This window comes from Streptomyces inhibens (assembly GCF_003389455.1).
GTDB lineage: Bacteria > Actinomycetota > Actinomycetes > Streptomycetales > Streptomycetaceae > Streptomyces > Streptomyces inhibens.
The window spans coordinates 1-41,938 of the sequence record NZ_QUAC01000226.1 but is presented as its reverse complement, the minus strand read 5'-3'; the positions used below and the strand labels follow the sequence as shown (position 1 = coordinate 41,938).

The window sequence follows — 41,938 nt, the reverse complement described above, 5'->3', positions numbered from 1 at the left end:
GCCGCCGCGCCGTCCCCCGCCACCGTGCTCGACGCCGCCGGGAACCCCGCCGGCCGCGCCGCCGCCACGCTCGGCCCCGGCTGGCTGCCCGGCCGGATCATCGCGGCCCTCGCCCGCCAGTCGGCCGAGTTGCTGGCCGCCACCCTCCCGCTTCCGCCCGCCGCACGCGAGGACTGACGCCCGCCATGCCTTCCCCCCTCGCCCACGACGACCCGCCCGGCCTGGGCCCGTACCGCCTGATCGCCCGGCTGGGCAGCGGCGGCATGGGCACCGTCTACCTGGGCCGCTCCCCGGGCGGCCGGACCCTGGCGCTCAAGACGATGCACGCCCGGATCGCCACGGAAACCGCATTCCGTACCCGCTTCCGGCTGGAGTCGGACGCCGCCCGGGTCATCGGCGGACGCTACGGCGCCCAGGTCGTCGACGCCGATCCGCTCGCCGAAACCCCCTGGATGGCCACCGAGTACGTCCTCGGCCCGCCGCTCGACGAGGCGGTGGAGCTGGCCGGCCCGCTGCCCGAGGCATCCGTACGGGCCCTGGGGGCGGCGCTGTGCGGGGCGCTCGGTCAACTGCATCATTCCGATGTCGTGCACCGTGACCTCAAACCGTCGAACATCATGGTCACGGCCCATGGCCCGAAGGTCATCGACTTCGGTATCGCCCGCGCCCTCGGCGATGTCCGGCTGACCCACACCGGCGCCGCGGTCGGCACCCCCGCGTTCATGTCGCCGGAACAGGCCACCGGAGAGGAACACGCCCCGGCCGGTGACGTCTTCGCGCTCGCCGGCGTCCTGATCTTCGCCGCCACCGGCCACGGCCCGTTCGGCGACGGCCGGCCCGCGGACCTCCTCTACCGGGTCCGCTACGGCGAACCCGACCTCACCGGCACCCCCGCCGCCCTCGTCCCGATCCTGTCCCGCTGCCTGGCCAAGGACCCCGCGGAGCGCCCGACCACCGCCGAGCTGTCTTCCCAACTCCACGACGGCAGCGGGGAGTTCGCCGACCATCTGCCGGCCGCGGTGCTCGCGGAGATCGGCCGGCGGGCGAGCGAGGTCTGGCAGATCGTCCCGCACCGACTGCCGGCGCCGGCCGACCAGCCGCCGACGGTGCCGTCCGCCGACGTTCCCACCGCGAGCGGTCTCTCCCGCCGGGGGCTGCTGATGGCCGGGGCGGGATCCGTACTCGGCGTGGCCGGGGCCGGGGCGGGCGTATGGGCGTGGCTGGGACGGAGCGAGCCGGAGACGGGGCCGACGGGGCCGTACAAGAAGCCGACGCCGGGGCCGAGCGTCAGCGCGCTGAAGAGGGAAAAGCTGGACTCGGTGTGGCAGATCCAGTCCGGCGGCGTCTATGACGATGAGTCGCCCGATGCCCCCTTCGTGATCGGAGACCTGGCCGTTCTGGTGGGCAATACGCAGGTGTACCGGATGGACCCGACGTCGGGCGCGGTCAAGTGGACGTCCGACATCGACGGCACCTGGCACATCGCCTCGGACGGCAAGCACATCTATCAGAACGTGAAAGTCGCGCATTACGACGGCAACAGCGCCTATCCGAGCACGGTCTCGCGGTTCCTCTCGCGCGTCGACCTCACCACGGGCAAGGCCGGCAAGCACCTTGCCGAGGTGACGGACTCCTACCACGGAGGCATCGACAGCCAGTTGCTGGCTGTCGCCGGGGACACCGCCTACCTGGCGATCTCGCTGGGGAAGGTCAAGATGTACCAGCGCCAGATTCCCTGGGCCGTGACCGCCGTGGACCTCACCACGGGGAGCCGGCGGTGGACCGAGCAGTTGCCGTTCCGGTCGCAGAAGTCCGATCAGTGGCACTTCCTCGCCGCCAAGGCCGTCGGCAACCGGCTGTTGCTCCTCCAGGAGATGAACGACGGCAAGGTCCGGGTCGTCGCCCGTGACAGCCGTACCGGGAAGGTCGTCTGGGACAAGCCGTGGGACATCAAGCCGGCCGCCGCGCGCCAACCGCTGACGGCCGACGGCAAGCACCTCTACCTGGGCACCGGACGGTTGCGGGCGCTGCGGCTGAGCGACGGCGGGCAGGCGTGGGAATCGGCCGCAGGGAAGAGCTACGGGCCGCCGATCCTGAAGGACGGTGTGGTGTACGCGGTGGAGAAGGGCCTCGGCCTCGTGGGGGCCGATGCCGGCAGCGGGAAGCCGCGATGGACGGAGAAGGGCGACGACGGCGCGCAGGCGTCCCTCACGTCCCGCCCCGTCATCGGCTCCCGGTACGCGTACACGTACAGCGAGAGTGCGGGGGCGCTCCGGGCGATCGGTCTCGCCTCGCGCACCACCGACCGCCTCTACAAGGCCAACGGCAACCGCTTCACCGCGTATGAGCAGAGCAAGATGATCATCGCGTCGGGGGAGCACTTCCTCGCCGGATTTCCCCTCCAGTAGCCCCACGGACAGACCCATGCCCGGCCCTCCACCGACCTCCGCAGAAAGCCACCCTCACCCATGAACCCCCTCGGCACCGGCGACCCCCTGCGCCTCGGCCCCTACCGCCTGCTCGGTGTGCTCGGCGAAGGCGGTATGGGCAAGGTCTACGTCGGACAGGACGGCGCCGGGACCGTCGCCGCGGTCAAGGTGCTCCGGCCCGAGCTCACCCACGAGGCGAACCTCGTGCAGCGCTTCGTCCGTGAGGCGCAGGCGGCACAGGCCGTGACCAGCAAGGGCGTGGCGTGTGTCCTCGGCGCGCAGACCGAGGGCGGCCGCCCGTGGATCGCCACCGAGTTCCTGACCGGACCGACCCTCGACGAAGCCGTCGAGGCGTACGGCCCGTTCGACGAACCGGCCGTACGCGCCATCGCCGCGTCGATCGCCCGCACTCTGGCGGACATTCACGCCGCAGGCCTGATCCATCGCGACCTCAAGCCCCCGAACATCGTCCTGACGTCGGACGGCCCGCGCGTCATCGACTTCGGTATCGCCCGCCCGGAGCACGGTCACACCCTCACCACGACAGGACAGATCCCGGTCACCCCCGGCTACGGCGCCCCCGAACAGGTCCTGGGCCGCCGTGTCGCGGCCCCCGCCGACGTCTTCTCCCTCGGCGCGGTCCTGGTCTACGTGGCCAGCGGTCGGCGGGCCTTCGACGCCACCCATATCGCCGCCCTCCAGTACAAGGTCGTCCACGACGAGGCCGACCTGGACGGCGTCCCGGAACAGCTGCGGCCGCTCATCGCCCCCTGCCTCGCCAAGGACCCGGCCGCCCGGCCCACCCCGGCCCAGATCGCCGCGGCCTTCGCGCCGCCCAAGGGAGCCGAACGGGCCTGGCGGCGCGGCAAGGTGGCCGGCGCGATCAAGGAGCGGGAGAGCCGGATCCATGAGCTGACCACGCTGATCCTGCCCGAGGCGTCCGGCTCCCCGAACGCGGTGAGCCGGCGCCGGCTCCTCACCGGCCTGGCCGCGGGCGGGGTGGTCCTCGCGGCGGGCGGCGGCGCGGCCGTCGCGCTCTGGCCGCCCGGCCACACCACGCCGGCCAAGAAGAAGGTCGACCTCTTCGCCTTCCCGCCGGCCGTCAAGACCCCCGAGGCGCATGTGCTGTCCGCGGACGACGGTGACTACATCGTCGGCGGGTCGCCGAAGGCGCTGTGGGGCCCGGTCGAGGTGCTCGCCGACGACACCCCGGCGCCGCTGCCCGTACGCGACGTCATCGTCTTCGGCGCGGCCGGCGGCGGGATCGCGGCCCACAACGTCGTGGACGGCAAACGCCGTTGGGCCGTACGCGACGTCAGCGCGCCCAGCCGCTATCTCTCCCTCTCGGACCGGCTGATCGCCGCCGCCGACACCAAGGGCACGATCCGCACCTTCGTCGCCTCGACGGGCGAGCCCCGCTGGACCGCCGACGCCGATGCGAGCGTCCTCCTGGCCGCCGACGACGAGGCGGTCTACGTCCTGACGAAGGACCACCAACTCCGCGCCGTCCGCCGCTCCGACGCCAAGATCCGCTGGACGGCGAAGATCGCCGCCAACTACCGCACCAAGATCAAACCTCCGGGTGCCGTCGCTCACGGCCGTCTGATCCTCTCCACCAGCGACGGCAACGTGCTCGCCGTCGACACGGCCGACGGCCACCAGGTGTGGGAACTGCGGGGCCAAGGAACCGGCATGATCCGCCCGGCCGTCCACGGCACCACCGTCTACCTCAACGGCAAAACGCTCACCGCCCGCCGGATCAGCGACGGCAAGAAGCTGTGGTCGATCGAGGAGCAGGACGCGTGGGACAAGCACGAGGACTGGAGCCCGGCGACGGTCTTCGACGACGACACCGTCTGCGCCGCGCACGGCGAGTGGCCCAGCATCAGGAAGACCAGCGACGGCAGCCAAATCCAGGGCGGGAACGGGACGAGCGCCTACGGCCTCCCGGTGTTCATCCACGGGCGCGCCCTCTGGTCCATCGAGGGCGACCCCTGGTACCGGGTGTTCGCGGCGGATCTGACGACCGGCGTCACCGTCCTGACGTATCAGCTCCCCAAGTCCGAGCGTTCGTGGCTGGTGGCGGACGGCAACCGGGTGTTCATCCTCAACGACACATCGCTCTACGCGCTGCCGGTGCCCTGAGCGCCTGGTGTGCCGGGGCCCGGTGATCCGGGGCCGGGTGTGCCGAGGAGAGGGCCGACGGCCGCAGTCCGGCCGACGGGCCGGTGCCCGTGCGGCAGACTGCGGCGGGCCACCGGGGCCGCTCAGCCCTGGACGGGTGCCTCCTCCCGCAGCACACGCATGAAGGCGCGCATCCAGTCCGGGTGGTCGTTCCAGGCGCGGGCGGAGACGACCTTGCCGTCGACGACCGCCGAGCCGTCGACGAACGTGCCGCCGCCCATTTCCACGTCCGGTGCGCAGGCCGGGTAGGAGGCGGTGCGGCGGCCCTTGAGGACGCCGAGGGGGGCGAGGGTGATGGCCGCGTGGCAGATGTGGGCGACGGGCTTGTCGGCGTCGAAGAAGTGGGTGACCACGCGCCGGTAGTCGGCGTCGTTGCGGAGGTACTCGGGTGCCCGGCCGCCCGGGAGTACCAGCGCGGCGTACTCGGCCGGGTCGACCTCGGACAGGGCGAGGTCGGACGGCCAGGAGTGGCCCGCCCGTTCGATGTAGGTGTCGAAGTTGTCGACGAAGTCGTGCACGACGAACTGCAGCTTCTTGCGTGACGGAGCCGCGATCCGGACCTCGTAGCCCTCCTCCAGCAGCCGCTGGTAGGGGTAGAAGAACTCCAGATCTTCGGTGGCGTCGCCGGCGATGATCAGGATCTTGGGCATGTGTGCACTCCTCATGAGGCAGGGCTGATCGGTCTGATCCGGCTGATCGGGCCGTATCGGATCAATCGGTTCCCCACGCCGTGACGTTGAATGCGTCGCCCACCGCCACCTTTCCGGTCGCCAGCACGGAGAACTTCGAGCCGAACGCCACCCCGCCCTCGGGCACCCGCCGGTACGAGGCGAGGGTGCGCAGCGGCTCGGGCCCGGCCTTTGTGCCCGTCGGCTGGTCGACGAGGGTGACGGCGCAGCGGATGGCGAGCTTGGCGAACCCCAACTCACCGCCGCCGACCGTGATCCGCCGCGCCCGGTCCTCGGTCTGCGGCGCGTCCCACCCGTCCACGACGATATTGGGCCGGAAGCGGCTCATCGGGACGGGGGCGCGGCCTGCGGCGGCGATGCGCGCGTTGAGGTCGTCGAGGGAGGCCCGGGAGAGGACGTGTACGGGGCTGCTGTCGGCGAAGCCGGAGGTGCCGGGGGTGAGGCCGTCGGTCACCCGGTCGTGCTCCGGCGGTACGCGGACGAGCCGGCTGGGCGCGCCGAGCACCTCGGAGAGCCAGTCGGCCGCCGCATCCCCTTGATCGACCGCCCGGTACGGCATTCCGAACATCTCGATGTCCGACCTGGCTGCCCCCGCCGCGCCGCCGAGGTCGACGTCGATGCGCAGTGAATCGACTCCCGCTGCGGAGAGGGTGAGTTGGGATCCGTCGGCGCTCACCTCGGGGCGTACCGTCGCCAGCCGCGGGTCCTTCCGCTGGCTGCGGAAGACGCCTTCCGTCCCGACCACCATGAAGCTGCGGTCATGCGCCAGGCCGGCCGGCGTGAGCTCCGCCTCGGCGGTCGGGACGCCTGCGCACCCCTTGACGGGGTAGCTGATCAGTTCGATGACGGTTGCCATGCGGGCAGCCTATGAGGACCTCAGGTCCACAGATCGGTGATCGCCACATCCAGGTCGGCGAGCAGGCGGCGGAGCAGCGGCAGGGAGAGGCCGATGACATTGCCGGGGTCGCCGTCGATGCCGTCGATGAAGGGGGCGGAGCGGCCGTCGAGGGTGAAGGCGCCGGCGACGAAGAGGGGCTCGCCGCTCTCGACGTAGGCGGCGATCTCGTCGTCGGTGGGCTCGCCGAAGCGGACCGTGGTCGAGGCGGTGGCGGACACCCGGCGGCCGGCCGCGGTGTCGATGACGCAGTGGCCGGTCTGCAGGATGCCGGAGCGGCCCCGCATGGACTTCCAGCGGGCGGTGGCGTCCTCCGCGTCGGCGGGCTTGCCGAGCGCCCGGCCGTCCAGCTCCAGCACCGAGTCACAGCCGACGACCAGCGCGCCCGCGGCCTCCGGGCGGGCGGCGACGGCGTCGGCCTTCGCCTCGGCCAGGATGCGGGCCAGCTCACCGGGGGTGGCGGCGGTCAGTGCGTCCTCGTCGACGCCGCTGACGATGACCTCCGGCGCCAGCCCGGCCTGGCGCAGCAGGGCCAGGCGGGCGGGGGACTGGGAGGCGAGGACGAGACGGCGGGGGCGGGACTCTTCGGTCATGCCCGCCATCGTACGGAGCCCTCGGGGACCGGGTCCGGCCGGACGGTCGGACTACTTGTTCAGCACCGCTTCCATGACCGACTTCGCGATCGGTCCGCCCAGCTTGCCACCGGCGATCTCCGCCCGGGGGATGTCCATGTCCTTGGGGTCGACGAAGACGGCGACCGCCACCGGGGAGCTGCCGTCGCTCTGCTTGGCGTAGGAGACGAACCAGGCGTAGGGACGCTCGTCGTTGACGTTCGCGCCGTGCTGGGCGGTGCCGGTCTTGCCGCCGACCGTCACGCCGTCGATCTTGGCCTTGTCGGCGGTGCCGTCCGAGACGGTGTACTCCATCATCTCCTGCACCTTCTTCGCGGTGTCGGCGGAGACGGCCTGGGACATCATCTTGGGCTCGATCTTCTCGATCGTCGACAGATCGGAGCCGCGCACCTCGTCGACGATGTGCGGCATCATCAGCTTGCCGTCATTGGCCATCGCCGCGGCCACCATCGCCATCTGCATCGGCGTGCTGGTCAGGCTGCCCTGGCCCATGCCGGTCAGCGCGGTCTGCGGCTTGTCGAGCTTGTCGGGGTAGAGGCTCTTGGTCGCCAGCAGGTCCCCGAGGTCCTTGTCGTAGACGTCGGAGTTGAAGCCGAACTTCTGCGCGGTCTCGCGCATCTTGTCCTTGCCGACCTTCAGCGCGGTGTCGAGGAAGACGTTGTTGCAGGACCACTGCATGCCGGTCTTGAGGGAGGCCTTGTCGCAGGGCGCGCCGGCGACATCGTTGCCGATCTTCGTCGTGCTGAGCGGCAGTTGGTACGGGGCGGGGGCGCCCGACGAGGCGTTGATGTCGCTGACCACGCCGTGCTCCAGGGCGGCCGCCGCGGTGAGGATCTTGAAGGTGGAGCCGGGCGCGAAGGTCTCACGCAGCGCCCGGTTGCTGAGCGGCTTGCTCTTGTCGGCGTCCAGCGCCTTGAACTTCCTGCCCTCGGCGTTGGAGATCCCGGCGAAGACCGACGGGTCGTAGGAGGGGGTGGAGGCCAGCGCGAGGACCCTGCCGTCGCGCGGGTCCAGGGCGACCACCGCGCCCTTGGCGTTGAGGTCGGTCAGCCCCTTGTACGCGGCCTTCTGCGCCTTGGGGTCGATGGTGGTGAGGACATCGCCGCCGCGCGGCTTCTCGCCGGTCAGGATGTCCTTGGCGCGCTTGAGGGCGAGCCGGTCGTCCTTGCCGCTGAGCACCTTGTTGTAGATGCCCTCCAGGAAGGTCGTGCCCTGGGCCTGCGAGGCGAAGCCGGTGATCGGCGCGTACATCGGACCGTCCTTGTACGTCCGCTTGTACTTGAAGTCGCCGGAGGTCGCCACGGAGCCGGTGATCGGCTTGCCGCCGACGATGATGTTGCCGCGCGGGTAGGAGAACGCCTCGATCTTGACGCGGCGGTTGTTCGGGTCGTTGGCGAGCTCGTCGCCCTGGACGAACTGGACCCAGGTCGCGCGGGCCAGCAGGGCCAGCACCAGCACCCCGCAGAAGACGGCTATATGCCTCAGCGGCCTGTTCATCGCTCTCCCACTCCCGTCGGCCGGCGCCCCGGCGGCGGACGCCCGAATTGCGCTGTCGAGAGGGAAAGAGGAGATTTCGGCGTCAATGGTTGCGGGCGGAAACTGTGAGCGTTGCCTCCCCGCGGACGGGAACAGTCACCTTCCGGAGAGCAGGACCATCAGCACCACCGCCGCCACGGCCAGCACGATGCCCATCCGGCGGAGCTTGACCTGCACATCGCGCAGCTCCTCGGGCGGTTCATCGGGCGGATCTGACCACAGCATGTATCGATCCTGTGCCCGATATGCGCGCGGCGCCTGAGTACGCGTACTCAGGCGCCGCGGCGCAAAGGACTAGTCAGTGCACCATGCACCGACCTGACCCATGGGTCACCGTTCGATTTCAGCCGGTCAACGCGGCCAGTAACTCGTCCGCCAGGCACGCGGGCCCGGGTGTGGCATACGGGCCCGCGCCACAACCGTGGACGCCGGGTCCGACCATTCACTCCGACGGTCGGCACCACCGGGCGCGACAGCGGCGGCCGCTGCCGCGCGGGCCTGGACCACCGCCAGTGCGGCGGCCAACTCCTCAGGGGTGGGATTACCTCGCACGACCTTGATCATCGAGACCGGGCCTCCTTCGACGGTCGGTGGTTCTGCCGGTCAGAGCGGGATGTTGCCGTGCTTCTTCGGCGGCAGCGCCTCGCGCTTGTTACGCAGCGTGCGCAGCCCGCGGACGATGTGCCGGCGCGTCTCGGACGGCATGATCACCGCGTCGACATAGCCGCGCTCCGCCGCGACATACGGGTTGAGCAGGGTGTCCTCGTACTCCTGGATCAGCTCCTGGCGCCGCTCGTCCTGCGCGGCCGGGTCCTCGATCGCGGCCAGCGTGCGGCGGTGGAGGATGTTGACCGCACCCTGCGCGCCCATGACGGCGATCTGCGCGGTCGGCCAGGCCAGGTTGAGATCGGCACCCAGGTGCTTGGAGCCCATGACGTCATACGCGCCACCGAACGCCTTACGCGTGATGACCGTGATCAGCGGGACCGTCGCCTCCGCATACGCATAGATCAGCTTGGCGCCGCGCCGGATGATCCCGTCGTACTCCTGGTCCGTCCCCGGCAGGAACCCCGGCACGTCCACGAACGTCAGCACCGGGATGTTGTACGCATCGCAGGTCCGCACGAAGCGCGCGGCCTTCTCGCTGGCATTGATGTCCAGGCAGCCGGCGAACTGCATCGGCTGATTGGCGACGATGCCCACCGAATGGCCCTCGACCCGCCCGAAGCCGGTCAGGATGTTCGGCGCGAACAGCGCCTGGGTCTCCAGGAATTCATTGTCGTCCAGGACATGCTCGATCGCGACATGCATGTCGTACGGCTGGTTCGCCGAGTCGGGGATCAGGACATCGAGCTCACGGTCGGTGTCCGAGGTCTCCAGATCCGCCTCCTCCGGGAAGGCCGGCGGCTCGGAGAGGTTGTTGGACGGCAGGTACGACAGCAGACCCTTGACGTACTCGATGGCGTCCTTCTCGTCCCCCGCCATGTGGTGCGCCACACCCGAGGTGGTGTTGTGCGTACGGGCGCCGCCCAGCTCCTCGAACCCGACATCCTCACCGGTCACGGTCTTGATGACGTCAGGACCGGTGATGAACATGTGCGAGGTCTGGTCGACCATGACCGTGAAGTCGGTGATCGCGGGCGAGTACACCGCGCCACCCGCACACGGCCCGACGATCAGCGAAATCTGCGGCACCACACCCGACGCATGCACATTGCGCCGGAAAATCTCCGCGAACAGCCCCAGGGCGACGACGCCCTCCTGAATCCGGGCGCCACCGCCGTCGTTGATCCCGACGACCGGACACCCGTTCTTCAGCGCGAAGTCCATCACCTTGACGATCTTCTCGCCGTAGACCTCGCCCAGCGATCCGCCGAAGATCGTGAAGTCCTGCGAATAGACGCAGACCGGCCGCCCGTCGACGGTGCCGTAACCGGTGACGACACCATCTCCGTAGGGACGGTTCTTCTCGATCCCGAAGTTGGTCGACCGATGCCGCGCGAACTCGTCCAGCTCGACGAACGAGCCCTCGTCCAGCAGCAGATCGATGCGCTCACGCGCCGTCAACTTCCCCTTCGCGTGCTGCTTTTCCACGGCGCGGGCGGAACCGGCATGCGTGGCTTCTTCGACCCGTCGCTGCAGATCCGCCAATTTGCCCGCGGTGGTGTGGATGTTTGCTTCCGGCTCGGACATCGGGATGCGGCTCCTGCTCGTCCTGGACTGGTGCTCGTACTGAGGGTGGTACGGGTTTGGCTACCGACTCGTAGCGTATCGGCGGGACTGCTCAGCGGCACTGCGTCGTTGACCACACCTAGGCTGGTGCCATGACCCCTCAACCACCGGAAAACCGGGACAAAGAAACCGGCCGCTGGAGCGATCTGGGCCGTCCCCCGCTCAACGCCACCGCGCTGCGCCGCGCCCTGGTACGCCCCGGCGCCCTCTGGACATCCCTTGACGTCGTCCCCGCCACCGGCTCCACCAACACCGACCTGGCGGCCCGCGCGGCCAAGGGCGAGGCGGAGGGCGCCGTCCTGGTGGCCGAGGAACAGTCCGCCGGCCGCGGCCGCCTCGACCGCACCTGGTCGGCCCCGCCCCGCTCCGGTCTCTTCTTCTCCGTCTACCTCACCCCCCGCGTCCCCCTGGAACGCTGGGGCTGGCTCCCCCTGCTCGCCGGCGTCGCCACCGCCACCGCGCTCTCCCGCACGGCCGGCATCGACACCGCACTCAAGTGGCCCAACGACCTCCTGGCAAATTCCCCCGAGGACTCCGGCGAGCCCGGTCCAGGGGGGACCCCCATCGGCGCGGAACGCAAAATCGGCGGCATCCTCGCCGAACGAGCCGGCCAGGGCGTGGTCATCGGCATCGGCCTCAATGTCACCCTCACCGCCGCGGAACTCCCCGTGCCCACCGCCGGCTCCCTCACCCTGGCCGGCGCCCGCACCACCGACCGCGACCCGCTGCTGCGCGCCGTACTCCGTTCACTGGAACACTGGTACGGCGAGTGGCAGACCGCCGACGGCGACCCCGTCGCCAGCCGCCTCCAGGAGGCCTACGTGGCCGGCTGCGCCACCCTGGGCCGCTCCGTACGCGCCGAACTCCCCGGCGACACCGAGATCCTCGGCGAGGCCGTGGCCATCGACGGCGACGGCCGCCTGGTCCTGGCCACGGACGACGGCGTACAGCAGCCCGTGGCGGCGGGCGACATCGTCCACCTGCGCCCGGCGGACGGCTGACCCGGTACGGCACCACCGACGCACGGGCGTGTACCCGCCTCTTCCGTGGTCAGGGCCGGCATGTGAGAGTGAGCCAGAGCACACCTGCCGTATCGTTGAGGCGGTCCGCCAGGGAGCGGACCACCGGCGAGCAGTGATCGGAAGGGCAGTGCGCAGGGATCGGACAGGGAGCGGCCGGTGACCGCCGACGACTCGGGCGCCGCCCCGCGCGACATGGACACCGAGGACGATGCCGTGAGCGACGTCCCCGTAGGCGACCCCTCGGGAGCCGCCGACTACCCCGTAGGCGACCCCTCAGGGGCCGCCGACGAGGGCGACGAGAACACCATCGCCATCCGCCTCGAACAACTCATCCTCGGCGCCGACCGCCGCTACACGCCGTTCCAGGCGGCCCGCAGCGCCGGCGTCTCGATGGATCTCGCGGCCCGCTTCTGGCGGGCCATGGGCTTCGCCGACATCGGCCAGGTCAAGGCGCTCACCGAGGCCGATGTGCTGGCCCTGCGCCGGCTCGCCGGTCTCGTCGAGGCCGGCCTGCTGAGCGAGGCCATGGCCGTACAGGTCGCGCGCTCCACGGGCCAGACCACCGCCCGCCTCGCCGACTGGCAGATCGACTCCTTCCTGGAGGGCCTCACCGAACCTCAGGACTCCGGCCTGACACGTACGGAGATCACCTATCCGCTGGTCGAGCTGCTCCTCCCCGAGCTGGAGGAGTTCCTCGTCTACGTCTGGCGGCGGCAGCTCGCCGCCGCCACCGGCCGGGTCGTACGGGCCCAGGACGACGCCGAGATGGTCGACCGGCGGCTGGCCGTCGGCTTCGCGGACCTGGTGGGCTTCACCCGCCTGACCCGCCGCCTGGAGGAGGAAGAACTGGGCGAGCTGGTGGAGGCGTTCGAGACCACCTGCTCCGACCTCGTGGCCGCGCACGGCGGCCGGCTCATCAAGACCCTCGGCGACGAGGTCCTCTTCTCGGCCGACGACGCGGGCGTCGCCGCCGAGATCGGGCTGCGCCTGATCGAGACGATGACCAACGACGAGACGATGCCCGAGCTGCGGGTCGGCATCGCCTTCGGCACGGTCACGACCCGGATGGGCGATGTCTTCGGTACGACGGTCAACCTCGCCAGCCGCCTCACCTCGATAGCGCCGAAGGACACCGTGCTGGTGGACGAGGCGTTCGCGGAGGAGCTGGGCCGGATCGGCGACGCACCCGTCTCCGAGGCGGACGCCGCGGCCGCGGAGAAGGCGGCCGAGGAGGGCACGGGCGAGGCGCCGCCGTCCTACCGCTTCGCCCTCCAGCCGATGTGGCAGCGGCCGGTGCGTGGCCTGGGCGTCGTGGAGCCGTGGCTGCTGAGCCGCCGCAGCTGACCAAGCCCGTCGCCTTCCCTCCCCGTCCTGTCCCGCGGACGCTCCACCTGACATGATCCCCACTTCAGGTCAACGTCCGTTAACAGGGAGGGCCGCATGGAACGGCAACGGTTCGGAGCCGACGGCTGGGTCGCCGTCGAGCGCCACGGCTTCGTGGCGGAACTGGTCATGGACCGCCCCAAGGCCATGAACGCCGTCTCGACGGCCATGGCCGACAGCCTGGCGCAGGCCTGCGCCGAACTGTCCGCGGACCGCTCCGTACGGGCGGTGGTCCTCAGCTCCACCCATGAGCGGGCGTTCTGCGTGGGCGCCGACCTCAAGGAGCGCAATTCCTTCACGGACGCGGATCTGATGCGCCAGCGCCCGCATACCCGCGCCGCCTACACCGGCGTACTGGAACTGCCGATGCCCACCATCGCCGCGGTGCACGGCTTTGCGCTCGGCGGAGGCTTCGAGCTGGCCCTGGCCTGCGATCTGATCGTCGCGGACGGTACGGCGGTGGTCGGCCTGCCGGAGGTGTCGGTGGGCGTCATCCCGGGCGGCGGGGGCACTCAGCTGCTGCCGCGCCGGGTGGGCGCGGCCCGGGCGGCCGAGCTGGTGTTCACCGCGCGCCGGGTGCCGGCGGCCGAGGCCGCGGAGCTGGGTCTGGTCGACCAGGTGGTGGCGGACGGGCGAGACCGCGCCGAGGCGCTGGAGCTGGCGGCCAGGATCGCCCGTAACTCGCCGGTGGGTCTGCGCGCGGCCAAGCGCGCGATGCGGCTGGGGCACGGCCTGGACCTGCGGACCGGCCTGGACCTGGAGGACGGCGCGTGGCGGAGTGTGGCCTTCTCCGGGGACCGCGCGGAGGGTGTGGCGGCCTTCAACGAGAAGCGGGACCCGGAGTGGCCCGGCGAGTGAGACGGTGCCGGACGGCGAGCGTCGGTGACTCTCTGTAAGGGTGCCCATCCGCCCCCGTCAACGTGCCCCCAAAGTGGCCCGGTTCGCCCTCCACCAGGGATGAAGCGCATCACGCCCGGGTGTCAATCACGTACGGAAAGGGGCGAAAGGGGTTAAACATTCCTACGCTGTAGTACAGAGCGTGCTCACGGTGACGGAATGCGAGGATCCGGTGACGGGCGAGGGCGATGCGAGGCTGCGGGCCGTGGTGGAGCTGGCGCAGGCGATGGCGGCCGCGCATACGCCGCGAGAATCGGCGCACGCCGCGGCACAGGGCGTGCGCCAGGCCCTGGGCGGCTCTTTCGCGGCGATCTCGAAATGGGAGCGCGAACTGGGCAAGCTGCGGGTGCTGGTCAATATCGGCGAACTCGCCGAGGGTGAGGAGGAGTTCCCGGAAGACGAGAGCTACCCCGTACACGAATTCCCGGAGATCGTCGGCTTTCTGCACGAGCAGTGGGCCGGCGGGGGTGAGCCCAGCGCCTGGGTGGAGACCGCGGAGGGCGGCCCGGCGCCCGGGGAGTCGCCGCAGGGCCGGGCCGGGGCGAGGCGGAGCGGCTCCGGGAACCAGCAGCGGGTGGCCGCGCTGCGCCGCCGCGGCCGTGGCTGCTGTGTGGTCGCGCCGATCGTGCTGCACGGCCGGGCGTGGGGCGAGCTCTATGTCGCCCGGCGCACCGGCGAGCCGGTGTTCGGGCGGGCGGACGCCGACTTCGCGAGCGTGCTCGCCGCCGTGACGGCCGCCGGTATCGCCCAGACCGAGCGTCTGGCGGAGGCCCGCCGGCTGGCTTTCACCGACGCGCTGACCGGCCTCGCCAACCGCCGGGCCGTCGATATGCGGCTGGACGAGGCGCTGGAGCTGCACCGCACGGACGAGGCGGTGGTCAGTCTGGTGGTGTGCGATCTCAACGGGCTGAAGCTGGTGAACGACTCGCGCGGCCATGCGGTCGGCGACCGTCTGCTGGAACGATTCGGCTCGGTGCTGTCCCTGTGCGGCGCGATGCTGCCCGGCACGCTCGCGGCCCGGCTCGGCGGCGACGAATTCTGTCTGCTCGCGGTGGGCCCGCCGGCCGACGAGGTGGTCAAGGTGGCCGGTGAACTGTGCGAGCGGGCCGGGGAGTTGGACCTCGGTGAGGGTGTCGCCGTGGGTGTCGCCTCGACCGGCGACCCGATCGGACCGGTGCACAGCGCCCGCCGGCTCTTCCGGCTCGCGGACGCCGCGCAGTACAAGGCCAAGGCGGCGCGGTCGGGCGAGCCGGTGGTCGCCGGGCGGCACGGCGGCAGGGACGACCCGGTCGTACGGCTCGCGGACGCCCCGGACCGGCGGTCGGGGCCGGAGCGCCGACGCTTCCGGAGGTGAGGAGCCAGCTCGTGCCGCACACACCGGGGTCGTTTGCACACCCCCGGTCCCCTGCGTGTACTCCGGGTAAGGGGTGATCCCGAAATCCGGTGGTGACATCCGGCGATTCAGTCTCTAGGGTGCCTGAATATGGATATGCACACTGTGGTGCTGGGGACGTCCGGCACGACCGCACAGGACGTCATCGCGGTAGCCCGCGGCGCCGCCCGGATCGAGCTGTCCGAGGAGGCCCTCGCGGCCGTCGCCGCCTCCCGCGCCTTCATCGACGAGCTCGCCGCCAAGCCCGACCCCGTATACGGCGTCTCCACCGGCTTCGGCGCCCTCGCCGTACGGCACATCAGCCCTGAGCTGCGGGTCCAGCTCCAGCGCAACATCGTGCGCTCGCACGCGGCCGGTATGGGCCCGCGGGTCGAGCGCGAGGTCGTCCGCGCCCTGATGTTCCTGCGGCTGAAGACGCTCGCCTCCGGGCACACCGGCGTCCGCCCGCTCGTCGTCGAGACGATGGCCGCCATACTCAACGCCGGCATCACGCCCGTCGTGCACGAATACGGCTCGCTCGGCTGCTCCGGCGACCTCGCGCCGCTCTCGCACTGTGCGCTGACGCTGATGGGCGAGGGCGACGCGGAGGGCCCCGACGGCGTCGTACGGCCGGCCGGCGAGCTGCTGGCCGCGCACGGCATCGCCCCCGTCGAGCTGCGCGAGAAGGAGGGTCTGGCCCTCCTCAACGGCACCGACGGCATGCTCGGCATGCTCGTGATGGCCTGCGCCGACCTCGCCCGGCTGTTCACCTCGGCGGACATCACCGCGGCCCTCTCCCTGGAGGCGCTGCTCGGCACCGACAAGGTCCTCGCGCCCGAGCTGCACGCCATCCGCCCGCACCCCGGGCAGGCCGCCTCGGCCGCCAACATGGCCAAGGTGCTGGCCGGTTCGGGTTTCACCGGCCACCACCAGGACGACGCCCCGCGCGTCCAGGACGCCTACTCCATCCGCTGCGCCCCGCAGGTCGCCGGCGCCGGCCGGGACACCCTCGACCACGCCCGCCTGGTCGCCGACCGCGAGCTGGCCGCCGCCGTCGACAACCCCGTCGTCCTCCCCGACGGCCGGGTCGAGTCCAACGGCAACTTCCACGGTGCGCCGGTCGCCTATGTCCTGGACTTCCTCGCCATCGCCGCGGCCGACCTCGGCTCGATCGCGGAGCGCCGTACGGACCGGCTGCTGGACAAGAACCGCTCGCACGGGCTGCCCGCCTTCCTGGCCGGCGACCCGGGCGTCGACTCCGGCCTGATGATCGCCCAGTACACGCAGGCCGCGCTGGTCAGCGAGCTCAAGCGACTGGCCGCGCCCGCGTCGGTGGACTCCATCCCGTCCTCCGCCATGCAGGAGGACCATGTCTCGATGGGCTGGTCGGCGGCGCGCAAGCTGCGGACCGCGATCGACAACCTGACCCGGATCGTCGCCGTCGAGCTCTATGCGTCGACCCGTGCCATCGAGATGCGCGAGGGTCTGACGCCGGCCCCCGCCACCCGCGCGGTGCTGGACGCGGTGCGCGGCGCGGGCATCGAGGGGCCGGGCGGGGACCGCTTCCTGGCGCCGGACCTGGAGGGCGCGTATGCGTTCGTACGGGCCGGGAAGCTGGTGACGGCGGTGGAGTCGGTCACCGGAAAGCTGGCGTAACAGGACGGCGGGGCGCCCGGACGGCTGGTGCCGGGTGCCCCGGGTGAGCCTTGGGGCCTGTCCGACCCTGACCCATCGGACAGGCCCTAGGCCGTCTCGTCGCGGGTGCGGCGGACGGAGTAGCCGACCAGGCCGGCGCCGAGCGCGAGACAGGCGGCGCCGCCGACCACGTACGGCGTGGTGTCGGGGCTGCCGGTGTCGGCGAGGAAGTGCTGCGGTGTGGCGGCGGCGCCGGTGTCCGGGCCGCTGCCGCGCGAGGTGGTCGTCGTGGACCGGGTGCCGGTGTCCTGTGCCCCGCTGTGCGCCCGGCCGGCCAGGCCCGATTCGGCCGGTGCGGAAGCCGTCCGCAGACCGGAATTTGTCGCTCCGTCATCCCCCACGATCGCGTTGGCGGACGGTACGAACCACAGGGCGAGCAGCACCGATCCCGCGGCTGCGGCGGTCAGCAGTGGTCGTCGTGCGGACACGGAAGCGATCCCCCTTGTGGGTTCGGCGAATTGGCCGTTGACCTCAGATGTTAGTGACCGCCGCGGGTCGCGGGGAAGTCAGGACCCGTCCATGCCTAACCTCCGTGCTATGAGCAATGGTGAGACATCACGTTTTGTGCGGCTTCATGTGGAACTGGTCATGGAGATCACGGACACCGGGCAGCTGACCGGCGCCGCCCTCGACCACATCGAGGGCGATCCCTCGCTGCCCGACGAGGAGCGCCGGCAGTCCCAGGAGACGGTCAAGGAGGACCCCGCGGAGGCGCTGGCCCAGCTGATCGATCCGTTCGACCTCGTCAACACCGTGCCGGGCACCGAGCTGGCGCAGGCCTCCTGGAGCAGCGAGGAGCTGACCGACTACGACCCGGACGCCGAGTGGGACGCGGCGGAATGGGACCTGGCGGACGACACGGCCGGGTAGCGCCGTCCGGCACCCCGACCCACCTGCTGATCACGACCCCCGTACGGCTTCCGGCCGTGCGGGGGTCGACTACGTGAGCGGCCCGCGACGGCCTGGTCGGCGCCTCGATCAGCGCCTCGACCGGCGCCTCGTTCGCGCCGGCAAATGGATAAGTGGCTTTCCACACAATTTGTAGAGATTGGCCGGTGGTCCTCCCCACACTGTTGGGATGCATGGAACGGGCGAAACGGAAAAGGCGTTCATATGGCGTCGGCCGGAATGCCTGCGTCCACTCATGCCTGCGTTCAGTTGGCAGCTCGCTCGGGGATTTATGCGCAATCGGTAGTAATGGAGATGCACACGTGATGACGGACAGCAAGCGCCGCAAGGGCCTCATAGCCAGCGCCGCGCTGCTTGGGGGCGTACTCACGCTTGCGGCGTGTGGCGGCAGCAATGCGGCTGACCGGGGCAGTAGTGGTGCTGACGGCCCCCGGCACGAGAACACTCAGCAGGTGGACGAGGCGGCCGCGAAGGACGCCTCCGACGCCAAGATCACTATCTCGCCGAAGGACGGCGCCACCGGCGTGGGCATCAACAGTGATGCCGCGGTCACGGTCAGTGGCGGACAGCTCACCGACGTCACGATGACCTCCGTCGAGTCCAAGCAGACGGTCGAGGGCGCACTGTCCGCCGACGGCGCCTCCTGGCAGCCGAACCAGGCACTCAGCCGCGCGACGAAGTACAAGGTCACCGCACATGCGGTGGACTCCCAGGGACGCACGGCGGTGGAGAATGCCACCTTCACCACCGTCTCCTCGGCGAACAGCTTCGTCGGGAACTTCACGCCGGAGGACGGCTCGACCGTCGGTGTCGGTATGCCGGTGTCGATCAACTTCGACAAGCCGGTCAAGAACAAGGCGGACGTCGAGTCCGCGATCAAGGTCGCCTCCAGCAGCAACCAGAGGGTCGTCGGCCACTGGTTCAACGACAAGCGGCTGGACTTCCGCCCCCAGGAGTACTGGAAGCCGAACTCCGACGTCACGATGGAGCTCGGCCTTGACGGCGTCGAGGCGTCGCCGGGCGTCAAGGGCATCCAGAACAAGACCGTCAGCTTCCACATCGGTCACTCGCAGATCAGCGCCGTTGACACCAACGCACACCTGATGTTCGTGGTGCGTGACGGTCAGCTCCTCAGGAGCATCCCGATCTCGGCCGGCAGCGACGAGCACCCCACCTACAACGGCAAGATGGTCATCTCCGAGCGGTTCCAGCAGACCCGGATGGACGGCTCGACCGTCGGCTTCAAGAAGAAGGACGGCAAGGGCGAGTACGACATCCCCGATGTCCCGCACGCCCAGCGCCTGTCGGACTCCGGCACCTTCATCCACGGCAACTACTGGGGCAAGGGCGTCTTCGGCAAGACCAACACCAGCCACGGCTGCATCGGCCTGGAGGATGTCAAGGGAGCCAAGAACCCCATGACCGAAGCCGCCTGGTTCTTCGACAACTCGCAGATCGGCGATGTCGTCGAGGTGAACTCCCCGGACCAGACCATCAAGCCGGACAACGGCCTGAACGGCTGGAACATGGACTGGTCGCAGTGGGTGGCGGGCAGCGCGCTGAAGTGACGTCACGGTGTGACAGCGCTGTCGACACCACATGACTCGATGTGATGTGACTGTTCGTGACACGCAGTGACCGACGCCCGGTGGTGCCGTGAAAATACGGCGCGCCGGGCGTCGTCGCTGCGTACGGTGCGCCACATGGAAATCGACATCGACGCCTGGCTCGCCGTGGTGGCCGCCGCTCACGCCCACGACCGGCCGAGCAGCCCCGCCCCCGAACGGGCTGCCGAGGCCGGCCGGCTGCGGATACCCTCCCTGCACAGCCGAGCCGTCCCGTTCACGCTGCCGGCCCCCGGCGGTGCCACCGGCTACGCGGGAGTCGCCCTGCTCCGCCTCTTCGACACCGAGGAGAACGCCGGCAACGCCTTCCTCGACACCCTCACGGTCCACCCCGACCAGCGCGGTCGCGGGGTGGGCCGCGCGCTGTGGGCCGAGGTGCGCACGGTCCTCGCCGCCGAGGGCCGTACGTCGGTGAGCGCCCTGGTCGAACAGGGCGGCGCTGGCGAGAAGTTCGCCCTGGCCCACGGCGCGGAGTGCGCGCTGCCGCTGGTGGCGTATGTGCAGGACGTCACCGCGCCGGTGGCCCCTGGCGGGCCCGGGGACGTCCCGCTCCCCGACGGCTATCGCTTCGCCACCTGGAGCGGCATCGTCCCCGACGAGCATGCCGCCGCGCATGCCGGTGCCCATGACGCCATGGAGGACGCGCCGACCGGCGATCTGGACGAACAGCACGACCCGTGGGACGTCGAACGAGTACGCGCCGCGGCCCAGGTCGTCCTCGACCGCGGCGGAGTGCTGCTGACCGTGGCGGTCATCGCGGAAGCGGACGGCGCGGTGGCCGGCTACACCGAGCTCGTACTGCCCACACCCAAGGCCGTGCGGGCCGTGCAGTACGACACCGTCGTCGTCCCCCGGCACCGCGGCCGCGGCCTGGGCCGGGCGGTCAAGCTGCGGATGCTGGAGTATCTGCGCGCACAACAGCCGGGCGTACGGGAGATCATGACGACCGTCGCGGACGAGAACACACCGATGCGGGCGGTCAACACGGCGCTCGGCTACCGCGCGGAGAGCGGCGTGGGCGTCTATCAGCTGCGGCTCTGAAGCCGGGCAGCCCCCAGGCGGCCACAGGCCAGGTGCGCCACCGCCGAGCCCTCCGGGGCGCGGCGGCCGCCGAGCCCTCCGTACAGTGACCGGGTGAGTGAGCGCGGAAGAAAAGGGCGTGGCGGGCCGCAGCCGTCGGCGGCCGACGAGCTGGTGGCAGAGGTGCTCGGCAGCGTCCGTTACGCGCCGGACGGCGAGCCGGCCGAGGACGCCATCGAGGCGGGCGCCTCGATGCTGGCCGCGGCCGAGGCCGGCTGGGAGGCGGTGAGCGCGGCGGTGGTCGCGGCCGCCGTGGCGGGCGTACGGCAGTGCTGGGCGGGCGGCTGGCACCCCGCCGACCTGGAGCGGATCGTACGGCGCGAGGCGGCCGACGCGACGCTGGTGGCGCTGGTCGTCGATGCCATCGCCGCCGAGGCGGCCCGCCCGTCGGGGGCCCGGTCCGCGCACGACACCCGCTGGGCCGAGCAACTGCACCGGCTCGGCGCCGAGGTCTGGTGGGGATCCGACCGCGGCTATCTCGACGCACTGGCCAAGCGCCGCCGCGCCTCCCGTTTCGAGATCGCGTACGACGTGCTGAAGGCGCTGCGTTCCCTCGCCCGGCTGCCCCGTATCGCCCCGCTGCCGACACCGCCGCAGGCCGGCCCGACGAGGACCGCGGCCGGCAGCGCGGCCGCATCGCGCGCCCTCGGCAAGATCCGCGGACTGCTCGCCAAGGCCGAGGCGACCGACTACGCCGAGGAGGCCGAGGCGCTGTCCGCCAAGGCTCAAGAGCTGATGGCCCGGCACAGCATCGACGAGGCGCTCCTCGACCGCGCGGACGGCTCCCCGGGCGGGCAGGCCGGCGGCCCCTCGGCGGTCCGCATCGGCATCGAGGGACCGTACGAACAGGCCAAGGCGCTGCTCCTCGACGCCGTCGCGGCCGCCAACCGCTGCCAGGCCGTCTGGGCCGCCGATGTCGGCTTCTCCACCCTCGTCGGCTTCGCGCCCGACCTGGAGGCGGCCGAGATGCTCTACACCTCGCTGCTGCTCCAGGCGACCGCCGCGATGAACCGCGCGGGCGACGCTTTCCCCCGAGCTCTTAAGGAGCAGGGAGGTACCCCCATCGCCCGTGGACGCTCCCGCCGTACCCGGGACTTCCGCCAGACCTTCCTGGTCGGCTACGCGGACCGCATCCGCGACCGGCTGGCCGCGGCCACCGAAGCCGCCACGGCCACCGCCACCGCCGAGTCCGCCGACGCGGCCCCCGACCTCCTCCCGGTCCTCGCCGCCCGCGAACTCGCCGTCGAGGAAACCACCACCGCCCTCTTCCCGGACACCGCCCCGGTCCGTCTGCGCGGCGTACGCGACGCGGACGGCTGGCACCAGGGCAGAGCGGCGGCGGACCGGGCACAGCTGGGAGACGGCTAGGGCCTGTCCGACGGGTCAGGGGCGGGCCCGGCAATGCCCCATCGGACAGGCCCTGAGCCTGCACTCAAGCCTCCAGCGGCGCGAAGTACGCCCCCGGTGGCACCCCCACCGCCCGCCGGAACGCCGCGACGAACGCGCTCGGCGAGGCATAGCCCACCCGTGCCGCCACCGCCGCGACCGTCCCGCCGGCGGCCAGCAGCGGCATGGCCGCCTGGAGCCGGACCCGGGTGCGCCACTGCCCGTACGGCATACCGGTGTCCGTGACGAACGCACGGGCCAGCGTCCGGCCGCTCGCGCCCACCCGCGCGCCCCACTCCGCCAGCGTCCGCCCGTCCGCCGGATCGGCGCGCAGCGCCTCCGCGACCCGGCGGGCCCGCGGGTCGCGGGGCATCGGGGCCTGCACCGTGGCGACCGACACCGGGCGCAGCTGATCGAGGACCACGGCCTCGGCCCGTTCGCGGGCGGCCGCGGCCAGGGTGTCGTCCGCCAGATACGAGATCAGCTCGCGCAGCAGCGGTGAGACGCCGACGACGGTGGGCGTGGTCCAGCCGACCGGGCAGCGCGCCGGCAGGTAGTACAGGCTCCGGAAGAGCGCCGGGCCCGCCGCCCCGGTGGCATGCCGGGTGCCGGCCGGGATCCACAGCGCCATCGACGGCGGCAGCACCCAGGTGTTGCCGGTCGCCCGTACGGCCAGAACTCCCCGCCTCGCCNCCAGGTGTTGCCGGTCGCCCGTACGGCCAGAACTCCCCGCCTCGCCCAGGCCAGTTGATGGTGATCGTGCTGATGGCCCGGGAACCACTGCCCGCCGCCCATCGCGAAGCTCCCCACCACAACGGCCGCTTCGGCGGGCGGCCCCGGCGGTGCCACCTGCCCTTCCGGCCCGTCCTTCCCACCCGGCCCGTCCTTCCCGCCCGGAAGGCCAGCGGCATCGTTGTCCGTCCTGCGATACAACATGTCCCCCTGTCGCGTGGTGGTCACCGCGGCCGCTTCCTACGCTCGGCCCATGACCTCCATGAACCGTTATCACCAGTGGTTGTGCAACTCCCGGATGTGGGCCCGCGCGGTGGAGAAGGACCTGCTGCCATGGGCCCTGGAAGGCGTCCAACTCGACGCCGACACCTTGGAGATCGGGCCCGGATACGGTGCCACGACGCGCGTGCTGGAGCGCCGGGTCGGCGGCCGGCTGAGCGTCCTGGAGGTCGACGAGGACGCGGCCGGGCGGCTGCGCACGGAGTACGGCGGCCGGATCGACGTCGTGCACGGCGACGGCAGCGCGATGCCGCTGCCGGACGGCGGCTTCGACGCCGTCGTCTGCTTCACGATGCTGCACCATGTGCCGTCGCCGCGGCAGCAGGACCAACTCTTCGCGGAGGCGTGCCGGGTGCTGCGCCCCGGCGGTGTCTTCGCGGGCTGCGACGGCCGCGCCGGCCGCGGCTTCCGCCTCATCCATCTGCGCGACACCTACGTTCCGGTGCCCCCCGAAACCCTCCCCGACCGGCTGCGCGCGGCCGGCTTCCGCGACCCCGACATCACGCTCACCCACGACAACTTCCGCTTCCGGGCGGTCCGTCCGTGAAAAGCGCAGCAGATGCAGCAGAAGGAGAAGGACGACCGACCTCAGCTGAGCAGCAGGGCCGCGTCCCAGTCCCCGGACGGCGCCCGGCCCGTGGCGTACGTGTGCAGGGCGAGCCCGATCCCGGCCGCACCCTCCAGGAACCCGGCGCGGTGCGCTGCCAGGGACCGGTCCGGCGGCAGGCCCGGCCGCTCGTAGTGGAAGCCGAAGGGGAGAGCGGCGTCGTACGCGTCGAGGACCGGTGCGGCCAGCCGGGGCACCAGCTCCGCCAGGCGCCGGTCGCCGCTGTCGTCGGCCATCCGCCAGGTGATGTGCAGCAGACCGGCCCAGCCGTGGCACAGCGAGCTGTCGGTGGCTCCGGGCGGCCGCAGCCCCAGCGCATCACCCAGCGCCTGCACGGCCGTACGCCGCCAGTCGGCGCGGTCGAGCGCGCGCCCCGCGAGATACAGCGCCCGCGCCACCCCCGGCGTGCCGTAGCACCACGCGACCATGTTGTCGTCCACGGCGGGCGCACGGTCGCCGGAGAGGAAGTCGTCGAAGCCGATCGCGCCCGGCCACAGGCCGTCGTACCGCCGGAACGCCAGGAGATGGTCGGCGATCCGCGCCATGGCCTCTTCGTGGCCGGGGACGCGGATGCCCTCCTCCCAGCCGCGGGCGAGCAGCACCAGCGGACCGCAAATACCGTGTGCCAGACCGAGGTTGAAATGCCCGCGGGTGAAGCGGGCGTCGGGGTCGACGGCCGGCTGGGTGGGCACCCACCAGCCGGGGACGGTGCACCCATGGGCCCTGACCGGGCGGGTGAGCCGTACGAAGTAGGAGAGGGTGTCGCGCAGGAGCTGAGGGTGGCGGGCGGGGTCCAGGAGCAGATGGCGGGCGAGTCCGGCGGCGCCGGCGAGGGTGTCGTACGCGCCCAGTCGCACACCGGCCCGCCCCGCGTCGAGACGGGCGCTCTCCTCGGCGAGCAACGCCCGTAGCTGCGCGCCGACCAGCTCGTCGAGGTGGTCGAGCAGCTCGGCGTAGTCGTCCGGATCGTGCCGGGCGGTACGTGCCGCGAAGGCCAGCGCCGGTGCGCCCTCGAAGAGGCAGCCGCCGCTGGGCGCCGGCAGTTCCCGGGCGGCGGCGGTCAGATGGGCGTGTATGGCGGTGCGGTGCGCGGGGGCCGTGCGGGAGAGCTCGGCGAAGAGCAGCGCCACTCCGGGGTGGCCCTCCGAGAGGGCGAGACCGTGCCAAGGGGGCTGTGGCGCCGGTCTGCCCGGACAGCAGTCCAGGTTGCCCGGGGCGGTGGCGGCCCGCACCACGCTCCCGGGGTCGGCGAGCCGTTCGGCCAGGTCGGCCACGATCCGCCCGGCGCTCTCCCGCGCGGTGTCCTTGGCGGCTGCCGGAGCGGTCATCGCTTCCTCCTGCGTCGGTCCTGGTGGCGTGTACGGCGCCGCGGCTCCGCAATCCGTAACTGCCGTAACTGCCCTTCCTCGGGCCCGTCTTCCGTAAGGCCGACGCGGGTTTCCGCCGCACATGACGCGGGATGAAGAGGTGCACGCAACAAGCCGCATCTCGCGGACGGGAACAGTGCCTGATCCTTCACGACCATTTTTCTTTTTTCTCTCGCATTTCTTTCGCTTTTCGCTCGCCGCTTTCCGTCCGGCGAGCCTCCGGCCAACTGGGGCAGGACGGGGGTAACACGTAACGGGCAACGCTCGGTTATGCCCGGCGCACAGGTCAGCGTTGAGTAATGCGTATGCGGCCGTCAAGACCACGATCGGGAAACCTCATCGCCAAGGAATGGCCAAAATCCAGGCCCGGCCGGAGCGGGGAAAATTCGTTTCTTCTCTTCTCCGGTGCGTTCCTCGCGCTGGAGAGGCCGGGGGCGACGGCGCCACGGCGACCGAAAGCCGATGAAGAAGACACGGGCTCACCACCACGGACTTTGCCCCGAGTTCGAGCCCATTCGGACAACGGCCTCCAGGAGCTGTACCCCGCCTACGGCTGGAGCACAGAGACGCTTTGTTCCGCCCCGTCCAGCCACACGATCCGCCGTACGACCCGCGGATCCCGATGCACGACCTCGGCCCGCCCGCTCACCGCGAAACCCCACCGCACCAGCGCCCGCTCGGTCGCCGGAGCGCCGGTCTCCTCCGTGTACGGGCCGATCACCAGCCGCCCGCCCGGCGCCACCGCTGTGCTGAGCAGATGCCGCACCAGGTCCGGACGGCGCCGCTCGGGAACGTACTCCAGACCCACCCGTACGACATCGAACCGCCGCGGCGGCACCCATGTCAGGGCGTTGCCCTCCCAGATGCGCCCGGCGCAGTGCGGCAGCCGCCGCCGCGCCAGCGCCACCAACTCACCGATGATGTCCAGCCCGTAGAGCTCCAGGCGCAGCCCGTCCGCCGCGGCCCACCGCTCCAGACACTCCATCAAATAGCCGTTCGCGCAGCCGCAGTCCAGGAACGTCCCGTTCCGCTCCACGGCCGCCAGCACAAAGCGCCGCGCGGACACCCAGTCCGCCTCGCCACGCGTCATGCCCGACTGCCCCCACGGCGTACCCGCCGCCAGATACGCCGGCCGTACGAGCCCGGCGATCGCCGTGTGCCAGCCGGTCTCGTCGATCTCCCCGGCCTCCAACGCCGCATCGATCGCCGCCACTTCCCGCCAGGCGTTCTCCTTCAGCGCATGGACGGACGCCGCCTCGGCGTCGGGCTCCTCGCTCGGCACGGACGACGGTGAGCGCATCGGTATCAGACCTCCGGAAGGTGACTGCTCTCAAGGGGTGCGCGGGCGCAGGAGGGACGTCACAGGGAGAGGGGCGGTCGGGACGGCGCGGCTCCCGGGCGCTACGACAACATCCCGCGCTCCCACGCCGTCATCACGGCCGCGGTCCGGTCCGACACCTCCAGCTTCTTGAACGCGCGCAGCAGGTGCGTCTTGACCGTGGCCTCACCGATGAACAGCTCCCGGCCGATCTCCGCATTGGTCAGACCCTGGCCGACCAGCCGCAGCACCTCGCACTCCCGGCCGGACAGCAGCGGCGCCTCCACCGCCCGCGCCCGGAACAGCTTGGTGGCCAGCGACGGCGTCAGCACCGTCTCGCCGCGCGCCGCACCGTGCACCGCGCCGATCAGCTCCGCCCGGGAACTGCCCTTGAGGAGATAGCCGGCCGCGCCCGCCTCCACGGCCCGCAGGATGTCGGAGTCCTCCTCGTAGGTGGTGACGATGACGACCTTGGTGCGTGGCGACTGCCGAAGGATCTGCCCGGTCGCGCCGACCCCGTCCAGCTCGCCCATCCGCAGATCGAGCAGCACGACGTCCGGCGCGAGCCGGCCCGCCAGCGCCACGGCTTCCTCGCCGGAGCCCGCCTGCCCGACGACCTCGATCCCCGGGTCGGACTCCAGCATCGCGCAGAGCCCCTCACGGACGACGGGATGGTCATCGGCCAGCAGCACCCTGACCGCGGCCGTCTGCTCAGCACCCATGGCTCGCCCCCTCTGCCACAGGGCCCAGGGACGCCTCCACCTGGGGCGCCTCCACCTGGGGCGCCTCCACCTGGGGCGCCTCCGCCCGGGGCGCTTCCGCCAAGGGCACCTTCACTTCGACGGTGGTCCCCTCCCCCCGTCCACTGCTGACCGCGGTCACCCCGCCGATCTCCGCCACTCGTGCCCGCAAGCCACGCAACCCGAAGCCCCCTTCCCGATCGTCTTCCCCCGCACCCTCTCCCGCGGCCGCGTCGAAACCCTCGCCGTCATCGGTGACGACGAGAGCGACATGACTCCCGGCGTACCGGAGCGTGACCACCACCTGGCGGGCGGCGGCATGCTTGCGGATGTTCGCGAGGGTCTCCTGCGCGGCACGCAGCAGGACGACGCTGACCGCCATCGGCAGGGGCTGTTCGTCCCCCTCGACGGCGAACCGCACCGGCAGCCCCGTCCGGGCGGTCAGCCCGTCCGTCTGCCGCCGTACGGCCTGGGCCAGCGAGCTCTCCCGCAGCGAAGCGGGCGTCCGGGCGGCCACAAAATCGCGCGCCTCGACCAGGCCCTCCTTGGCCGCCCGCCCGGCCAGCGCGAGGTGCCTGCGGGCACGGTCCAGGCCCGGGGCGCCCTCCACCTCGGATTCGGCGGCCTGAACGAGGCCGATGATGCTGGTCAGGCTCTGCGCCAGGGTGTCGTGGATCTCCCGCGCCAGCCGCTCGCGTTCGGCGGCGATGCCGGCCTCGTGCGACAGCCGAGCCACATGTTCCCGGTTCTTCCGGAGCTCTTCGATCAGCTCGGCGTGTTCCTTGTTCTGCCGCACCACCCGCTTGATCCACAGCCCGAGGAGTACGGACAGCGCGATCCCGAGCAGCGAGGCGAGCAGCACGGACAGCACGGCCGGGGACGCGGCGCCGCCCTGCCACCACAGCATCGTCACGGGGACGAGATTGCCGAGCCCGGCGACCACGATGGCCGGCCTGGTCGCCAGGCTCATCATCACCATCGGGACGATCGCGAACAGGGCGAAGGAACTCATCAGATCGACCGCGCCGGCCACCACGAAGAGCACGAAGAGGCCGACGGGAAAGACGACGTTCCGCCGGTCGCTGTCGTGGCGCAGCATCAGCGGCCGCCCGACGCCCGCGTACCAGGGCACCGCCAGCGTCAGCGCGCCGATGGCGATGACACGGTGGCTCTGCGGGACCCCGGACGTGAACACCAGCCCCGTGGTGACCAGATAGCAGATCACGAAGTAGCTGTCCCACAGCCCGAACCACCGCACCCGCGCCTCGGTCGCGCGCCCCACACCAGCCTCCACCATGCCCCTGTCCTATCACCCGCCCCCCACCGCCGCGCTGTCCACCGACCGGTGGACACCCGAATCCACCGGTCGGTCGTCCCACGACAAAGTCCCGCCGCCATAACGTCGTTGATGACACGCCCGCGGAAAATCGCGGTAAGGATTAGCAGAAAGGCCCGGCTGCCGATGAGCCACCTGAGTCAGTTCGTCACCGCGCTCATTGCGAGCGCAACAATCCTCACCATCATCCTCGCGACCGACCTGGGCCACCGCCGGCTCACCAATATGCGGATGCTGCGTTCCGTGATCGCGGTCGCCATCATCATCGCGATCTTCGTGCGCTCCTTCCCGACCTCCGGGAACGCGCCGTCGTTCCAGCTCATCGGCCTCGGCGTGGGCGTGATCTGCGGCCTGGTGGCCGGCGCACTGCTCCCCGCACACCGCGGCACCGACGGCCGCATCTACACCACCGGCGGATTCGGATATGCCCTCGTCTGGATCATCCTCTCCAGCGCCCGGGTCCTTTTCGCCTACGGAGCCGAGCACTGGTTCACCGAGGACCTGATCCGCTTCAGCATCGAGAACGAACTCAGCGGCCCGGACGTCTACGCAAATGCCTTTGTCTTCATGTCACTTGCCATGGTCCTCACCCGCACCGCGGTCCTCGTGACAAAGCGCCACCGAATCCGCAATGCGCAGACGAATGCGACGGGCACGGAACAGCCTGCGGGGGCCTGACGGCCATTCATCTATCGCCTGACGGTCATTCATCCATCGGCCGGATACGGCGCATGCGGTCCAGGTCGCCCGCGAGCAGGTCATCATGCGTGACGGAGAAGTCGCCGTTGGCCAGCCTGCCGCCGTAGTAGGCCCCTACGACGGTCTCGGGGAGGAACGTACGCAAGTGATGACGCATGCCCCGTGGATAGTCAACGGGCTCACCCCAGCCGAGCGGTGCCTCATCGGTGGAGAGCAGCACCCAGTGGTCTACGGCCACCTCGGCGTCGAGATCGGGCGCTTTCCCCGTATGGCAGTCCAGCGCCGGAAGGGTCAACCGGTCCGGGTCGAGCGGCGAGTACCACATCAGCAGTGGTTTGGCGTGCTGGGCCTCGGCATTGTCGAAGCAGCACACGGCGATGGTGTGCGCCGGGTAGCGCTCGGCGTAGAACGTCAGCAGGTCCGGGTCGAGGCGTGGCCGCTTGTGCCGCGGTACGTCCCCGAGCGCAGCCGGGATCCGGGTCGGATCGGCTGCCAGCAGCACGGTGTAGATGTCGTGCTCGAAGACCTCGACCGGCGAATCCTCCCCACCCATCCATGCGATGTCGTCAGGCACGCCCACCGGAACGGGCCGGACCGCGTCGACCATGCGATGGAGGACATCGCCGGTGCGCCCCACCGGGATGAAGTGCTCCCGCGTCATGCGCGAGGCGGTGGGCAGATGCAGCAGCATCGCGTTCGGCCCGTCGGCGAGGTTGACGGCGCTGTTCTGGTACCCGAGCACATGAACCAGACCGTGCACGGGATGGCGAAGACGCCCGCCATACAGGGTCGTACCCGAGAACTCGGCCCGGTCCATCGAGATGCACATGGTCGCCCAAACTACCCGCCACCTGATCCCTCAACGGACCCGGCAGGCAGCCGTACGCATCGGCCGTCGGCCGGTGCAACCCACTTCCGCCACCACGTGACCGGGGATGCCGCCCGCCACATGGTCGTGGTCGGGGTCGTACTCCCAGCGCCAGTCAGCGCTCACCGGGCCGGGAGGCCGATGGCGGCGTGGGCTTCGTCCAGGATCCGGCCGATCTCGGAGGCGGCCTGCCGTGCCTGAGCCGCGTCGCCCGATTCGGCAGCGTTTTCCCACCGGCGGAGGTCCGCTGCCGCGTCGGGCCGACGCTGGATGTGGACATAGGCGGCCCACTGGGCGATGAACCGCTGGAGCGGTGCCAGGTCGCAGCCCTGCCGGGACTGGTCGGCCGCTTGGTCCAACTCCCGTGTGAAGGCCGGCAGCGCTGCGGGCGCGATCTGACTGATGGCCTGCCGCAGTGCGGCAACCGTGGCAGAGGGCTGGGGGATGAGTGGCTGCCCAGCGGCGGAGGTGGCCATGGCTGCTCCCATGGGCGTGATTCTGATCCCGTGCGTCAGCGTATCCGGCACAAGTGCTCTCCCTCCGCTCGAACGAGTGAGGGAGAGGCAGTAGGGCTACCCGCGCCCGGACCGGCATGGCGGGAGCGTTCTACTGCTCCGTGACGTCCGGGGCCGGCGCGATCCCCGTAGGGCACGACCGTCCCCAGTTCGTCTCCGACGGGGCACTCAGCTTGACGCCCGTCCCCCCGATCCCGCAGTACCCCGCCGGGTTCTTGTCGAGGTACTGCTGGTGGTAGCCCTCCGCCGGATAGAACGGGCGGCTGTCGGCGGGGAGGATTTCGGTGGTGATGTCGGCGTAGCCGGAGTGGTGGAGGACGGTGCGGTAGGCGTCGCGGGAGGCTTCGGCGGCCTGTTGTTGGGCGGGGGAGTGGGTGTAGATCGCCGAGCGGTACTGGGTCCCGACGTCGTTGCCCTGGCGGAAGCCCTGGGTGGGGTCGTGGGACTCCCAGAAGAGCTTCAGGAGGGACGTGTAGGGGACGACTGCCGGGTCGTAGACGACGCGGACGGCCTCGGTGTGGCCGGTGTGGCCGCTGCAGACCTCTTCGTAGGTGGGGTGGGGGGTGTGGCCGCCCTGGTAGCCGACGAGGGTGGTCCAGACGCCCTCGGCCTGCCAGAACTTCCGCTCGGCGCCCCAGAAGCAGCCCAGGCCGAAGTCGGCGGTCTCCAGGCCGTCCGGGTACGGGCCGAGCAGCGGGTTGCCGAGGACGGTGTGCCGGGCGGGGACGGTGAAGGCCCTTTCGGGGCGGCCTTCGAGCGCTTCCTCGGGGGTGGGGAGGTGGGAATTGAAGCGGGAGAACAGCATGAGGATCAGGCTCCTGGGGAGGGAGAGGAGAGGGGACCTGAGGGGGCATGGGGATCAACGCCGGGGGAGGAGACGGCATTCCGCGGCCGGTTACATGCCCTGTTTTCCTTGCGCGCCCTATTTTCCCGGTGGCGGAAAGCCCGCCGAGGTGCCGCCGAGCTGTTCCCAGCCGGCGATGGCCAGGGCGCGGTAGGCGGCGTACTCGGCGGCGGGGCTGCGGCCGTAGGACCAGGGGACGGCGCCCACATGGCCGTCGACGAGGCGGAGCTGCTCCATGGCTTCGGCGTAGCGCTCGGCGCGTACCAGGAACCAGACGAGCAGATGGCGGACGTGCGGTGCCATGGGGTGGTCGGCGGGCGCCTCGCGGAGCGCGAAGTGGGCGCCCTCGATGGCGCGCTCGACGACCGCGCTCTGGTAGAGGCTGCGGACCATGTTGGCCTCGGGGAGGTGCTCGTAGACGGCGAAGAGGGGGAGCGCCGGGAGCAGGGTGTGGGCGGGGGCGGCGGCCGCGGCGCGCTCGGCGAAGGCCTCGGCCTCCTTGCGGGAGCCGTGCCACTTCTGCGACCAGTAGGGCAGGGCGGCGAGGTGGGCGCCCATGTGCTGCGGGGCGCGCTGGGCGACCTTGGACCAGAGCTCCTCGTAGTCGGCGGGGCGGTCGCCCAGGCCGCGGGCGACGGCCAGCTCGGTGATGTACGGGATCGGGCTGCCGGGCGCCAGCAGCGCCGCTTCCCGGCAGACCGTACGGGCCTCCTCCAGGATCATGCGGAAGTCCTGCGAGCCCGGGTCGCGCAGCGCCTGGACGACCAGGAACTGGGCGTGCGTCTGGGCGCCGCCGGGGTCCTTGGGGGCCTCGGAGCGCCAGGTGCGCAGCCAGATGCCGCCGGTCCGGCCCCCGCCGCCCTGTTCCGTACCGCCCTCGGCCAGCTCGAACGCGGCCGCGCCGGCCAGCGTCTGCACCCGTTGCCAGCGGCGCTCCCAGTCGTCGCCGGTGGACTTCAGCAGCTCGGCCGCCGGGCGCCAGTCGTGCGTCCGCCGCATCTCGGCCAGCGCCTCGTCCAGCTCCTGGTCAGGGCCCGGCAGCCGTACGTCGAGCTGCTCCAGCGGGACGAAGCCGTAGCCGGCCATCGGGTCGGCGGCCACCACCAGACCCTGCCGGGTGTGCTGTACGGCCCGCCGGCGTCGCATCCAGGGCAGGAAGACGAAGCCGCCGAGCGTGAGCGCGGCGAGGAGAACCAGCAGAGCATCCATGTGGGGTGTCCTGTACCTGTAACGGTGCGGCGTGCGGGCGTACGCGGAGCGGTCGGGCGGGTGGAGCGGGGCGGTCGGGCGGGAGGAGCGGGGCCGCAGCACCGCGGTGGGAACCGGTGTGCGGTCCTTCGTATGTATCCACTATCCAGCGAACCAGAAAGTTCCGGAAAGTTCGGTCCTGGCACAGGCGGCGCCCTCGGGCGCGGGGCCGACTACCCTCGACAGGCATGAGCGATCAGCGCGACCAGCGCCACCAGCATTTTGAAACCCGTGCCATCCACGCAGGTCAGGAGCCCGACCAGGCCACTGGCGCGGTGGTGCCGCCCATCTATCAGGTGTCCACTTACAAGCAGGACGGCGTGGGCGGGCTGCGCGGCGGCTATGAGTACAGCCGCAGCGCCAACCCGACCCGTACCGCCCTGGAAGAGAATCTCGCCGCCCTCGACGGCGGCCGCCGCGGCCTTGCCTTCGCCTCCGGCCTCGCTGCCGAGGACTGCCTGCTGCGGACCCTGCTGACCCCCGGCGACCATGTCGTCATCCCCAATGACGCCTACGGCGGGACGTTCCGGCTGTTCGCGAAGGTCGTCGAGCGGTGGGGCGTGGAGTGGTCGGTGGCCGACACCTCCGACCCGCAGGCCGTACGCGAGGCGCTGCGGCCCCGTACGAAGGTGATCTGGGTGGAGACGCCCAGCAACCCGCTGCTCGGCATCAGCGACATCGCGGCGCTGGCCGACGTCGCCCGGGAGGCGGGCGCCAGGCTCGTCGTCGACAACACCTTCGCCAGCCCGTACCTCCAGCAGCCGCTCGCCCTCGGCGCCGACGTGGTGGTCTACTCCACGACGAAGTACATGGGCGGTCATTCGGACGTGGTCGGCGGCGCCCTGGTCGTCAACGACGACACCCTCGGCGAGGAACTCGCCTACCACCAGAACGCGATGGGTGCGATCGCCGGGCCGTTCGATGCCTGGCTGGTGATGCGCGGCATCAAGACGCTGGCCGTCCGTATGGACCGGCACAGCGCCAACGCGGCGCGCGTCGCGGAGCTGCTGGTCTCCCACAAGAAGGTGACCCGCGTCTACTACCCGGGGCTGTCCGAGCACCCCGGTCACGAGATCGCGGCCAAGCAGATGCGGTCCTTCGGCGGCATGGTGTCGTTCCAGGTCGCGGGCGGTGAGCAGGCGGCGGTGGAGGTCTGCAACCGAGCCGGGCTGTTCACCCTCGGGGAGTCGCTGGGCGGCGTCGAGTCGCTGATCGAGCACCCGGGGCGGATGACGCACGCCTCGACGGCCGGTTCCGCGCTGGAGGTCCCCAACGACCTCGTACGCCTCTCGGTCGGCATCGAGTCCGTCGACGATCTGCTGGCCGATCTGACCCAGGCACTGGGCTGACGGACCGGTCGTCGCCGGCGTTCACCACCCCTCCACCGGAGGGGTGGTGCGGACCGGCGGCGGCGTCCAGGGCTGGGCGATGACCGCCCAGGCCAGCGCCGTCAGCGCGAGGAGCGCGAGCAGCCAGCCGATGCGGCGCAGCACCCGGCGGTGCGCCTTACGACGGCGGCCGCGGGCGGCGGCCCGGCCGGCCAGATCGGGCGGTACGAGCGGATGCGGCCCGGCCAGCATCCGCCGTACCTCGGTCTCCTTGCGGTCGGGCAGGCTCATGGGGCCGCCGGTTTCGGTGTGGGGCGGCGGCTGCGCATCTCCGCGAGGGCGTGCAGGCACAGCGCGTGTACCCGCTCGGCGGGCAGGCCGAGTTGGGCCGCGGTCTGCTCCTCGGCCACGCCCTCGTAGAGACGAAGGACGAGCACCAGCCGCTCCTGTGGGGACAGCCGGTCCAGGAGCCCGCCGCGCGGCCGGCGGTGCCGCCACGCGGTGTGCGCGAAGTGGGCGGCCATCTCCTGGCGGGTGCGCTCGTAGGGATCCTCGCCGCGCAGCCGGTCCCAGACGGCGTAGGTCCGCGACAGCGCGCAGATCAGCAACTCCTCGGCGGCCGGGGCGGGTCGGGAGACCGGCTCACCGGTGAGCAGGGTGGCGGTATGCAGCAGACGGCCCGCCGCGCCCGCCACGAAGGCTTTGAACTCCCGGGTGTGGCGGCGCTCCTGCGCCAGTCGCCGCTCTCGCACCGCGCCTCCCGGATGACGGACACCCGACCCTTAGCGCTCCTATAGCACGGCAGTGCGGCCACCCGGTCAAGAGGCGCGGCGGACGTGGCGGACGGCGGGCAGACGGCCGCCCGGTGCCCGCCGCGGTCCGGGCGTGGGACCCGCCGGCGTCAGGACGTCGGGCCCGCCGGCGTCAAGGACGCGGTGATGTCGGCGAGGGAGGCGTTGAACCGTGTCAGGAGCGTGGTGAACGCCTCGCGTTCCTCCTCGGACCACTCGTCGGTCACCAGGGCCATCAGCGCACGGCGCGAGGCCCGGACCTCGTCCAGGCGGGCGTGGCCGCGCTCGGACAGCTGGAGCACCACGGCCCGGCCGTCCTCGGGGTGGGTGGCGCGGCTGACCAGCCCGGAGTCGACCAGCGGGGCGACCTGCCGGGTGACCGTCGAGGAGTCGATGCCCATACCGGCGGCCAGGGCCTTGACGCCCATCGGGCCTTCCTGGTCCAGGCGGTTGAGAAGCAGGTAGGCGGCGCGGTCCATGGAGTTGCGCGCCTGCCCGACGCCGCCGAGCCGGCTCTGTTCTGCGCGGCGGGCGAAGACGGCCACTTGGTGCTGCAGCGCGTCGAGGAGAGCGGGGTCGGTGTGGGTCGTCATGTCCGAAGAGGTGGGCATGGCCGGGAGCTCGCTTCATGGGGTGTGTACGGATTGGAGGACAGCGTACGCGGACCCGGCGCGGAGCGTACCTGCGCTGTCCATTCCGATAACGCCCCGTAACCCCCTGGTGGTCGTACGGGACGCGCGGTCCGGTTGCTGCCCGTCGCGGGCGTGACACGCGCCTAGGCTCTGTCGTCAAACTCCCGTCGTTCGCCCGAAGGGCGGGCCCCGCGGCGTCTGGTGCACTACATTCGCTCCGCTCACTCCGTCTCGGCTCTTTCGATCCTTCTTCGGAAGCCGAGCGCGATCGCAAGGCGGAGGGTCGCCCCGATACTGGGTGTATCGGGGTGATTCCGACAACGCGGCGAGCGCGCGTGCCTGGGGGCACCTCCCAGCGTTAGCTGGGGGAGCGTCGCGGGGCAGGCGGGAGTTTGACGACAGGGCCTAGGACCAGGAAGGTCCGCCCGTCGGACAAAAAGGCCCGCCGGTCGGCAAACTGCGAGACTGGCGGCATGGCCGATCACACGCCGCGTACCCCGCACGAGACCCCCGCCGCGCCCCCCGCCGATGGTCCGGTCACCGCGGGCGCGCATGCCGCGATCACGGTCGATGACGTACGCGAGGCGCACAAGATGCTCTCCGGTGTCTCCCGGGCCACCGCGATGGAGGGCAGCCGCTATCTGTCCGGGCTGGTCGGCTCCCCCGTACATCTCAAGTGCGAGAACCTCCAGCGCACCGGCTCCTTCAAGATCCGTGGCGCCTATGTACGGATAGCCGGGCTCTCGGCGCAGGAGCGGGCGGCCGGGGTGGTGGCCGCGAGCGCGGGCAACCACGCGCAGGGGGTGGCGCTCGCCGCGTCCCTGCTCGGTGTCCGGTCGACGGTGTTCATGCCGGTCGGCGCCCCGTTGCCGAAGGTCGCCGCGACCCGCGACTACGGCGCGGAGGTGCGGCTGCACGGCCAGGTGGTGGACGAGACGCTGGCCGCCGCCCAGGAGTACGCACGCGAGACCGGTGCGGTCTTCATCCACCCCTTCGACCACCGCGACATCATCGCCGGCCAGGGCACGGTCGGCCTGGAGATCCTGGAACAGTGCCCGGAGGTACGCACCATCGTCGTCGGGGTCGGCGGCGGCGGGCTCGCGTCGGGCATCGCGCTCGCGGTCAAGGCGCTGCGGCCGGATGTGAAGGTCATCGGGGTGCAGGCAGCGGGCGCGGCCTGCTATCCGCCGTCGCTGGCGGCCGGGCGTCCGCTGGCGATCGAGGGGCTGTCGACGATGGCGGACGGCATCAAGGTGGGGCGGCCCGGCGATGTGACGTTCGGGATCGTCGAGGAACTGGTGGACGAGGTCCGTACGGTGACCGAGGACCAGCTCTCCAGCGCGCTGCTGCTGTGCCTGGAGCGGGCCAAGCTGGTGGTCGAGCCGGCCGGGGCCAGCCCGGTGGCGGCGCTGCTGGCCGACCCGGGCCACTTCGAGGGGCCGGTGGTCGCGGTGCTGTCCGGCGGGAACGTCGACCCGTTGCTGATGCAGCGCATCCTGCGGCACGGTATGGCCGCCGGCGGCCGCTATCTGTCGCTGCGGCTGCGGCTGACGGACCGGCCGGGGGCGCTGGCGATGCTGCTCGGTGTGCTGTCGGTGGTCGATGCGAACGTCGTCGACGTCGGCCATGTGCGTACGGATCCGCAGCTCGGTCTGACCGAGGTCGAGGTGGAGCTGCATCTGGAGACCAAGGGGCCGGAGCACTGCGACGAGGTGCGCGCGGCGCTCGGCGAGGCGGGGTACGTCGTCGCGGAGTGAGCGAACTACGCAAATAAGGGATGGAACGGGCGGCGCCGCGGGTATACCGTGGCGCCGCACGCATGTCGGCGAACAGGTGTTCCCGCTCTGTTCGTGCGCCGGAAATCGAAATTTGTATCGCGATGTATCGCGTTCGTGAGTAGCATCGCGGCTGCGGGGGCGCCGGGTGAGTCATGGCCTCCCGTTGCGGACAAATGCCCACAGGGCAGGCGAAGTCCGCGAACCGTAATATTCGACCTGGAACTGACCCAAGCCATGGGAGTACCCATATGCCAGGCGCCATTTACGCCGAAGGTCTGGTGAAGACCTTCGGCGACGTGAGGGCACTGGACGGCGTCGATCTCGACGTTCCCGAAGGAACAGTCCTCGGAATGCTCGGCCCCAACGGTGCCGGCAAGACCACCGCCGTACGGGTCCTGACGACCCTGCTCCAGCCCGACCGGGGCAAGGCGGTGGTCGCCGGGATCGATGTCCTCGCGCACCCCGACCAGGTGCGCCGGTCGATCGGCCTCTCCGGCCAATTCGCCGCCGTCGACGAGTACTTGACCGGCCGCGAGAATCTGATAATGGTCGGGCAGCTCTACCAGATGAGCGGCCGCGACGCCAAGCGCCGAGCCGCTGAGCTGCTGGAACGCTTCCATCTCGGCGACGCCGCCGACCGCACCGCCAAGACCTACTCCGGCGGTATGCGCCGCCGGCTCGACCTCGCGGCCGCGCTGGTCGTCAGCCCGCCCGTGATGTTCATGGACGAGCCGACCACCGGCCTGGACCCGCGCAACCGCCAGGCGCTGTGGGACGTCATCCAGGAACTGGTCGCCGGCGGTACGACCCTGCTGCTCACCACGCAGTATCTGGAGGAGGCCGACCGCCTCGCGCACGACATCTGCGTCGTCGACCACGGCAAGGTCATCGCCCGCGGTACGTCCGACCAGCTCAAGGCGCGCACCGGCGGTGAGCGCGTCGAGGTCGTGGTGCACGCCTCCGAGCACATCTCCATCGCCGACGAGGTCCTGCGCGGCTTCGGCAAGGGCGAGGGCACGATCGAACCGCACATCCGCAAGCTCACGATCCCGGTGACCGGCGGCGCCAAGCTGCTCGCCGAGGTCATCCGCGAACTGGACGCCCGGGGCGTGGAGATCGACGACATCGGGCTGCGCCGCCCCACCCTCGACGATGTGTTCATCTCGCTGACCGGGCACGCAGCCGAGGCCGACGAGAACGGCGGCAAGGGCGGCGGGGGCGCCGTCGGGCGGCAGAAGAAGGGCAGGAAGGGCGCCGAGCCGGGTGAGCCGGTTGCGCCGAGCGGTGCGGCCGATGCGGCCGAAGCCGTGGACGCCGGCGTGACGACGAACAAGGAGGCGTGAAGTGACCACGGTGACCCGAACGGCCGGTGGTGACGCCCACATCCGGACCCCACAGCCCCGCGGCGGCCTCGGCCGGTCCATACGCGACTCCCTCGTCGTCGCCAAGCGCAATCTGATCCGGATGATCCGGATCCCCGAGGTAGTGATCTTCGGGCTGATCCAGCCGATCATGTTCGTGGTGCTGTTCACCTACGTCTTCGGCGGCTCCATCAACATCCCCGGCGCCCCGGCGGGCAACGCCCAGGCCTATCGCGAGTTCCTGATGGCCGGGATCTTCGCGCAGACCGTCACCTTCGCCACGGCGGGTGCCGGCGCGGGCATCGCCGACGATATGCACAAGGGGCTCATCGACCGGTTCAGGTCGCTGCCGATGTCCCGCGGCGCGGTGCTCACCGGCCGTACCCTCGCCGACCTCGTCCAGACCGCGCTGACGCTGGTGGTGCTGGCGGTCGTCGCGCTGCTGATCGGCTGGCGCGCGCACGAGAACATCGCCGGGGTGCTCTCCGGCTTCGCGCTGCTGCTCCTGCTCGGCTACGCCTTCTCCTGGATCGGCGCGCTCATCGGACTCTCGGTGCGTACGCCCGAGGCGGCCACGTCCGGCGGGCTGATCTGGCTCTTCCCGCTGACCTTCATCTCGAACGCCTTCGTCCCGGTCGACGGCATGCCGACGTTCCTGCAGCATGTCGCGGAGTGGAACCCGTTCAGCGCGACGGTGGCCGCGGCCCGGGAGCTGTTCGGCAACACCATCGGCGGGGCGCCGAAGTCGGTGACCGGCGCCTGGCCGATGGAGCACCCGGTGCTGGCCTCGGTGATCTGGTCCGTCCTGATCATCGCGTTCTTCCGGACGCTGGCGGTCCGCAAATACCGGTCGGCCACGGCCTGAGGGGCGTACGGCGTGGAGCACGCCGGCGGTGTACGACGCAGCGAAGCGGCCCGGAGTCTCACGCTCCGGGCCGCTTCGTCGTCTGCGGGCGTCTCGGGCCTCAGCCCGTGTACGGCTTGGCGTCGAGAATCTTCACGGACGCCTTCTTGCCGTTGGGGAGCTCGTACTCCGCGGCGGCGCCGACCTTCTTGCCGTTCACGCCGGTGCCCAGCGGTGACTGCGGGGAGTAGGTCTCGATGTCCGAGCTCGCGTACTCCCGCGAGGCCAGAAGGAACGACAGCGTGTCGTCCGGGTCCCCGTCGAACGCGATGGTGACGACCATGCCGGGAGCGACGACGCCGGTGGCGGCGGGGGCTTCGCCGACCTTCGCGGACTGCAGCAGCTGGGTGAGCTGGCGGACGCGAAGCTCCTGCTTGCCCTGCTCTTCCTTGGCCGCGTGGTACCCGGCGTTCTCCTTCAGGTCACCTTCCTCGCGGGCCGCCGCGATCTTCTCGGTGATCTCGGCGCGTGCGGGACCAGACAGGTGCTCCAGCTCGGCCTTGAGCTGGTCATACGCCTCCTGGGTAAGCCAGGTGACGTTCTCGCTGGTCTGGGTCACAGGTGCTCCTCGTCGGTACTGGGGATAAATCAAACGCCCTACCAGGAAGGTTTGCGCCTTCACAGGTGGGCGAAACCACGAGCCTAACAATTCCGGCACAAAACGGGGAAGAGGAAATTCACAGTGACCGCACAAGAACGCATCATCGCTGATCAGAGGCGGTCACGACACGCCCTGCCGATGAGCGGGTGGGCGCGGTCAGGTCGCTCCGGTTGACACTGGCGGTTTCGCCGGTCAGCGGTTGCCGGACACCGTACAGCCGACCAGCACGGCGTTGGTCGCCCGCTTTGTCGTACGCACCGTGACCTCGGTGTCCACCTGGTCCGCGCGCCGGTCGATGGTGACGTCCTTGCGGCCGACCTCGGAGCCGTCGGCGGACTGTGAGCGGAGCGTGCACACACCCTTGTCGTCCGTGCCCTTGACGACCTCAAGATGGACCTTGACCGCGTGGTCGGACACCGCGTCCCAGGTGATCACCCGGCCGCTGAGGTCCTGCCCCGCGATGTACGAGACGCCCGCCCAGCCGATCACGCCCAGCAGCGCGACGCCGAGCACCGAGCCGACGATCTTGAGCTTGCGGTCCGCGCGTTGGTCGGCGGGGCGGCCGTAGCGTCCGTCCGGGAGCCCTTCGCGCACCGCGGTCATGATCAATCCTCCTGGTACGGGGACCTGGACCATGAACCCCCGGGGGGTCCCCGCCCCAGGGAATACAGCGCCCCCCTGCTTCGGTCACTATAGGAGGCATCTTCTCCGGCCCTTCACTGAGGATCGAGTCTTGACTGAGCAGCTGCGATTGATGGCGGTCCACGCCCACCCCGACGACGAGTCGAGCAAGGGTGCGGCCACCATGGCCAAGTACGTGTCCGAGGGGGTGGACGTGCTGGTCGCCACCTGCACAGGCGGTGAGCGAGGCTCCATCCTGAACCCCAAACTCCAGGGCGACCCGTACATCGAGGAGCACATCCACGAGGTACGCAAGAAGGAAATGGACGAGGCCCGGGAGATCCTGGGCGTCAAGCAGGAGTGGCTGGGCTTTGTCGACTCCGGGCTGCCCGAGGGCGACCCGCTGCCGCCGCTGCCCGAGGGCTGCTTCGCGCTGCAGGACGTCGATGAGGCGGCCGGGCGACTGGTCAAGCTGATCCGGGAGTTCAAGCCGCAGGTCATCACGACCTACGACGAGAACGGCGGCTACCCGCACCCGGACCACATCATGACCCACAAGATCACGATGGTGGCCTTCGAGGCGGCCGGCGACCCGGAGAAGTACCCGGAGGCCGGTGAGCCCTGGCAGCCCCAGAAGCTCTACTACAACCAGGGCTTCAACAAGCCGCGCACCATCGCGCTGCACGAGGCGCTGCTGGAGCGCGGCATGGATTCGCCGTACGGCGAGTGGCTGGAGCGCTGGAAGCAGTTCGAGCAGCGCGAGCGCACGCTGACCACGTATATCCCGTGTGACGAGTTCTTCGAGATCCGTGACAAGGCGCTGATCGCGCACGCCACCCAGATCGACCCCGATGGCGGTTGGTTCCGGGTGCCGATGGACATCCAGCGGGAGGTCTGGCCGACGGAGGAGTACGAGCTCGCGAAGTCTCTCGTGGACACTTCCCTCCCCGAGGACGACCTCTTCGCGGGCATCCGCAACAATTGACCCCATGATGAGCGCGACCAGCACCCTCGCCCTGACGCACTTCGTCACCCTTGCCGACAGCTTCGACAAGGACAAGGTGACCCCCGGCGTCCTCGGCTTCATCGTCTTCGCGGTCATCGGCGGCGCCGTGTGGCTGCTGATGAAGTCCATGAACAAGCAGATGAAGAAGGTGGACTTCGAGGAACAGCCGGAGGACACCGAGGCGGGCACCACCGCCTCGGCGACGTCGACAGCACCGAAGCCGAAGACCAGCTGAGGTCCGGGGCCGGCCGGTCCCGGCCGCGGGGACCGGGTGGTCCGCGCGGCCGGGCGGGTCGCGGGGCCGGGCGCTGTGTGGAGACCGGGTGGCGGTCGATGGCCGGCCGAATGGCTGAGGCCGGCTGACCGGCCCGGCGGCTCGCTGATCCAAGCGGTCAGC

41 protein-coding genes are annotated in these 41,938 nt (G+C 71.0%); 19 read left to right on the top strand and 22 right to left on the bottom strand.

Translation table 11 applies throughout. The features are described from left to right. Positions 1–185: 185 nt before the first annotated feature. Positions 186–2,408 (top strand): protein kinase domain-containing protein, encoded by a 2,223-nt coding sequence (locus DY245_RS28465; protein ID WP_128510084.1) that lies wholly within the window; start codon positions 186–188, stop codon positions 2,406–2,408. Positions 2,409–2,468: 60 nt separating this feature from the next. Next, positions 2,469–4,574, top strand: coding sequence for a protein kinase domain-containing protein (locus DY245_RS28460; RefSeq protein WP_128510083.1), 2,106 nt, complete (start codon positions 2,469–2,471; stop codon positions 4,572–4,574). 122 nt (positions 4,575–4,696) lie between these two features. Here DY245_RS28460 and DY245_RS28455 read toward each other — a convergent pair whose 3' ends face one another. From DY245_RS28455 to DY245_RS28430, 7 genes are all read right to left on the bottom strand, one after another. Then, complete coding sequence (locus DY245_RS28455; RefSeq protein WP_128510082.1) at positions 4,697–5,263, bottom strand: DJ-1/PfpI family protein; 567 nt, start codon at positions 5,261–5,263, stop codon at positions 4,697–4,699. A 61-nt stretch (positions 5,264–5,324) separates the two neighbouring features. Next, positions 5,325–6,158: an MOSC domain-containing protein gene (locus DY245_RS28450; RefSeq protein ID WP_128510081.1), complete on the bottom strand. Its 834-nt coding sequence runs from the start codon at positions 6,156–6,158 to the stop codon at positions 5,325–5,327. Positions 6,159–6,178: 20 nt separating this feature from the next. Then, positions 6,179–6,790, bottom strand: a complete 612-nt coding sequence (locus tag DY245_RS28445) for a nucleoside triphosphate pyrophosphatase (RefSeq protein WP_128510080.1) — start codon at positions 6,788–6,790, stop codon at positions 6,179–6,181. Positions 6,791–6,841: 51 nt separating this feature from the next. Then, a complete protein-coding gene (locus tag DY245_RS28440; RefSeq protein WP_128510079.1) occupies positions 6,842–8,326 on the bottom strand; it encodes a peptidoglycan D,D-transpeptidase FtsI family protein in 1,485 nt (494 codons plus the stop codon). Between the two features lie 135 nt (positions 8,327–8,461). Next, positions 8,462–8,590: a morphogenic membrane protein MmpB gene (gene mmpB / locus DY245_RS47620; RefSeq protein ID WP_280525006.1), complete on the bottom strand. Its 129-nt coding sequence runs from the start codon at positions 8,588–8,590 to the stop codon at positions 8,462–8,464. A 126-nt stretch (positions 8,591–8,716) separates the two neighbouring features. Then, complete coding sequence (locus DY245_RS28435) at positions 8,717–8,929, bottom strand: acyl-CoA carboxylase epsilon subunit (RefSeq protein WP_128510078.1); 213 nt, start codon at positions 8,927–8,929, stop codon at positions 8,717–8,719. A 39-nt stretch (positions 8,930–8,968) separates the two neighbouring features. Then, positions 8,969–10,558 (bottom strand): acyl-CoA carboxylase subunit beta, encoded by a 1,590-nt coding sequence (locus DY245_RS28430; protein ID WP_128510077.1) that lies wholly within the window; start codon positions 10,556–10,558, stop codon positions 8,969–8,971. Positions 10,559–10,689: 131 nt separating this feature from the next. Between DY245_RS28430 and DY245_RS28425 the strand changes: the two genes are divergently transcribed. The 5 genes from DY245_RS28425 to hutH all read left to right on the top strand — a co-directional run bounded on the left by DY245_RS28425 (position 10,690) and on the right by hutH (position 16,927). After that, positions 10,690–11,598, top strand: coding sequence for a biotin--[acetyl-CoA-carboxylase] ligase (locus DY245_RS28425; RefSeq protein ID WP_128510076.1), 909 nt, complete (start codon positions 10,690–10,692; stop codon positions 11,596–11,598). A gap of 177 nt (positions 11,599–11,775) precedes the next feature. Further along, on the top strand, positions 11,776–12,963 hold the full coding sequence (locus DY245_RS28420; RefSeq protein WP_128510075.1) for an adenylate/guanylate cyclase domain-containing protein: 1,188 nt from the start codon (positions 11,776–11,778) through the stop codon (positions 12,961–12,963). A gap of 96 nt (positions 12,964–13,059) precedes the next feature. Further along, complete coding sequence (locus DY245_RS28415; protein ID WP_128510074.1) at positions 13,060–13,860, top strand: enoyl-CoA hydratase/isomerase family protein; 801 nt, start codon at positions 13,060–13,062, stop codon at positions 13,858–13,860. A gap of 265 nt (positions 13,861–14,125) precedes the next feature. After that, positions 14,126–15,253, top strand: a complete 1,128-nt coding sequence (locus tag DY245_RS28410) for a GGDEF domain-containing protein (protein WP_128510091.1) — start codon at positions 14,126–14,128, stop codon at positions 15,251–15,253. A gap of 129 nt (positions 15,254–15,382) precedes the next feature. After that, a complete protein-coding gene (gene hutH, locus DY245_RS28405; protein ID WP_128510073.1) occupies positions 15,383–16,927 on the top strand; it encodes a histidine ammonia-lyase in 1,545 nt (514 codons plus the stop codon). A gap of 86 nt (positions 16,928–17,013) precedes the next feature. Here hutH and DY245_RS28400 read toward each other — a convergent pair whose 3' ends face one another. Then, entirely contained in the window at positions 17,014–17,394 is a 381-nt protein-coding gene (locus tag DY245_RS28400) for a hypothetical protein (protein ID WP_128510072.1), read from the bottom strand. Positions 17,395–17,503: 109 nt separating this feature from the next. Between DY245_RS28400 and DY245_RS28395 the strand changes: the two genes are divergently transcribed. The 4 genes from DY245_RS28395 (at position 17,504) to DY245_RS47615 (ending at position 21,948) form a co-directional block, all read left to right on the top strand. After that, complete coding sequence (locus DY245_RS28395) at positions 17,504–17,836, top strand: hypothetical protein (protein ID WP_244943310.1); 333 nt, start codon at positions 17,504–17,506, stop codon at positions 17,834–17,836. Positions 17,837–18,180: 344 nt separating this feature from the next. Then, positions 18,181–19,443, top strand: coding sequence for a L,D-transpeptidase (locus DY245_RS28390; protein WP_128510071.1), 1,263 nt, complete (start codon positions 18,181–18,183; stop codon positions 19,441–19,443). Between the two features lie 135 nt (positions 19,444–19,578). Beyond that, positions 19,579–20,541, top strand: coding sequence for a GNAT family N-acetyltransferase (locus tag DY245_RS28385; protein WP_128510070.1), 963 nt, complete (start codon positions 19,579–19,581; stop codon positions 20,539–20,541). A gap of 162 nt (positions 20,542–20,703) precedes the next feature. Further along, on the top strand, positions 20,704–21,948 hold the full coding sequence (locus DY245_RS47615) for a DUF2786 domain-containing protein (protein ID WP_128510089.1): 1,245 nt from the start codon (positions 20,704–20,706) through the stop codon (positions 21,946–21,948). A 64-nt stretch (positions 21,949–22,012) separates the two neighbouring features. Here the strand turns inward: DY245_RS47615 and DY245_RS48420 are convergent, their stop codons facing one another. Further along, on the bottom strand, positions 22,013–22,198 hold the full coding sequence (locus DY245_RS48420; RefSeq protein WP_425329449.1) for a helix-turn-helix domain-containing protein: 186 nt from the start codon (positions 22,196–22,198) through the stop codon (positions 22,013–22,015). 753 nt (positions 22,199–22,951) lie between these two features. Between DY245_RS48420 and DY245_RS28370 the strand changes: the two genes are divergently transcribed. Then, positions 22,952–23,524, top strand: coding sequence for a class I SAM-dependent methyltransferase (locus DY245_RS28370; protein WP_220377955.1), 573 nt, complete (start codon positions 22,952–22,954; stop codon positions 23,522–23,524). Positions 23,525–23,565: 41 nt separating this feature from the next. Here the strand turns inward: DY245_RS28370 and DY245_RS28365 are convergent, their stop codons facing one another. The 4 genes from DY245_RS28365 to DY245_RS28350 form a co-directional block, all read right to left on the bottom strand. After that, entirely contained in the window at positions 23,566–24,912 is a 1,347-nt protein-coding gene (locus DY245_RS28365) for a lanthionine synthetase C family protein (protein ID WP_181923900.1), read from the bottom strand. 586 nt (positions 24,913–25,498) lie between these two features. Next, positions 25,499–26,251: a class I SAM-dependent methyltransferase gene (locus DY245_RS28360; protein ID WP_128510068.1), complete on the bottom strand. Its 753-nt coding sequence runs from the start codon at positions 26,249–26,251 to the stop codon at positions 25,499–25,501. 101 nt (positions 26,252–26,352) lie between these two features. Further along, entirely contained in the window at positions 26,353–26,991 is a 639-nt protein-coding gene (locus DY245_RS28355; RefSeq protein ID WP_128510067.1) for a response regulator transcription factor, read from the bottom strand. Then, positions 26,981–28,306 carry a sensor histidine kinase gene (locus tag DY245_RS28350; RefSeq protein WP_128510066.1) on the bottom strand — a complete coding sequence of 442 codons (1,326 nt, stop codon included), beginning with the start codon at positions 28,304–28,306 and terminating at the stop codon, positions 26,981–26,983. The genes DY245_RS28355 and DY245_RS28350 overlap by 11 nt, the downstream gene beginning before the upstream one ends. 165 nt (positions 28,307–28,471) lie before the next feature. Here DY245_RS28350 and DY245_RS28345 point away from each other — a divergent pair, with 165 nt between their 5' ends. Beyond that, positions 28,472–29,023, top strand: coding sequence for a hypothetical protein (locus DY245_RS28345; RefSeq protein WP_128510065.1), 552 nt, complete (start codon positions 28,472–28,474; stop codon positions 29,021–29,023). A 25-nt stretch (positions 29,024–29,048) separates the two neighbouring features. Here the strand turns inward: DY245_RS28345 and DY245_RS28340 are convergent, their stop codons facing one another. From DY245_RS28340 to DY245_RS28325, 4 genes are all read right to left on the bottom strand, one after another. After that, positions 29,049–29,873 (bottom strand): hypothetical protein, encoded by an 825-nt coding sequence (locus DY245_RS28340; RefSeq protein ID WP_128510064.1) that lies wholly within the window; start codon positions 29,871–29,873, stop codon positions 29,049–29,051. 161 nt (positions 29,874–30,034) lie between these two features. Further along, entirely contained in the window at positions 30,035–30,388 is a 354-nt protein-coding gene (locus DY245_RS28335) for a DUF6247 family protein (protein ID WP_128510087.1), read from the bottom strand. A gap of 130 nt (positions 30,389–30,518) precedes the next feature. After that, entirely contained in the window at positions 30,519–31,232 is a 714-nt protein-coding gene (msrA, locus tag DY245_RS28330) for a peptide-methionine (S)-S-oxide reductase MsrA (RefSeq protein ID WP_128510063.1), read from the bottom strand. A gap of 117 nt (positions 31,233–31,349) precedes the next feature. Continuing rightward, positions 31,350–32,480 carry a hypothetical protein gene (locus DY245_RS28325; RefSeq protein ID WP_128510062.1) on the bottom strand — a complete coding sequence of 377 codons (1,131 nt, stop codon included), beginning with the start codon at positions 32,478–32,480 and terminating at the stop codon, positions 31,350–31,352. A gap of 227 nt (positions 32,481–32,707) precedes the next feature. On the opposite strand from DY245_RS28325, the gene DY245_RS28320 reads away from it, so the two are divergent. Beyond that, positions 32,708–33,868 (top strand): cystathionine gamma-synthase, encoded by a 1,161-nt coding sequence (locus tag DY245_RS28320; protein WP_128510061.1) that lies wholly within the window; start codon positions 32,708–32,710, stop codon positions 33,866–33,868. 21 nt (positions 33,869–33,889) lie between these two features. Here the strand turns inward: DY245_RS28320 and DY245_RS28315 are convergent, their stop codons facing one another. The 3 genes from DY245_RS28315 to DY245_RS28305 all read right to left on the bottom strand — a co-directional run bounded on the left by DY245_RS28315 (position 33,890) and on the right by DY245_RS28305 (position 35,249). Continuing rightward, on the bottom strand, positions 33,890–34,138 hold the full coding sequence (locus DY245_RS28315; protein ID WP_128510060.1) for a hypothetical protein: 249 nt from the start codon (positions 34,136–34,138) through the stop codon (positions 33,890–33,892). Continuing rightward, on the bottom strand, positions 34,135–34,599 hold the full coding sequence (locus DY245_RS28310; protein WP_128510059.1) for a sigma factor-like helix-turn-helix DNA-binding protein: 465 nt from the start codon (positions 34,597–34,599) through the stop codon (positions 34,135–34,137). Before DY245_RS28310 ends, DY245_RS28315 begins: the two co-directional genes overlap by 4 nt. 149 nt (positions 34,600–34,748) lie before the next feature. Next, on the bottom strand, positions 34,749–35,249 hold the full coding sequence (locus DY245_RS28305; protein ID WP_128510058.1) for a MarR family winged helix-turn-helix transcriptional regulator: 501 nt from the start codon (positions 35,247–35,249) through the stop codon (positions 34,749–34,751). 494 nt (positions 35,250–35,743) lie between these two features. Between DY245_RS28305 and ilvA the strand changes: the two genes are divergently transcribed. From ilvA to DY245_RS28290, 3 genes are all read left to right on the top strand, one after another. After that, on the top strand, positions 35,744–37,027 hold the full coding sequence (ilvA, locus tag DY245_RS28300) for a threonine ammonia-lyase (protein ID WP_181923899.1): 1,284 nt from the start codon (positions 35,744–35,746) through the stop codon (positions 37,025–37,027). 269 nt (positions 37,028–37,296) lie between these two features. Then, on the top strand, positions 37,297–38,391 hold the full coding sequence (locus DY245_RS28295; protein ID WP_128510057.1) for an ATP-binding cassette domain-containing protein: 1,095 nt from the start codon (positions 37,297–37,299) through the stop codon (positions 38,389–38,391). 1 nt (position 38,392) lies between these two features. Beyond that, complete coding sequence (locus DY245_RS28290) at positions 38,393–39,274, top strand: ABC transporter permease (RefSeq protein WP_181923898.1); 882 nt, start codon at positions 38,393–38,395, stop codon at positions 39,272–39,274. A 100-nt stretch (positions 39,275–39,374) separates the two neighbouring features. On the opposite strand, the gene greA is transcribed toward DY245_RS28290, so the two are convergent. Both greA and DY245_RS28280 read right to left on the bottom strand, forming a co-directional pair. Beyond that, complete coding sequence (gene greA, locus DY245_RS28285) at positions 39,375–39,872, bottom strand: transcription elongation factor GreA (protein WP_128510056.1); 498 nt, start codon at positions 39,870–39,872, stop codon at positions 39,375–39,377. Positions 39,873–40,106: 234 nt separating this feature from the next. Further along, entirely contained in the window at positions 40,107–40,517 is a 411-nt protein-coding gene (locus tag DY245_RS28280) for a DUF4307 domain-containing protein (protein WP_128510055.1), read from the bottom strand. Between the two features lie 130 nt (positions 40,518–40,647). On the opposite strand from DY245_RS28280, the gene mca reads away from it, so the two are divergent. Then, positions 40,648–41,520, top strand: a complete 873-nt coding sequence (gene mca / locus DY245_RS28275) for a mycothiol conjugate amidase Mca (protein ID WP_128510054.1) — start codon at positions 40,648–40,650, stop codon at positions 41,518–41,520. Positions 41,521–41,524: 4 nt separating this feature from the next. Then, positions 41,525–41,776 carry an RAMP4 family protein gene (locus DY245_RS28270; RefSeq protein ID WP_128510053.1) on the top strand — a complete coding sequence of 84 codons (252 nt, stop codon included), beginning with the start codon at positions 41,525–41,527 and terminating at the stop codon, positions 41,774–41,776. Positions 41,777–41,938 lie beyond the last annotated feature (162 nt).

Bases quoted from the DNA above. Each gene is read 5' to 3' on its own strand.
- DY245_RS28465 (WP_128510084.1), top strand. From the start codon at position 186: ATGCCTTCCCCCCTCGCCCACGACGACCCGCCCGGCCTGGGCCCGTAC.
- DY245_RS28460 (WP_128510083.1), top strand. From the start codon at position 2,469: ATGAACCCCCTCGGCACCGGCGACCCCCTGCGCCTCGGCCCCTACCGC.
- DY245_RS28455 (WP_128510082.1), bottom strand. From the start codon at position 5,263: ATGCCCAAGATCCTGATCATCGCCGGCGACGCCACCGAAGATCTGGAG.
- DY245_RS28450 (WP_128510081.1), bottom strand. From the start codon at position 6,158: ATGGCAACCGTCATCGAACTGATCAGCTACCCCGTCAAGGGGTGCGCA.
- DY245_RS28445 (WP_128510080.1), bottom strand. From the start codon at position 6,790: ATGACCGAAGAGTCCCGCCCCCGCCGTCTCGTCCTCGCCTCCCAGTCC.
- DY245_RS28440 (WP_128510079.1), bottom strand. From the start codon at position 8,326: ATGAACAGGCCGCTGAGGCATATAGCCGTCTTCTGCGGGGTGCTGGTG.
- mmpB (WP_280525006.1), bottom strand. From the start codon at position 8,590: ATGCTGTGGTCAGATCCGCCCGATGAACCGCCCGAGGAGCTGCGCGAT.
- DY245_RS28435 (WP_128510078.1), bottom strand. From the start codon at position 8,929: ATGATCAAGGTCGTGCGAGGTAATCCCACCCCTGAGGAGTTGGCCGCC.
- DY245_RS28430 (WP_128510077.1), bottom strand. From the start codon at position 10,558: ATGTCCGAGCCGGAAGCAAACATCCACACCACCGCGGGCAAATTGGCG.
- DY245_RS28425 (WP_128510076.1), top strand. From the start codon at position 10,690: ATGACCCCTCAACCACCGGAAAACCGGGACAAAGAAACCGGCCGCTGG.
- DY245_RS28415 (WP_128510074.1), top strand. From the start codon at position 13,060: ATGGAACGGCAACGGTTCGGAGCCGACGGCTGGGTCGCCGTCGAGCGC.
- DY245_RS28410 (WP_128510091.1), top strand. From the start codon at position 14,126: ATGGCGGCCGCGCATACGCCGCGAGAATCGGCGCACGCCGCGGCACAG.
- hutH (WP_128510073.1), top strand. From the start codon at position 15,383: ATGGATATGCACACTGTGGTGCTGGGGACGTCCGGCACGACCGCACAG.
- DY245_RS28395 (WP_244943310.1), top strand. From the start codon at position 17,504: ATGAGCAATGGTGAGACATCACGTTTTGTGCGGCTTCATGTGGAACTG.
- DY245_RS28390 (WP_128510071.1), top strand. From the start codon at position 18,181: ATGACGGACAGCAAGCGCCGCAAGGGCCTCATAGCCAGCGCCGCGCTG.
- DY245_RS28385 (WP_128510070.1), top strand. From the start codon at position 19,579: ATGGAAATCGACATCGACGCCTGGCTCGCCGTGGTGGCCGCCGCTCAC.
- DY245_RS48420 (WP_425329449.1), bottom strand. From the start codon at position 22,198: ATGCCGTACGGGCAGTGGCGCACCCGGGTCCGGCTCCAGGCGGCCATG.
- DY245_RS28370 (WP_220377955.1), top strand. From the start codon at position 22,952: ATGACCTCCATGAACCGTTATCACCAGTGGTTGTGCAACTCCCGGATG.
- DY245_RS28365 (WP_181923900.1), bottom strand. From the start codon at position 24,912: ATGACCGCTCCGGCAGCCGCCAAGGACACCGCGCGGGAGAGCGCCGGG.
- DY245_RS28360 (WP_128510068.1), bottom strand. From the start codon at position 26,251: ATGCGCTCACCGTCGTCCGTGCCGAGCGAGGAGCCCGACGCCGAGGCG.
- DY245_RS28355 (WP_128510067.1), bottom strand. From the start codon at position 26,991: ATGGGTGCTGAGCAGACGGCCGCGGTCAGGGTGCTGCTGGCCGATGAC.
- DY245_RS28350 (WP_128510066.1), bottom strand. From the start codon at position 28,306: ATGGTGGAGGCTGGTGTGGGGCGCGCGACCGAGGCGCGGGTGCGGTGG.
- DY245_RS28345 (WP_128510065.1), top strand. From the start codon at position 28,472: ATGAGCCACCTGAGTCAGTTCGTCACCGCGCTCATTGCGAGCGCAACA.
- DY245_RS28340 (WP_128510064.1), bottom strand. From the start codon at position 29,873: ATGTGCATCTCGATGGACCGGGCCGAGTTCTCGGGTACGACCCTGTAT.
- DY245_RS28335 (WP_128510087.1), bottom strand. From the start codon at position 30,388: ATGGCCACCTCCGCCGCTGGGCAGCCACTCATCCCCCAGCCCTCTGCC.
- msrA (WP_128510063.1), bottom strand. From the start codon at position 31,232: ATGCTGTTCTCCCGCTTCAATTCCCACCTCCCCACCCCCGAGGAAGCG.
- DY245_RS28325 (WP_128510062.1), bottom strand. From the start codon at position 32,480: ATGGATGCTCTGCTGGTTCTCCTCGCCGCGCTCACGCTCGGCGGCTTC.
- DY245_RS28320 (WP_128510061.1), top strand. From the start codon at position 32,708: ATGAGCGATCAGCGCGACCAGCGCCACCAGCATTTTGAAACCCGTGCC.
- DY245_RS28315 (WP_128510060.1), bottom strand. From the start codon at position 34,138: ATGAGCCTGCCCGACCGCAAGGAGACCGAGGTACGGCGGATGCTGGCC.
- DY245_RS28305 (WP_128510058.1), bottom strand. From the start codon at position 35,249: ATGCCCACCTCTTCGGACATGACGACCCACACCGACCCCGCTCTCCTC.
- ilvA (WP_181923899.1), top strand. From the start codon at position 35,744: ATGGCCGATCACACGCCGCGTACCCCGCACGAGACCCCCGCCGCGCCC.
- DY245_RS28295 (WP_128510057.1), top strand. From the start codon at position 37,297: ATGCCAGGCGCCATTTACGCCGAAGGTCTGGTGAAGACCTTCGGCGAC.
- DY245_RS28280 (WP_128510055.1), bottom strand. From the start codon at position 40,517: ATGACCGCGGTGCGCGAAGGGCTCCCGGACGGACGCTACGGCCGCCCC.
- DY245_RS28270 (WP_128510053.1), top strand. From the start codon at position 41,525: ATGATGAGCGCGACCAGCACCCTCGCCCTGACGCACTTCGTCACCCTT.